We start from the raw sequence: 57,671 nt of genomic DNA on the forward strand, positions 1-57,671 counted from the left end.
GTCTTTAGTCCCTACATATACATCGTGTAATTCATAAACTTGGCCAGGTTGTAGTTGTTTCATAATGTCTTCCAAATGAATTTGTATATATACTGGTTTCAATTGAGGGGGTTTTGTTTTAAATACGACTGTTTCGAACTCTTTTCTATATATTTTAGTTGGTAACTTAAGACGGGATAAATAATACCCCTGCTTGTCTTGAATAGACTTAAAGTCTTGTAGACGAAAATATCCTAAGTCACGGATATACAGTTCATTCTTTTGTATCATGTCTGTTCGAGTCGCACCATACGCCTGATCACTTCGTTTTCCTGGTTCAATTTTCACATCAGAAAACTCTCCACTCAACAAGTCATACTCTAGTTGAATTTTCACACCAGCTTTATGACTACATCCTCTGGCACCAGGATACATAGCTGCGAATCGATCTGGAACTTGAAAGGCTGTAGAATCAAGGATGCGGATACGCTCAAAGTAGGAAGAAAGAGAATGAGAAATCTTAGATACGCCTCCAATCTTAGCTTGTAGAAGTGTAGTAAATACAGTACGAAAAAAGGCTACAGAAGCCGAGTTAAATCGCCGATTAAGTCCTTCCGGACTTAATAAAACTCCTGTTGAAGTTTCTAATTGACTACATAGTTGAGTAAGAGAGGTAGTAGCGACTTGTTGATTTAACCATACACACAAAGATAAAAAATGATGCCCGTGGCACTTCCATTTTCGTTTCATCCCGCCTGCTTCTATAGCTAATTGATTAAGTGTAGCGGGAGACATATATCGATATAACTCTTCAGCGAATAAAGATAATTCTTGTTTTTGATTCATCTTCATAAAAAGCACGTCACCCTTTCTCATTCACATAAGAAAATAGTAACGTGCTTTTAACTTCAAAAATAGTCTAAAACCTTAAGTTGATGGATGTGTGGCAATACCCCAATCTTGAGTTATAACAAATTATTACAGAGTAGAATGTTTATTTTTATTTTTTACCATATCTAATATATCCCTTATTACATCAACAACAACTTGAGGTTGATCAATGTGTATTGCGTGTCCAGCATCTTCAACAACAATATGTTTTTTATTAGTCGACAAGTTAGCAAGCTCTCCCTGGAATTTCATCCAAGTAGCCATAGACTCCGCTGTATGAAAAGGCTGCAGCCCCCCTGTTACAACAATGAGTGGAATGTTTCCAAGTGATTTAGAAGTACGAACTTGTTCTAAGCTTTCTTCCACTTCATTAAGAGAACCTTCCAAAATAAATTGATTATAATAAGCCTCCTGAACTTCTTTTGTAAATAAAGAGGGCAATATTCTGTTTTGATTTTCATGAGTTGAGTCTAAGAGAACGACTCCTACTACTTCCTCTGGATATGTGCTTGCAAATAATCTTGTATTTAATCCTCCAAATGAGTGTCCGACTAATACATATGGAGGTTTTATACCTGCTTTATTAAGTAATATACGTAGATTTTCGACACTTTGCTGACTATGGCGAGGTCTTTCATTCATTTCACTTTTGCCAATACCAGCTCTATCATAAATAAACATTTTTGCAAACGTTGAAATGTCATCTCTAATTGGATTCCAGCTTTCTAAAGTGGCTCCATATCCAGAATCAAAAACTAGGGTTGGCCCTTCATTATTCCGCCCTAACAATTCATAGTATAATTCAATACCACCTATATCTAATTTTTGTCCTGTTTCATTCCCATTAAATTCACTCATATCCAATCCTCCATTTTTCATTTTGATATAAATTTCTATTTATAGAACTGCCCTTTTTATTATCCATTTGAAAACCCTAATTAAATAAGTTCAATTTAATTGAACTTATCGTAACATGGACTGATTTTCTTTTCAATCTAAAGTTTAATATAATTGAACTAGTAGACTGAATTACAAAGGATGTTGAAAATGAATGAGCTAGGAAAACGAATAAATAAATTAAGAGTAGAAAAAGGTATGACCCTTGTAGAGTTAGCTGGTAATAAAATGTCAAAAGGGATGTTAAGCATGATTGAAAATGGGCATTCGAACCCTTCGATGGATAGTTTGAAATTTATCGCGCACCAGTTGGACTGCGATCCTCAATATTTATTAGGGAGCTCTACATCCGATGAGCTAAAGCACTTATTTAATAAAGTAGAGGAAGCGTTTGAAAAAAATAATGATGAACAGATAATTAATTTGACACAAGACATTTTGAACCAACAGTTTCCTATTTCATTTGAATCTGCTAGGATATTAGAGATTTCTGGAAGGGTAGTTATGAAATCCGAGCAAAAACGTGGAGAAATGTTGATAGAACGAGCAGTAGCAATCTATGAGCGGTTATCCCTTTACAGCCACTGCGTGGCTGCTAAAGTACATATGGTAGAATACCGTGCAAAAGAGGATAATTACCATGATGCTCTGATAATGTTACGAAATATAAGAAAAGAGTATCATGAAAAAGTAACAGTGATTGATATGGTCGTTGAAATAGAGGCGAATTACGTTGAAATGATCTTACTCTTCGGGATAGGTGACTATAAATCAGGAAAGAGTAAGCTTAATCAATTAATTGAACTATCTAAGAGGAAAATGGTCTTTTATAAGATGGATAATATTTTCCGAATTGCAGCGTTTCAAGCCCTTCTTCATAACAATGAAAATGATTATGCTTATTTTATCAAGAAGTCAGAACAGTTTGCTGTTTTTAGTGAAAATGATGAATCTCTAGCTTTTACACTGTTACTTCAAGCACATTATCATAATCAAACATCAGAGGATTATGAACAAGCTCTTTATTACTTAGATAGGTTTGCTACCCTAGTAAAGGGGAATCTCGGAAGTGACTTTTATTATCTTGAAAAAGGTAAAGTATTATTAGGAAAAGGACATGTAAAAGAAGCCCTTGAAGCATTTGAACAATTTAAGATGCCAAATACGACTATTTACCCACTTGAATTATGTATTCTCTACACTGCAGATGCATATAGAGCACATTGTCTTTTACAACTAGGAAGAATAGAGGAAGCACTTATCTATGCGCAGAGAGCAGCTAGTAAAATAGATTCGCTACCCCAAACGCCTTATCAAGGTTTTATAAGAAACACCTTAGAGTTAGTAAATAAAACCTATAATAGTATTTTCGATAGAAAAAATGAATAGCTTATAGGGAATAAAGAAGAGAATGTCAATTTAAGAAAAGCAACTACCCCAAAATGAATAAAATAGAACTGTCATAGATAACTGTGGAGAGATAATCTTTTCGCTTTTGGAATAATGAGTTTACTTGATTCGCTAAAAATGTAGAAGAAATCTATATATGTAAGAGACCAAGAACTATTCGACAGACATCCCTTAAATTCTCAAGAATAGTGGAGATATACCTAAAAAGTAGGAGGCATGAAATGAAGAAATTTAGGATTTCCAAAATAACTAAGATCTAATTAACCATAGAGATATAAAATTTTCATTTTGGGGGTACTTTAGAATCTTAGCTTGATGGGTATGGGTGTTAGACAAGGAAATCATAATTGTTGCAGTTTCCGGAAATACATTAGGATTATTAATTGATTATCCAGTTAAATATGAAAATGTAATGCTTGTTTCAGCATTGAAGAATTTAGCAATGGATCCATCTTTTATCGAGTGGCAGTGTTGGAAGTACTTGGGTATTATCAATAAGAACTCAATCAAAAATTCTCTTGGATGCAAGAGAATTTTTTTATTGGGAATAGTAAGGGGGAGGGGAGGTGCATTACATATGGGAAAAGGTAGAAGTAATAATGCTGGGAAAAAGCAACCGAATTTTGATGATTCATCTAATTTTGCTAAACAAAGTCAACCAACAGAAAAGAAGAAGAAATAAGAACAGGAGCTCTCTTGATAAAGGGAGCTCCTGTTAAAAGTATATTGACGTTCCAGAACAACATATCGATGGATTAACCCAATAGTCATAAAAACAAGGTTTAAATTTTTAAGAATGGCACTTAATTTCATATTATTGTCCCGCTTTTTATACTTATTGACGCGACCTCACTTAAAATTTTTTAAATCTAATGGGACTAACCATTAAGAGAGCCAGGATTAATGTAATCCATGCATTGCTATATGAAAACAATCCCATACCAGCCAATGATAATCCTGCAGCTGGAATGGGTAATCCCTTAAAATATCCAATAGTTGGTTTAATACAAAATTTAGCTAATCTTAAAGCACCCATTGTTGGGAAAAGGATAAATGCCAAAGAAGTTAAAATAGAAGGGGTTGCTATCGTATGAAATAAAAGCGCAGGAGCGACACCGAAACTAACAATATCAGCTAAGGAATCCAATTCTACGCCAAACTCACTGTTCACTTTTAATTTTCTCGCAATTTTTCCATCAAGAAAATCTAAAACAGCTGAAAAGAAAATGAAAATGGAGGCTACTTCCAAATATTCACTCATATTCAAGGTGATTGAGAAAACACCGCACAATAAATTTCCAATCGTAAATAAATTGGTATAAATTTTACAAGCTGATTAAACAAGTCTGTTCCTCCTAAATTAATTAAACTTCACATTTCTGTAGTAATTTCTATATATTCTTCCGTTATTCTTAAAAATATATGACCACTGTATTACTGTAAGTTAATTAAATTTCGATAAGAGAAAAATCGATTTCTTAAACGTTCCGCTGGTTTATTGAAATGTTTGATCATTTTCAGTTCTCGTTATGTGATTTAGATAAAGATACTACCTACTAGGAAAAAAGCTCCTAGCAAAACTAGAGAATCAACTAAAATCAAAAACTGATTTTTCTGTGGTTTTTTTAATTCCATTATTAAGCTGAAAACTGCACTCAATCCGAAACAAATGTATAACATAATCATTATGGGTCCTTATATATAATTCCTTGAATAGAAAGCGAGGAATAAAAATAGGATTAGGAAACCGTGGGATGCCATTTGAAATGCATATCAATCTAGCGAATGAAAATATATGAAAGAGGTGGAGTGGCACTTATAAATAGGCAACCGACTCTTGTGAAGGTGGCCATGTATTATATAGGTTCTCGGAGAAGGGGTAGGGATTTGTTTCTTCCTCATTGAGATTAGTAAGGGCAAGTCAGTATTTTGGGTATCACTATAGTTTATTCGATCTTACGTAAGGATTTCTCAACAGCCAAAGGGTAAGAAGTCTATACCAAGGGTAGATTTTGGTATTTATAGGTACTTAGTAGAACAGGCAGAAAGAACACCAGTGGAGCACATTGATGAAACAGTAAATCCAGTTATGTTTGATGGAATGATTTAATTTAACTAGGGCCATAAGAAATTAGGAAATAACATAGAAGCAGAAAAGAGAAGAGAGCTAACAAGACACGTAAATTATTAAAAGCTTAATGAATAACGGAACTACGCAGAGAAAATAGGGGGACTACTAGCTATCCAAGTTTCGCTTATTCAATAATAAGACGGTAAAATTTCACGTACCAAATAGGTAGATAAAAACTAAACTTAAGCAATAGGGGATTTTAATAAAGCATATATTTTGATTTATTTAATGTTAATATATATAATTATAATAATGTTAATATGTTAACTAGTTAAAAATGAGGAAATAAAAATGAAGGTTAAATTTGATGTGATTAAAGATGAAAATTTCGATTTTACTTTGCTAGAAACAAAATTACTGAAAACTTTTAAAGAAATGGATAATGTAGCAATAGTTGAAAAGGTTGAAGATAAATTCTTTGAAAAAGGTGATGTGCAAACCCATTTAGTGGAGATTACTATTAATGTTACAGGAAAGTATATTGGATATAGATCGGTTTCAGCTAGTATATTTTTCGTTCTAGAAAGTCTATCAATAAAGCTATTCAAAATTAATATTAGTATACATTAAGTATACAAAATAGATGTTTTTTTTTGTTATATAGAAATTCCACATTGAACCAGTGAACATTCTAATAAGAAAAGCATATGATGAATTTGTGGGACGAGTTATCATATGAGATGAAACTTGGAGCGCCATATTTATTTGTTGAAGGGTACCTTTTTATTTTGCACTTTTTAATACGGACAAGCATATATTAGAGTAAGGGATAGCCCCACTTCATATATTTGAGCACCTGTAATCGTAAGGTGCTCTTTATTTTGTAAAAAATGGACATTTATATTAAAGGATTCTATATAAATGGGTAGAATCTAATTATTTGGTTCACATTTTAAAACAAGGGGTACAAATTCGATGCGACGTGAAAAGGATTTGTTGAAACAATGGAAGGCGGATTTGCAAGCTATTCAAGAAGAGAAAAGGCTGAAGAAGAAGTCTAAGAAAAAGAATAAGAAATATAGCATTCCTGGTAATACAGCTGACTTCATGAATGGAAAGAATACTTTTAGTAAAGAGAATGGGGTATGGAAGCAAAGAAATAAATAATGTGAGGATAAATGATTTTGATTAAATGTATAGGAATTATAGTAGGCGCTGCCTTGATTTAGGCGGCGTCTTATTTGTTGTTAAGAAAAGATAACAAAACAAATAAATACAATGAACGAAAAAATACCTGAGACTATTGCCACAGGTAGGCTTGTACAGTTAGTAAAAACAATTCTATTAATGTACTATTTTAGATGTTGATTTAATTCAGTGAGATTCGAAACTATAATGCCATGATTTGAAAATGAGTTCAAGAGTGTTTGTAAATTCAAGCAGCTCTATAATCTTTGTTTTTAAGCTTATTTCTAATATCAATAAATCCTATAATCATTATTGCCATGCATATTAACTTGAGCCAACGAACCTCCTGGTAGAACATTAGACCAGAGAAGAATTCATAAGCGTATAATAAACCGATAATTGGGAATAGCCAAGTCATAAATTTCAAATCTTTTAGATGAAACTTATAATTATTAATCTTTTTCCACATATGTATCAACTCCTATTTTCCAGATGTTCTGTAGTCTTTCTTGATAATATCTCGCATGTTTAGGATAAAGAATAGAAGGAAAACCAAGGCTATGATTCCGTTAACCCAGTAGTATGTATGTCCTGCTGTGAATCCAGTGTAGAAAGAAAAGGCATTCCAAACTAAAAGGATTGTTGAACAGATAGTAGAGATCAATAATGAACCAAAACTCCTCATGATTGTCACCTCGATTCAAAATGTTAGTGGTTATTTATAATTATACATTTAAATAAATAGATTTAAAAGGGGAGGATATAATAAAATAATATAAAGGAATCACTGTGAGCCGAGAAATATGGATAGGTAGCGAATCCGCTGTTTTTCTTATTCCGATATATCTTAATCGCATATAAGTAAAGACGTAAAATATTATATAACAATTTAAAAATTTGGACAAGAGAAGTTATACAAATGACATTCAATAGTATGTATGGACATAGTAAAGGGGTACTATATTGTTAACCATATTGTTGAGATAACACCAGAGAGTATAGACAGCCGAGATATAACATTTAAACAAAAAATCTATGTTAACTAAAAGTAATAATCTCCTATCACAATGTTTGATGGGAGGTTATTACTTTTCTGAAGATAAAATTAAATATCTTTATTATTCCTAAGAGTGCGAAAAGGATATTGGAATAAATCAACTGCGCTTCAGGTTTTACATATATTATTGAAGGAAAAATATAAGATGGCAGAGGAAGGTGTACTAGTAACATATGATACGAAGTGGGCTGTTGCAAATGGCTTATCAATGCCCTTACATAATTTTTGGAAGAACAATCCGTTTCGTATGTTGCATGATTACAATCTCGAAGTATATACAATAGAAAAATGGGAAGTCATAAAGAGGATGAGAAGAAAGAAACGAGTTAGAAATAAAAATACACCTAGTTAATAGGTGTATTTTTTAGACTTGAAAACCACTTATGTAGTAGAGATTTCTCTCGGCTACAGTGTATCACATTAGAAAACATGCGTATACATTATATTTGTTACGTAAAATGGATTTCTTTTAATATACGATTCATTTAAAATTTAATTTGATCCCCTTTTGGGAACTTAGATACCTCCGCCAGGTTCTGTATTAGAAGGAGCCCCGCCATGGTCCCCATCTGCTTCTAGTTTTGGAGCTGGATAATGTCCATGCGTATCTTGTATCGGAACGGGTGTTTCCCCGCTGTTTAAAGCAGGAGCTCCACCAGTATGACCATGGGATTCTAGCGAAGGAGCGATTAAATCTGCATGAGTCTCTTTTTTAGGAGCCATTCCTTCCCCATGTGTATTTGTAAAGGAAGGAGCCCAAGTATCTCCTTTGTTGTATGATGAAATAGGAGGTCTTCCGTGATCATAAGCACGAGCCCATGAATCCCCATGCGACTCTAATTTCGGAGCAAAAGTTTCTCCATGTTCAGTTTTTACAACTCCGCCATCTCCAATGTTTACACCAAAAAGACCAAAACTAAAGACAGATAATCCTACAATCGTTGATCCAAGTTTTCTTTTCAAACTATACCTCTCCTTTTTGCTTTGTTTCTTCTATTTTGTCTAAACGTGGTAGATAAAATGAAACAAATTGTAAAAAATTACCGATTTTATAAGGTATACGACTAATCCTGTGTAAGATTTTGTAAAACCTTGTTAAAACTAGAATTTTCTAAAAATTATTTTCGACAAAAATCAACGTTCGTAGGAAGTTGTTTTTTTTGGAAGTGCCGATTTATTTGAAAAAGGGAGATTAATCCACTGTAGAATTCAAGTCATTACTTAATTGAACAAAAGTGTTAAGTAAAAAAGAGCATCTAACATAAGTTAAATACTCCTTGTTTTAAGACTATTTTCAGTTATATCTCTAATGGAATAGTTATCACTAAAATTAACAATAACAGAAACTTTTTGATGTTTATTGTTTATGATATGTCTATGCAGATAAATTTCATGTGTTCTATATTCTTCTGATGGTTTAATTGTTTCGATTACAATATCGAGATTTCTTGCTTTTTTGAAGTAACCGATAGTTACAAGTTCAGCAGTCTTTTTACTTCTGGCCATTCCTCATTGTATTCTTTTGGAATGAAATGAGCTGACGCCAAAAGTATAAATATAATAGGGATGGTAATAAAAGCTATACTTATAATTCCATAGCATAATAAGTTTCTTCCCATTAAGTGACACCTACCAATGATGTTGTATTAAATATGGTCAATAGTCTGTATAATAAACCAACATTAACCAATTTACTATCAATTAAGGTGACAATACTATTACAAATTTGTAAGGTTTATCAGGTAGAGGAACCAATGAAAAGGATATACAATCGTTATCTTTCAGCATATCCTCTTCGAAATTTATCAAATACTTAATTGAATTTCGTTATCTCTATATAGATATTTTATTTGAACAAAAAAATGACCTTTACAATTGAGTAAGAGTCCTAAAAGCAAAGAAAAAGTCGTATATGATACTATATAAAATCGGTTTTTATTATAACATTTCAATGTGTAGTTATCTATACATTTATGTACGAAAGAACTGACAAACATGCTATTTGCAGATGAAAAAGTCCTAGAGGGGACTAGGACTTTTCTACTGAACGATACGATTTATAAAAAGAATATAATTAATATATCATAAGAATGTTTCATAAATGTATCGAAAAAGTGAACATTTTGTTATTCGAATGTAAGTTGAAAACCACCTATTTAAGCATGCAGTTTAATAAGGAAAGAGGAACTTAAAATCTGATGAATCTCCACCAATATTGTTTAATTGTCCGATGTAAAGGTGAAAGGATATTAACGAAAAAGCCAATTTAGTAGGAAGTAAATTTAAAAAGTCCTGTCTTTTGACAGGACTTTCAAAAAGGGAACAACAGTTAACAACTGAAGGTACCTTTATATTACCATTACTGGTAATTTCATTCCATGTGTTGTGTATTGAGAAATAATCTCCTATGAGATGAAAAAAGTAACCAATGAAGTTAAGTAACGATAAGCTAGAAAGTTTAGCTTGCATATAGCATATGTTGTAAAGAAAAAAGGGTGGGGATGAAGTATGGAACGACCGAACTGGGACATCGGGGGGTTAGTATTCGTGGGCTGTACGTTTCTTGGTGCAGGAGTGGGATCTATGTTTGGGAGCGCCCAAACTGGGTGGCTGATAGGGATGGACGCTGGGTTTCTTGGTATGACTTTGACGAGATGGATTGGAAAATAATATAACAGGTTCACTTTCTCCAATAAATAAAGCGATAGGCACATAAGAATGTACTTACATAGGATTTCAAAAAGAGGTAGAAATCGCACATAGACAAAGCCACTTTCTGTTAAAAAGTGGCTCTTTTTGTTTACGGTTTTATAAAATATACATTGTAAAAATGAAAAATAGGATACTAGGTCCATATATGGGACTTAGTATCCTATTCTGCTTATAGTATGTTAGCTTGGAATTTTGTATTAAATCGTATCACCATGAGCTTCTTGTTTAGGAGCAGGCGTATCGCCACCGTTGACAGCAGGAGCACCGCCAGTATCTACAATTTTACTTCGTTTTTCATATTCTATACGATAGAGCTTGGGAGGTCCTTTTAAGAATCGTTTCTATATGATAGCGGATATTGTATAAAAGTACTTAAAAACTAAAGAGAACCCTCATAGGGTTCTCTCTTTAATCATGCTAGGATAACTAGATTTAAAATATTTACTAATTATAGTAATGGTAAGGAGGCAGGAGCCAATAAGTAATACATTTAGAAATGGTTATTCTCCAGCATATATCTTTTTATATTGAATGCTTGGCTTACCCTTGTATTCGATTAGCCCTACATAGTGAATATAGTCGCCTGTCAAACTGAAGTGGTATAAATGCTTTTCAGAACCACCTAATAGCCCTCCTACACTCGCGCGTTGAATTGCTTCTGATTCAATACTTCTCATTGCTTTACCGCCAGTAGTAGTATTATACACGTCAAACTTTAATTTTGAACCATTGTTTGTGTTAGCAATGACGTATTTAGCATTTGCAGCAATAAGGGTTTGACCGTAGTTTATCCCATACTTTAATTTTTGACCTTGTTGATCGTACACATAATCGCCCTTGTTTATATCGAATACTGTTTTTCCAGGGCCATCATATAGTAAGTTTTGTTTTAAATCAATATAGATATCGCTAGTGCCATAATCCTTTAATTTCAGATTTTGTATTTCTTTTTTCGTACCGTCATCTAAATGAAGGAAGACCTTTTCTCCTTCTTGTACTAAAAGTGCACTACCGTTAGAGGTTTGTACATAATGATATGTATTGGTTGTATTTTGGCTATTACTAATATTATTAAAAGAGGAACTCTCTAGATTGGTATCAATCGCTACCATTTTTGCATTCTCATCCATAAGAGAAGTTCTGGCTATGGAACCATTTGAAATGATGTGTGCATCTCCAAAGAGTGTAGAGGATACGCCGTCTTCTCCATTATAAAAATGTTGATCTTTTATGAGCCATTTTCCTTCTTTATCGTCTAATTTGCCGATTGATACGAAAGTCTTATCTTTTTTCTCTTCTTGGATGTATTTTTGGAACATGACGTAAATGTAGTCACCCTTTCGAGCAACACCCAGTTCTTTCACTTTTTTATCGTCTAATAAATTAGAAAAACTTTCTCCGCCGAATTGATTAATAGTAATTTCTTTATGGTCTTTGGCATTTGCATTCTTTTTAGACGATTCGGAATTACTAGTTTCTCCTATTTTTGACCCGTTGGCCACTTGGTCTTTAGTTGTACTTTCATTCGCAGATGCAGTTGTTTTACTTCCTTCTTTTGGTTCTGAATTGTTGGAAGAGCAACCTACCAATAAGCTAAAGGTACAACCTGCTAATAATATGTTCTTACTTGCTTTAAGCATATTTCTTTTCATAATTTCCTCCTACAGATATGTTGATTGATACGATTATACTATATATAATTATATATTAATATAGTATTTAATGGATTTTAATAATAGAAACATACTGATAATGAAAGGGTGTATAAATAGTGAAAAAATTAGTGTCATGTATTGTTAGTTTAGGAATACTGTTAACAGGATGCTCAAACGAAGACAAATTAAAGGGTGGATTAGAGAGTCGTGCAAACACAAATGAAGAAGCTGTCGATCAAGTAGAAAACGATAAAGTGAAGGATAATGGTCATGCTTCACCATATAATGAGGAAATGGCAAGAGTAGCCATACAAAAAATGATGAAGAAATATCCAAAAGAAGCTGGGAAGAACGTGTTACAAATTGAGAGAAGGGCAATGGATATTTTTCATATTACAACGGATAAGGTAGAAGTTCAAATGCAGTTTAAAGATGCTGGGAGCGGAACGGTGGAATGGATTATGTGCGACTGGAACACAGGCCAACCGTTATATCAAAGTGATAAATGGAATGCTTATAGCTAATTACAACTTATAATTATCACATAGGGAATAGATACTAGATAAAAAGAATTAGCACTCAAATGATTTCAAAGTAGTATATTGATTTTAGGCAGGAAACATTCAATACGCATACCTGGGAGAGTCGACATATGGACTTAGAATTAAAGGTAAAGAGAAAATAAATAACTACATAATGAAGAAAATCCGAATGCCTGGAAGCTGGATTATATAGAGAATTGGCATGAGTTTCGTAGTGAAGGTGAAGTGAAAACAGGTTCTAGTTTAAAAGAGTAAATGTATGAGTAGGAGTTGCTGGTACATTACGAAGGTAGTCTTCATATAGAATGGAATTTCATGTACCGATTACTATAAGAAAGCATTTTGTATGCAATTCGAAGGAATGCAAAGCAAATCATGCATTTACAGATACAAAAAAAGGAGCTGTTAGTAAAGCTAACTGCTCCAGATCAAGGAATCTCCAAGGGGAAAGGAGAAAGACTAAGGACTTTAAATAAGTTTTGGCTAATGCCTATCCGTATTATTGACGGAATAATAAGTTTTATTCAAACGTAACGAAAGTAATGTGTAAGTATGTTACAAGAATAGTCCAATACCTATCCATGCAACTCCTAATATAGACAATGATTCGATAATAATGAAACGTTTAGCCTCATCTTGTTTTGGCGTAGTTAGCTTCCTAATTAGGGAGAATACCCCACTTATTCCGCACAAAGTAAGAGCTAATAGTAGTAAAGTACTTGTCATTCTGAACACTCCTAGTATTTGGATATTCTTATTGTATACCAAGCTACAGATTATAAAAATAGTAATGTTATCGTATCTTTTCTATGAAGTATGTAAAGTGTGACGTGAATCTTCAATGTATAGAGGTCGTGTAAGGTAACTTTCAGTATTAGAAGTATGAATATTGCGTGAAAGGAATGCAGACTGTTGAAAATATAAAAAACGTATAGTACAATAAGGGTGTAAGCTAGATTATAACGAACAAGAAGTCGGGTGGTTCTGATTCTCGTTCTATTGATAGGTCGTAAGCTTTTTGAAGAGTCTTGGTTTGGTCACCAAGGCTTTTTTCGTACGCAGACAGGAATAAAAGCACTGCATGTCGCAATACTATATAGAGTAGTAAGCTGGGTTTCAACGTCTTTGCACTTCAAAATGATGTTGCATTGGTCGTGTGCGATAAAGGTATGGTCAGTACTTCACCTTGAAACCCAATCATAACTACAAATGGGCTTTGTGTCGCTATTTATAGCGGCACTTTTTTATTTAAGAAGATGTCTTACATATTCAGTTATACCCTTACCTATTTCACTTTTGGTGAAAAAGTAATGTATATTTCTTAGGAAACTGAATGCTGTAACGATTGTACCAAAAGAAAAAAGACGTTTACGTTTCTTCTCTCTCTGAACGTTTGCGGGCGGTTCTAGTATTCTCCACGTTCTATTGCCACCTCCTCTTAAAAAGAGAAGGGCAAAGACGGCACGTATTCAGTGTACAGTGTTTGACAAATCTCTACAAGAACTTATTTTCTGGTATGGAACATTCGAATATGTTGGGTAAAATGCTTATGTATTAACACATGAGGCAGGAGTGGCTAGGGGAGATCGTATAAAAGGATATGGGAGATAGACACTTGCAACTGGTAGAGATAACTCTGTTTAGTATGTTGGGAGCTGATGCTAGCGGAGTTGTAATAGGAGTGAATACAAATGGCCTGTTAGGATGTTAAATGGTGAGTAGTTCAATTTAATATAAAATAATAAAAACCAAACAAATATCTGTTTGGTTTTTATTATTTTATATCAAGAGAGGCAATCTATTTCAAGTATCTATATTGCTTCATATAAATAAATTTTCCAAGCTGATGTCTTCGATGTAAATATTTTTTCAAGAGATAAATTGTTTTCTGCTACATTTTCAATTGGGACAGCAGAAAATATGTAACGACCACCCATTTTTTTGAAATGCTCTATATTTAGTTCTACATTTTTCAAGCGTTTATTCGAGTTTTTTGTAAACATATAGTGTTTTCCAAGTTCCTCGGTAAAAATATAACAGCGGCCACCCCATTCGTCAAAATACGTACGAATCGTTTTATTCTTCGCTAGTTCCTTCTCGATTATTTTTCGAAATTCATATTTATATGATAGAGGATAAAAATTATTATATGTATCAAGTGTGTAGAATCCATTGTATTGAGCGATAGCAGGATGTAAACCAATACTAGCGACACGGTACTGTTCCAAAGGTAAATCGATATACTCTTTTATCTCCTGGAATTGTTCTTCTGCAAAAAATTCCTTTACTGAAGGTTTATTTTGAAAAATAAGTTCCTCATTAAAAAAGCTTAACAAAATAATTTGAGCTACCACCAAGCCTGTTACAGCGTGTCTCCATATTTTCCCTTGTAACCATAAAACTTTTAATCCAAGAGCGAATAAAACATAGATAACTAACGGACGTAAAAAATGATAACGTGCAAAATTAAATGTATCTAAAATGTGAAAACGTTTTGTTAATGGAAGCCAACCTTTATAAAACCAAAAAGCATACCAAATTGACAACGCTATGTTAAACCAAAACAAAAAAACAAAGACTTTTTCTTGCTTCCATTGTTTCTTAGTAATGATAAAATACAACGCAATAAGTATGACAGGTAAAATAACAAATGTATGGACTGTCATGACATGGGTATGTCCGAAAAGGAAATTTTTCAATGTGAGGCGGAGAGACCGCCATAACGATAATCTTGCATGAAAATATTCATCTCTACTGTTAGGTACAGTAGATAAAAAGAAGGAAGATACTAAGCGATATTCTACAATCATGTAAATGAGCGTCATATAAATAATTGAAAAAAGAAAACGAAAGTTCCATTCTTTTTTTATTACTAAGTCCACTAACCAAAGGACTCCCATTCCGCTTAAAAAAAAGAAAAAACCTAAAACAATACTCGAATATAGAGGAATAAGAGTGAGTACGAAATAGTTCTTCCACGACCTTTCTCCTTTTCGAATATTTAAAAATGCCCAAAGTGCAAGAGGCATTCCAAGAGTACTAAGCATTCCTGACGGCCAGAAAGGAGTAAGAGCAAAAGCTAATGAAACTCCTACTGAAATGACCCTACATTCCTCTCTAGGTAAAAAATGTTGTTTTAAAAGAACATACATCCCTATAAACGCAACCACTCTTGTAACCGTTTGACTCAATGCATACGCAACCATACTTGGAAAAAAAGCATACAACCAAACAATACCACTAAATTCCGTACTAAATGCGTTTCTTGACAATTGATTGTTTATCACCTGTGGAATTGTAGCATCAATCGGACCTATTATCTCTCCGCTCCTTGCCAAAACCTTATACCAGGACAAATTGGAATCAAGATTATCATGAACGCGAATATGCGCATTTTCTCCAAGAATAAATAAAGGAGACAAATAAAGAATGAGTATGATTGCTGCAAAAACAAGTAACTTTATTTCTTTGTTATTCTGGTTTAAAAACATTGAAGGCACCTCAAAAAAATTTCAAAAAGTTTATTTATAAAATTTCCTAAACGAAAGAAATTATCCCTGGTTAATAAGATGTTGTGATTTTTTGTAAATAAGAAACTTCTTGTATAAACTTGAGTGTGGAAGAGGGAAGAATACCAGAGGAAAATGGATCTATTTCTTAATTTTGATTAGTTTTATAAAAAAGAAAAATCTTAGCAGTTAAGTGGCTCAAAGACTAGATTGTAGACATTATTTAATCTAAATAAAGAAAAGAATTATGGCAGTGAAAAACACGTGCTACAATTCTTTTTAGTATATTTAAGATTTATTCAATTTGTCTTTATCGTCTACAGCTATATCCTCTTCTATATTGACAGTCTCTTTTACAACATAGATTGGTCGATTCTTACTTTCGTCATAAATACGAGCGATATATTGACTGACAATACCAAGACCAAGAAGTTGCACGCCACTGAAGAATGTGATAGCAACCATAAGAGAAGCCCATCCAGTTTGAATGTCTTGTCCAATAAATTTAACAATAACTGAGTATATTAAAACTGCAATAGAAATTAATACAGAAATTAAACCTAAAGTCATAACCATTCTTAATGGCTTTGTAGAAAATGCAATAATACCATCTGAGGCAAATCTCATCATTTTCTTTAAGGGATATTTTGTTTCACCCGCAAAACGTTCATTTCTTACGTATTCGATATATGTTTGGCGGAATCCAATCCAAGACATCATTCCACGTACGAAACGATTTCGTTCTGTCATTTGTTTGAATACATCTGCTACTTTACAATCAATAAGACGGAAGTCACCTGCGTCTTTAGGAATATTAATATCAGACATGACATTTAAGAAGCGGTAGAAATATTTAGCTGTTACAAGTTTAAACCAAGTTTCACCCTCACGCCGTTTTCTTTTTGCGTAAACAACCTCATAACCTTCTTCCCATTTCGCGATAAGTTCTGGGATGACTTCAGGTGGATCCTGTAAATCAGCATCAATGATGACCATAGCATCACCTTTAGCAACATCAATTCCTGCTGTTACAGCTATTTGATGTCCAAAATTACGAGCAAAGTTTATGATTTTAGCACGAGAATCTTCGGCTGAAATACCTTTTAAAATTTCCATCGTCCGATCGGTACTACCATCATTTACAAAGATAAATTCATAATTAATATTATTTTGTAGCATAACAGATTTTAAACAATTATAGCATTCTTGTGCTACTTCTTCTTCAAAATACATAGGAACGATAATTGAAATAAGTTTCTCCAAGCTTTTATCCTCCTTGTAGTAGGGATTGGTTGAATTATTGCAAATGATTTTGTTTGTTGAATGTCCAAAGTTTATGAAGAGAAAAATTCATTATCATGCCAACACTGATAGAAAAAAGTTGTGAGATAAACTTATTGATAAAAAGTTTATCAACTAATATGAATAAGATAATTGTGTTGAATATTAATACAATTAAATTTACGGTTAGAAATTTTAAAAATAATGATACCTTTTTATTTTTAAATTCAAAAACCCAATTTTTATTCCAATAATAACTGTTAATAACACCAATTAAATAAGCAAAGCAGTTAGCGATAAGGTAATTTATACTAATACTAACTAAAGCTATGTAGCTAATCATTGTGATAAGTGTATTTAATATTCCTACCAAGCTAAACTTTAAAAATTTCTTCATAATGTAGTATCCTCATTTTTATTAAAGATATAAAAATATATAATGATAATTTGTAGTTTTTTGTATAAATCAATGATTACATTAAGGGTTTATTAGGGATTACTATTTCTAAAAAGAAGATTGTACGTTTAGACATAAATGAACCGGTTCCCTGTAAGATAAAGAACCGGCTATCTATTTACTGTTGTTTTGATGGGATTTGTGTCTTGTACTGGTGGTGATTATTAGTTTGGTTACCATGTCTCTCTTGGTTGTTAGGCGTAATTTCATCAGCAAATTCCATATTTGCTAAATTTACTTTGGATGGAATAAATGAACTTGTTTTATTTTGAAAACCTTGGAACGTATGTTTTATAGGTTTCATCATACTTGAATTACGTGTTGCCAATAACCCTAAAACTGTTCCTAATCCTAGTAAAGACGCCCAAATCCATCCTTTATTGTTCTTCTTTTTATTTCCGAATAACTCAAGTATTCTTTGGATTATTTCCCCATAATTCAATGATGACATCAAAAAGTTAAGTATATTCAATTTTGTCCCCCCTATAAAAAATCGTAAAAAGAAACACAAGGTTCATTTCCACATTATTTATAATGCGATATTTTATAGAAATTTATGATACCAACTTATACTAATAATTCTTGATTTTTAAATTGGAATCCTTAATGTTGCCTGAGTATTTTGTTAAAATATGTAAAATTAAAAAGTGAGATGAAAAGCTATATATTATTGGATTGGAATTTTATAAATTCTTTTTTAATAGCCGGTTATGTAAAAGCCTCTTTAGGATAAATCGCTAAACGTGCAAAAATAAGTAAGGGGGTTATTTCTTATTACTTTACAAACAAAGAGGAACTTCTAGAGCAAGTTATAATCGATTATTATATAGCTTGCCAGTCCTTTAGTTGTCCGCAAATTGAAGCTCAAACGACCCCAGAAGGAATGCTCCAAACGTATATTGAATCGAATCTGAAATTTATAGATAAACATCGAAAGCATGTATTCGCTGTTATAGAAATTGTTTCAAATGAAAGGACAGATGAAGGGAAACTTCGGTTTGCAGCAGACCATGATGAAACTATTTTTCTTCCCATTAAAAATATTTTACGTTTAGGGATGCAAGAGGGGGTGTTTCGAGAATTTTCCGAAACGGCCTTAAGGGTGATGGCGTTAACAATCAGGCATGCCATAGACGGATTTAGCCTTGAGCTAATGAGGAACCCCGATCTAAACGTTAAAGATTACACTAAAGAACTTATTACAATCTTTGAGCGGACAACTCAAAAGTAACATATCACCCTGATGAGGGGGAAGGTCATGATATTTTATGAGGTTATTTGTTTTTGCTGTAAAAGTGTATTTCGAGTAAATGAAGGAACTGAAAAATATAAGCAGCTCAAGGAAAATCCAAAAGGGAAATATTGCTGTGACGAATGCAGTCATAAAATAAGACTTGAAGCAATTAAACATTTTTTTAGATAGGGGCACTATCTACTTCTTATTTTTGCTAGTTTATAATGTCTAACATAATTCATCTTAAAATGATTAATTTTTTAACAAATATTTTTTATATATTCAAAAAGGAAAACTCCATTTTAATCAATCTTTTGACAAAATGGAGTTTTTTTATTTGTTGTTAGATAAGGATAGGAGGATATTTTTTAATCCATCTTTATTTTAAAGCTACACCGAATCCTTAAGTTGATGGATGTGTGGTGCTACCCCAATAAGTTTATAACAAAGATAAATCGTAATGATTATTATTTATTGCGAATTTCAAAAAGATGTATTATACTAGGTTCGCAAACTAAAACGTAATCATTACGTTTTAAATCGAGACGATATTTTCTTCATAGAATTGGAGAAAATAAACTTGTAAAAAAGAAAAGAGGAGAATTTCATGCCAAAAAAATTAACTATGTTTTCATTCCTACTTATTTTCACTTTAATTTTTGCTGGATGTTCTAATAAAAAAGAAAGTGCAGTAAAAAAAGATGAGAAACTTTTTGTTTATACAACTATTTTCCCGCTTGCAGATTTCGCAAAAAAAATCGGTGGTGACTATATAACTGTTAAAGCAATCTATCCACCTGGTGCAGATTCACATACATTTGAACCAAGCCAAACACAAACAGTTAAAGTTGCAAAAGCCGATTTATTCATTTATAACGGTGCAGAATTAGAACCGTTTGCTGAAAAAATGGAAAAAACATTACAAAAAGAAAATGTTAAAATTGTAAATGCATCAAAAGGCATCGAACTGCGTGCTGCAACCGAAGATGAACATCATAATCATGGAGATGGACATAAAGAAGATGAAGATCATCATGATAAAGACCCACACGTGTGGTTAGATCCTATACTAGCGATGAAACAAGCTGAAAAAATCAAAAATGCTCTTGTAGAATTACAGCCTGATCATAAACAAGAATTCGAAAAGAATTTTGCAGCACTTCAAACTAAATTTACAGATTTAGATGATCAATTCAAAGCTGTTGTAGCAAATGCAAAAACGAAAGAAATTTTAGTTTCCCATGCAGCCTATGGCTACTGGGAACAACGCTATGGTTTGAAACAAATTTCTATTACTGGGATTTCAGCTTCTGATGAACCATCTCAAAAAAAGCTTGCTGAAATTACAAAAACAGTTAAAGAATACGGTCTAAAATACATTTTATTCGAAACGTTTTCTACTCCAAAAGTAGCATCAGTTATTCAGAAAGAAACTGGTACAAAAATTTTACGCTTAAATCACCTTGCTACTATTTCTGAAGAAGATGCGAAGAATAATAAAGATTACTTCACTTTAATGGAAGAAAACGTGAATACTTTAAAAGAAGCAACACAATTCGCATCAGTTGCAGAAAAGCCTTCTGAAAAGCAAGAGCAAACAACTGAAAGTCATACACATGAAAATGAACACGATCACAGTCATAACCATAGTCATGCTCATGATAAATCAACAGAAAGAATTTATGAAGGATATTTTGAAGACAATCAAGTGAAGGATCGACCACTTTCCGATTGGAAAGGAGACTGGCAATCTGTATATCCGTATTTACAAGATGGAACGCTTGATGAGGTATTTGCTCACAAAGCGAAACATAAAGGTAAAATGTCAGCCAAAGAATATAAGGAGTATTATAATGAAGGATATCAAACAGATGTGAACCGTATCGTGATTCAAGGAGATACTGTAACATTCTACAAAAACAAAGAAGAATATTCTGGCAAGTATATCTATGATGGATACAAAATTTTGACATATGATGCAGGGAATAGAGGTATAAGATACATATTTAAACTAGCAGATAAAACAGAAGGAGTTCCTCAGTATATTCAATTTAGTGATCATGGTATTTATCCGAATAAAGCTGATCACTATCACTTGTATTGGGGTGACAATCGTGAAGCTTTATTCGATGAAGTTATACACTGGCCTACCTACTACCCATCGGATATGAATGGACATGATATTGCGCACGAGATGATGGCGCATTAAATTAGGAGTCACGATAATTTCTTCTTTGAACAATATATAAAATTCAAAGATTATCAATCTAGAATTATATTGTTTTATACTTGGGTGTTTTTGCCCATCCCCGGAAAAGGGGGATGGGCAAAAACACCCTTTATTAATTTTTTCTCTAACACCCGATATTAATCTGCAATTCTTGTTACGACTAAAGATGGATTTCCATAAGAAGAAATTTCTCCTTGTGCAACATCAATTATAATACTTAATGAATCATTTGCATTTAATCTAATTAATACTGTTTTCCCAATAGTATACGCATTAAAAACGTTTGTAGGGACATTTGTACTTATAGCTGTCTGACCTTCGAATTCGCTTTCTTGAACAGGTGTAATGTCATTAATATATAACCTAAATTTTAAAACTGTACCTACAGGGGTTAAATCACGATTTAAGAGTCTTGCTGTTAAATCCATATTAATTTTATATATTCCACCACTCAACACTTGGATACTATTATTTAATAAATCAAGATTTGTTCCCAAAGATGGACCAAGATCTTGGAAAACTACTTTTTGGCCTACATTTGCTGTACGAAGTGTAGTAGATCTATCATACAACGCTCCATAAGCTATAGTACTTCCCGTAGGTCCAGTTGGGCCAGTAGGACCTGTAGGACCTGTAGGACCTGTTATTCCAATTCCAGTTTCCCCAGTAGGACCTGTTGCTCCTGTTGGACCAGTATTTCCAATTCCAGTAGGACCCGTTGGGCCAGTAGGACCTGTAGAACCAGTCGGTCCAGTTGATAAAGTGAATGGCGGAATTGGTGGCAATGTAGGACCCAACAAATTAGGATCAAATGCTGCTCCACTTAAAAACTCATTTTCTTCATTCATGTAAACACCTCCTTACAATGCTTGTACTTATCATAATTATTAAATGCTCAATACTAGATAAATGACCTTCACATAAGCGGAATCTCTCTTTTTTTATTTACATTCGACATAATATGAAAAAATAGTTGTAACTGGATTTGTTATGATGTTCTAGAAATCTTACATTTTATATTTTGGGGATGGAGTGAAAAGGATGAAATCTAAAGGTATTGCGTATTTATTACATATTTTCCTTGGATTCTTAGGTGTGGGACGATTTTATGTTGGAGATATCGGTATGGGTATCTTAAATCTTCTCACTGTTGGGGGATTCGGATTTCTTTGGTTTATTGGCTTATTCTTATTGAGCGGACGTGTAGATTATAAGAACGCTTTATTTGCTGCCCGTACTGGCGGAACTAACAACGTGAATAACGTTAATACAGTTCAAGTTAATATTGACCCAAATATGTTAAAAGGCATGCAAACTGAACCTGCCGCTACAACACAAGAAAACAAAACTGATAGTGTGGATTTATCTAAGAATTAATTACATGCGCACTCGAAAGATTGCTTTTGTTTTTTCTCAATAGTAAGAGCGTGTTTTAATAACAATTTTTAAAACACGCTTTTTTATTTACTCTGTTATTATGTTTATTCCAGATGTATCATTTACGCTTGAAATGCTGCAAATTATTTTTTTATATTCAATCCACTTTAGCAATTGCAGAGTAATTAGAATCTAACTAATAGCATCCATCGTAAATGATATGACAGAACATTTGTGTAGTTCGAATTCCTATAGAAAGTAACTTTTTGTTTTTTTACAAAAAATTGTCTATCTAACTATCCAACAGAGCAGCTAGTTAATAAAACTAACTGCTCGTTGCACAAAAGAAACGCTGCGCTTACAGAAATAATTTGTAACTGATTGTTACAAAAATAGTGTATACGAGATTAAAAATATTATGCAAGGTTATAACAAAAGCACATCTTGCAAAATATTAAGTAAAATATTAATTCTTGTACAAAAGGGAAATTTAAAATGGAGATTCTTTGTAAGAGGGGGATTATATGAATTTTATATGGGAATCATTTATTTTAATTATGAGTGGCATTCTTTTATTACGAGTAGCAGGTAGAAAGTCTATTTCGCAGATGACATTAGCACAAACTGTAGTGATGATTTCTATTGGTACAATTATTATACAACCTATTGTAGAAAAAAGTTTATTACTGGCAAATTAAAGGTATTTACAATAACTTACTTGTAATCAGTTTACATAACATATCTAATAGGGATTTATAAAAAACAAGTGAATAAATCTCAAAATGAAAAGAATACTTATATAATTGAGACAGAAAGAGAAATTTAGTTGAAATCTGCATTTAAATAGTATTTAGCGGAATGCTCAGCTGAACCAAGTACAATAAAAAAATTAAAGGAAATGCTCTATTTCGACATCACAACAATTAAATTATTGTATAATACACCATCTATTTAGTCTTAAGGAGTTAAAGTAAACTGTTTTGCATTAAAATGTTATATATTGGATAATTGCTATAAGCAAACATTTAATCAATATTAATATGTATAGCTGAATGTCCCCTAAACTAAAAGATATTTATACTGATGAAAGGTAAGGTATATGATATCTTTATAAAAGGGCGGAAAAATAAAAACTCACAACTTCGCACGAAATACCAATTTTACGAATAATAAGGGATTCAAATAGGGATCTAATAACGGTATCTAGGGATTTCAAGCTTAGTTGCATGACTCTTAGTATGTTGGTATGTACCTATATAATTGATACTTTATATAGAAATTATTAAATTTTGAGTAACTCATTACTAATTTTTTAGTAAATTACATTTTACTTTATAAGATTTTTTCTCACGTTGATCTAATTAAATACCCATAATTATGATTATATAAACCAATTTATATTTTTATAAAGACTTTTAAACTATATTCATGTATTAATCTTTTGTATGAATTTATATATCAAATTTGTTTTACATTCATTTATATGTAGTTTTTGCACTAATTTTTAAGTCTTATACAAATTTATCACTTAGCTATTAATAAATTCTATTTGAGTAACTACATTATTCCATTCAATTTTTATTGTATTTTAGCATCTCATAATTTAATTATGTAAATAAGTTTGTGTAAAAATTGAATTTAACGCGAACTTGTGTTCGTATAACTTTTCTGTTATAGTATATATGAGGTGATTTTTATGGATTACAGCAAGCAACGTCAAAAATCCGTACATCGTAAAAAATTATACGAGAATCTAAATGAAATGCCCTTTTACATAGAAGAATTTGTGGAGTACAAAGAATTGCATGATGCCTCTCCCTCCACCCTACTGAATTATGTATATGATTTTAGAGTCTTCTTTAATTGGTTATTATCTGAACAAATTATTGAATTAAAACCAATTAAAGACATATCCTTCTCTGATTTGGAGAATTTAAAGAAAAAAGATGTTGAGAACTTCATGAGGTTTCTAAAACTACAACAAAACATGCAAAATTCCTCTGTTAACAGAAAAATTTCGGCCTTAAAATCTTTATTTAAGTACCTTACCTCCCTATCAGAGAATGAAGATGGAGAATGTTATTTTTATAGAAATGTAATGGCTAAAATTGAAATACATAAAGATAAAGAAACATTAAATGCCCGTGCAAAGCGTATGAGATCTAAAATATTTCATAATGATGATGATCAAGAGTTTTTAAATTACGTTAAGTATGAACATGAAAAATCTTTAACAAAACATCAATTATTCTATTTCCTAAGGGATAAGGATCGTGATGTAGCTATCCTTTCCCTTTTTCTTGGTAGCGGTATTCGTGTAAGTGAATTGGCCGATCTTCGTATGGAAGATATAAACTTAAAAGAAAGATTAATTGATGTAATTCGAAAAGGAAACAAAGAAGATTCTGTATGGATTACACCAATAGCACTGAATGATTTAGAAAAGTATATGGAAATTAGAGATAACAAATACGCTCCAGGAAAAGAATTAAAAAATGTGTTTTTATCAAAGTATAAACATACTGCACAACCTCTTTCGGTTAGGGCTATCCAAGATATTGTAGAAAAATATACTAAAGCATATGGAAAAAGAATGTCTCCTCATAAATTAAGACATACATTAGCAAATAAATTATATATGGAAGAAAAAGACTCGTTACAAGTGATGCAGCAACTTGGGCATACCAGTCAAGATACAGCTTTGCTATACACTCAACTTGGAGAAACAACTATTAAAGATAGTTTAGGAAGAATAGGGAAAAATAAAGAATAAGAGTTTAGCAATTTTACATTGCGAACTCTTATTCTTTCTCCTAACCCTAGTTAGGGGGTAAATGATATATATCATTTAAAATTTAATTTTATTATATAAAAAATACATAATTAAATTTCTATATTATTTGATATATATAAATACTATCTTGATTAATTTGACATAACTTAAATTTATAGATCCCTACAATAATTGGAATTTAACAAACATTTGGATGATGGGCAGTTTTTTTCTATTTCACATTTAGCTTTTATTTCACTTTTGAAGATAATTCATCTTTTCTTACTTTTTCCCAAGATTTTACGCTTTTTTCTTTAGAATAATATACGAGAAGAAAAGCTTTAATGAAACAAAGTAAAAGAGCTCTTGTTAAAAAAGAACTCTTTTACTTTCTAACAAAATTCAATATTTACAAGAGTAACCATTCATAAATAATCTTATTAAATTACTTCTACAAGGATTGGCACCTATTATAAATATAATTGATTATTTTTACATATTTCTTTAATTTCTTTCCATTACATCTGGGATATTGTCACTATCTGTATCCCACCAGCCAAAGTGACCCGCTGTCCACTTACAGACACTAGAAGTATTTCCAAGCATTAAACAAGGGACTGCATTTGAATTTTCTGCTTCACAATTATTGTTTGGTACTTTTAACTGTCCCCACTGTCCTCCTATCCGACATCCGCTTTGTGCATATTCATCAGGTGCTCCGAATATATGACCAGTTTCATGAGCAAATACTCTGTCAATATTATCAGGCCCCCACCCATCATTTTGATACTGCATTACCAATCTAGGTCCGCCTAATGTAGCATAAGCAAAATGTCCTGCCGGATATTTAATAAAAAATGCAATATATCCCCAATCAGGTTTAACAGGGTTCAAAATAGTAGTTCTTAAATCTTCAATATATTTATTCATTCCTGCTAAATCACTTGGATATCCAAGTTTATTCATTGCAGCATCTCGCCATTTTGATTCATCTTCAAAATTATTTCTAATCTGATTTGGATTAATATCAATTTTTACAGTACGAATATCAAAAGTAAAGTTTAGCCTAGTATTTACAGGAGCTAAATTTGCTAAAATACTTGTCCCTTCTTGAACTTCAGTAATTACTTTATTACGTTCTTCTGGTGTAAATGCAGCTGAACTACCAGTAGGTCCATCTACAATAATGACACCTACACCCACTAATCCTGTCATATGTTGACTAGCACTTGCTTGCGCTGCTTCGACTGCATTTAATTCATTATCATTATGAATGGGTTTGTTACACCCTGTCGAAAAACCCCATGATTCTCCTTCTTGAGGTCTTTCTGCTTTAGCACTCATGAATGCTGGTTTTTGACGACTATTCCAAGCATTAACAGTTAATTCTTCATTTTGATTAAGTTTAAAGCTTTTTATATCTTGCACTTCTTCTGTGAAAATTTCATATACGCCTTTTTCTTTATTTAAGGAGTCGATAAATGAATTTGTACCATTCCCTAAAATTAATTTAGGCGCTTGCTGTAGAAGTACTTTGCTATTTTCTTGTTGGATAGTATCAATCACATTTTGAAATTGCTCATATGTACTTTCCTCTTTCATAATAATTAAAAATTCCTTTGACATACAAATACATCTCCTTTAGTAAATATTTTTTAATCATTTCTTCCAAAATGCAATATACTTAGTTAAAAATAGGGTCTCTTTTTATTCAATTTCATATTATGATGTAACAATGAATATTCCAAATATTAATCATCATATTTTAATTACTTTAGTAATACATCTTATATTCAGGTGCTTTTTCCAATAAAAATACAATATTATTATGATGGTGTGGGGAAGAATACGATATCCTACTGGTATATCTAGAAAACCAATACTTGAATCTTTATTTTTTTACATAAGTTGATAAAATCCCTATTCCAGGCCAACTAAATCGACATTTTTGTTTGAATCACTAAGAACATCTAATTTTTTATTTAAATTAACAGCTCTGAATTCTACTGCCTTCTGATACGCCCAGGATAGCTTAGTAGTATGGATACCATCTCTTTCACTAGCAACTGTAAGCTGTACAAACAACAAATATATCGTTATTCACTGCATTTTTACAGCTTAATGTAATTCAGGAATATTATTTGGTCCTGACAAAGACATTGTTTTGATTCATTTCTTCACCTCATGTAATAAATTTAAATTGTCTTTAAACAATCAAGATTTATTCTCTCCTTATATCTCACCAAATATACAACTTGTATTCAAATTGCTCTAAAAACCGAAAAATCACCATGAAATTATTAACTTTAGGGGGCCTAAATTTTAATCAAACAGAGAAAAAATGATGATTTTTATTTAATTAATTTCCAAAGTGGTTACGAAGGATATTAAACTACCAATAAAACATCTAGAAGCAGCTTTACTTCTCCCATAATGCTATTTATCTCACCATAATACCTTTAAATTTTTTTTCTTAAATTGAATTGAAATCAACATTTTAATAATACTAAGTGCAGGATTCTTTTTCCCAAGATAGTTCTTTTCACAGTTTTTATAAGAGCAGATAGCCTCTTCTAGCTGTTTTTCTGATAAATATTTTTAAAAGATTATGTTAGTAATATAAATACAACAAGGTTACATATGAATGAATATTGTATTCTTCTTATGCACGGAGCAGTTCGTTAATTGAGCTAGCGGGATTTGTAGTATAAAATTACGTTTTTATTCAAGTTTTTCACCATTTGAAAAAATAAAATTACAATAGATTATTGAATAGGCTTTTATAATTACTGTCCTAAAGAGCTCGTGTATAGGGTGCTCTTTAAGAGAGTTTTTTCATCAAAATGAAACTTGTACAAAATTCATTGCCACTTTCGCATAACATATTTAATTCTACATATACAATATCTGTAACTTATAGTTACTTTTGCATTTACTTTTAGGTCCTAACTTTCTTTTGTACAAAAAGTAGAATGTATACAAATTTTCAAAAGAAAAGTTTACTTTCAGGAAAAGCCGAAAAGAACTTGTAAAAAACTACAAGTTCTTTTCGGCTTTTTATTGTATAAGCTATTTAATAAATTTTTAGACACGTGAACCGTAAATAGATTGTATCCCCGATATATCATCTTGATGTAAAGAACGCAGAATCCCACTATAGCTAGGAAACATTAGTGAACCTCTAACATTAGAATGAGATAAACCAAGAGAATGACCAAATTCATGAGCTGCTACAGTAATAAGATCAATACCTGATGCAGGTGAACTTATTGACCAAGTTTCACCATCATCAAAATGTGCATCGCCTGCGAGAGAACCACTGTTAGGAGGTGGGAAATAAGCATGTGCTAATACGTTTCCATTACCATCAAATGGATTATTATCACCATGTTCTCCTGTAACAAATGATATTAAGATATCAGCATTACCAGTTGTAACCTCTTTAAAAGTTAAAGGAGTAACTTCACTCCAAAGACTAAATGCCTTAGCAATTGCTGAACGAATATCATCTTTTGATAAATCAGATGTGAATTTTACAAATTTATAAGTAAGATTATTTTTATTCCATTTGTTTCCTTGTGCTGCAAAGTTTTCAACTCCCGCATTTAAATCTGGACACCCACATCGTGGTAATCTCATTTGTTTTATTGTAGTTTCATCTAACTCTCCGGATTGGGGTATATCATTAAATTCTTGATATTTTTTTAAAGCATTTTCAGTAGTGTCATCAAAATTAGCTTCTAATGCAGCTAAAGTTGTCTCATTATCACTTTTTTTTAAATATCCAAACATTTGAAGAAAATTCTGTAGTTCATTAACTGGTTTGCCTTTAGAATTTTTTTTCAATCCAATGGCAGATGGTAATTTCATGATAATCCCTTCTTTACTTTTAATATTTTTGTGTGATTTTTCCTGCACGCAGTTTTTAACATCTGTAATTATGTATAAGATTATGCAATCAATTTAAAATATGGAAAATAAGAGGTTGAGTTTATTTTTTTTAAGATAATGTCTATTTCATTAGTCCATTGAACACTTTTCAAATGTATTTCAACAGCTTTAAGTAATTTTCTTAAAATGAATAATTTTAATTTTTATATGCCAGAATATATTTCGATGCTTTAAATATATAAAATGGAAAGAAGTGAATTTTTGATGTCTAATGATAAAAAACTTATACCATCAGATCCGTGTTTAATTGGACTTAGTGTTGCTTTATCTGATTCTAATGTTATAAAAGCAATCAACAAAAAAATAGAGCATCAATATATTTTTCTTGGCTATGAATGTAAAAGCGAAATTGGGATTCCTGAATTAATTAAAATTCATCTTAATTTCGATTGTAGTCCAAAGAAACCTTGCATTAAAGATCCATCTTTATATATAACAGTGAATTTCATTGATAAACATGTTGAACATATTGATGGTGAAAACACATAATGTAAACCTTACCAAATAAAAAGAGAAATACCTTAAAAATCCTTGATTAATATAGTTTTTAAGGTATTTTCTTCTTTTTTAATGAGGCCTTGCAAAACGTTTCTCGCCAAATCGACAGACAAAAAAACGAGTTATTTTCTCTTTAGGTTCTAATTGTTGTAGTTCTTAAAAAAACATAGACTTTCTTGTAGAATATACAAGATGAATTCTACCTTTAGAGTTCAGTAGAAAACATGTAAAAAGCTTAAATAGATATAGAAAAACCGGTATCAATTATTAAAGTATTTTTTCTACGCCCCCTATTCTACATTTTTATTTTTCATTTTCTTCTTTCTTTTTCTAACACATTAAAACTACCTAAGTATAGAAATAGTCGATCAAAAGTGATTAGATAAATTCCAATAAATATAAACCCTGTTAAAGATATAAGAAGAAATGGTAACAGATTTATCAAGAACCATACGGAAAGAATTCTGTGCGAAAAAAATTTTAATCCTTTGTATATAATAAAGAGGGTAATTAAAAAGAGGATCATTAATAATAATTGACCTTTTGATATTGATTCATTTGCCCAGTAAATAAACCTTGAACCGAAAGTACTTATAATAGTTCCACATATAAGTACAGCCAATAAAATAGTTATAAACTTTACCAACAAATTCATTCTAATAGCCTTAAAAAATCGTTTGCTTGCAATTTCAAGGAGATTTTTATAATAAGAATCAATAATAGGTGATGCAATCCAAGAATCAATCTTAAAGAATTGATATCTTTCCTCTTTTAATGCAGTATTTGTAACAAAACCTTTTATGTTTACTTTATCCAATTCATATTGACTTATTCTATAGCCGTTAAGCATTAGAGAAAAAGCTTCTACTTCTGAAAAAGAGTCCAAATCTGTTCTAATTCCAGAAAGGAGGTTTTGAACATCTGTATTGACCCCGAAAGTCTCGCAAGGTTCTTCCGTGTTATAAAGTTTCGATTCTTCTTTAAGATTGTGTGTTTCATCAAAGTAGGAAACTTCCTTTACGGGTAATCCTTTCTTTAAATGTAATAGGGCAACATTATCTGAATGTTCCTTAATTATATTGGACAATTGCTGCTCTCGTAGGTTGTCCGATAGTATACTATTTGAACGTTTGATTACATTGGATATCTGTACATTAGGCTCCCTTTCATCTTTTAATTGTGCTGATGCATCACTTAATATAAAATGTGTGCAATTTAAGCGTTTATCTAGTAATCCTCTAATTCCTTGATTATCGTGGACACCGCCATCAACTAATTGTAATCGTACCTTCTCATCATAAAGATCACTAATAGCAAGAGGGGCAAATATTCCAGGCACACAGGCCGAAGCGGCAACGGCTACACCCAATTCAAAATCTTCGTGTTTGAATATGTCATCATACGATTCTATTCTTTTTAGTCGAAAGTTTTTATCAAATTTTTTTCTAGATTGGTCAATTTGTGTTTCGCCCATATCCGAAGCACTAAAACACCAGTTATGGCCATTATTTAAGATAGTTGCATTAATAAGAAGTATTGGTACTTTTGCACTTCTATTTTCATTATCCTTAAGTGGGTGAAAAGAATTACTCACACAGCAGGGTTTGATAATTAGCTCCTTCATTTTTATAGGATGGGTGTTATTTATATCAAGAACTTTTCTGTATAAAAATTTATCATAAAGCTCTCCAATATGATCACTTCGTGAGTAATTAGGAAGTATCATTTTTATATTTTTTACTGGATTAAGAAAGGTTCTTAAACGCAAATTCTTTTGGACTGCTTTTAGAAAATCAACTTCAATTTTTGCAACAATCTTCTGATAGTCTTCATCTTTAATTTCAACATCTCTCTTTTCTTCCAGTAGTTTTTTTAAATGAAGATAATAAAGCGCACCAATAATAGAGCCACCTGAAACCGTAGAAATGAATTCAACTGAACGAAGCAACCCCAAATCAGCCAACCTTGCGAGTACTCCGATATGATAGAAAGATGCTCTAAATCCTCCACCGGAAAGGGCAAGTCCTAATTTTTTATTATTTTCCTCTTTCATAACCAAAGTCTCCTTTTTTGTTTTTTAAAACTTCGATATTAATAACTAAAATTTATGTTTTCTTTTTTTTATAATTTTTATGCTATGAACAATGAATGACTCCAGACTTGCCCGTATCATACCTTCAGATCACAGTTTGTTATTTTTTATACGAATAATAAAACTCTCTAAGTTTTTCTTACATATTCTACATAACTCTTTTTTGAAGTAAATATTTTTAAATCATATAGATTTATTTGAGTCCCTTTAAAAGCTTAGAAAATGTCGTATTTGTTTCGTTGTTGATAAATACAAAACACTAGGCGGGATTTTATAAAACCTTAAGGAGAATACAATGATAGAAAATCAATATTTGAAAGGTCAAAAAATCGTCAATTTCAAATTAGGCAGAAAGAACCAATGAAGTAAAATCAAAAGTTTACCTGAATTCCCATGCAAGCTGCACAATCTTCAGGGGTCTGTTGCAAAGTATCGTTGCATCAAATTAGACGAGGAATTTATGACTTACATTCTTAAATTATATAAACCTGAATTAAATAGATTTTTATTGGGAATAATTTCTATTTGTAATGAATTGAAACTATGGGCCCTAGTCTGACCAATTTCTTTTGTCAATACATTAAAGGAAGTATTGCTGTTGTAAAAGCCGTCTCCGATAGACGGTAATTTAATTAGGGAGGTTAAATCAAATGGCTCTAGATGAACCCATTATTGAGATCGACGACATTCAAGGTAATAGTTTGGCTGGTTTTAACAAAGATTTTCAGAACTTGCTTTTTTTAAAATTACCCAGCCTGATACTGCAAAAAAGTGGATAAGGGACCTAGCACCACAAATTTCTTCTCTAAATGAAGTACTGCAGTTCAACAATTTATTCAAGTCACTACGTGTTCGATTGAATGGTGAGGACCCACATGGGCTAGCCGCAACATGGGTTAATATAGCCTTTACCTTCGAGGGGTTGAAGAAGTTGATTCCAGAGAAAGCAGAGCACTTTAAAAAAGATGAAGCATTCTCGCAAGGTATGGCTGCAAGGTCGAAAGTGTTGGGCGATCGATTAGATCACCAGAACTGGGTGATTGGCGGTCCGACAAATCTACTAGATCTCTTGTTAATCGTGGCTAGTGATACAGAAGATTTCCTTATTCAACGTATAAATAGTATAAAAGAGAGCTCGAAAGTAAACGGTGGTCTGGAATTGATACACGAAGAGAATGGAAGAACACGTAAGGACATGAACAAGCCAGGTCATGAGCACTTTGACTATAAGGACGGCATATCTCAACCAGGGATACGTGGGCTTAAATCAGACAAGCCGGAGGACTTCCTCACTGCACGTTTGATTGATCCAAATGATGAGCGTGCGCAGAGTTTTTCCAAGCCGGGAGAACCGCTTATCTGGCCTGGCCAGTTCGTATTGGGCTATCTGAAACAAAATGAAGCCGATCTTATTCAGCCAGTCCCAGGTTCGGATACGTTAGCCGACTTACCGAAATGGGCACGCAACGGCTCTTTTTTGGTATTTCGACGTTTGCAGCAAGATGTAGCGGCCTTTAATAAATTCGTAGAGAATATGTCGACAGAAGCAGGAATGAAATCTGACCTGCTAGGCGCTAAACTGATCGGCCGTTGGAAAAGCGGTGCGCCTTTGATTAGAGCAAAGGAAGAAGATAATCCGCCTATCGGCAATGATGAGTTTACAAGCAACCACTTTTCTTATGTAAATCCCGAACCTACAATTAAATTGACACAGGCCATAGGTAATCAAGAAATTCCGGGTGTGGAAGGAGATTCCGAAGGGAAAATATGCCCATTTGCAGCGCATGTTCGTAAGCTTAATCCACGTGATGTTAGGTCTGCCGAGTTTAACCGGACGAAGATGCTTCTTCGTAGGGGCATCCCTTATGGGAAATCTTTTGAGCTAGCACCGGACGAGGAAAGAGGATTATTATTTATGACCTATCAAGCAAGTATTAAAGATCAGTTTGAATTCATGCAGCAGGCTTGGGCTAATGATATCAACTTTCCATCGGATGGGGATGGCGAAGATCCCATTGTGGGGCAAAAAGACAATGATGCTGAAAAACATACATTCAAATTACCAGAAAAGGATAAGAGCATAAACTTCATGCAGGAATGGGTAACGATGACAGGAGGCGCGTACTTTTTTCAGCCATCCATCAAAGCCCTTACGGATGAATTTACAATATAATCCATATTATAAAAACAAATAAAAACTCAGAAAGGGTGGAAAATGATGTCTTTAATTGAACAAGTGAGACAAATATGTAATAGACTTGCAGAACATGGCTGGAGAGATTTATTTCTTCAACATGGATTGGATATTGCAGCTGATAATTTAAAAACAGAACTTCTTAAAGAGCTTCCTAATATAAATCGACAGATAAAGGGATTTGAGGATTTTGCAAAAGAGGGCAAGCGAGGAATCGAGCCGGGGCAACCAGCAAGAAGTCTTTTTTATCATGCCTTAGCTTCTCCAAATGTCATTGTTGGCGCAAACAACTTAGAATTAACTACGTTCCCTACTTTAGCAGAAATTGAAACTGTTGAAAATTATGTCTACGGTATTAATCCTCCATCCATTTCTGAATTGTATTCTCGTATAAGCGATAATTCAGATAATCTAGAATTAGGAATCGTAGTTTTTGCATCTGAATATCGTCCTGCTCCAGATACTGTTCATCGAAAGCATGCTGATATGTGTTTTTCAAGAAGTGGCATAGCAAGAGTTGGTACGATGCAACCGTTTTACGATCCGCAACAAAGAGGATTCTTACCTATTACTGAAGAGGATTCAGATTTTACTTTTCGAGTTCTCCCAGCTCGTTATTCGGCTTATTTATCTGTTAAACGTATGGGAAATGAAAATGAATTTGGTCCGTTACGTTTCAGAAACGAGAATGCAGTCTTTCCCTTCGAAGACGTTGAAAAAAACAAAAGTGATAAAGAGAGAACATTTTGGGTGCCTTTACATAAACTTTTTAGCGGTTCAGAATGTCTTTGTCATGATAATGGAGAGCCGATTGATATTCAACTGAGTCTTAAAGCACATCACGTTAATGAAAAAGCAAAACGAATTTATCAAACTTTGAGTAAGCTTCCAAATGATATTGGAAAGTCCTACTTAAAAGATAATCTCGATAAGCCTCCTTTTAGCTTTCAGGATGGAATAGCGGAATTCTCAGATGACAGGTCAGTTGGAAGTAATATACTTGTACCTATTCCTCACTCTAGATTGGTTGAGGAAGCTCAATATGATGATGGAAAACCTCTTACCTTAAATGTGCCAAAGAGTAATACGCAAGATGTTGAGAATGGTATATATATTAATACTTTTTCTTCTAGTTTATTAATACACATGAAGAAAAATGATGATATATTTGGTCGCCCTGCTCCTGAATATGTTTATGTACGGCACAGATTGGGGGAGAATCCAAATCTTAATGATGAAAAGGATATGATGAGTATCATTAAAGAAGGTGGATATGATGCAGTACTGTATAAAGATTACACTGGTGATGGGTGGATAGAAGCTAAAGGTGCAGAACTCATTGATCCGAAATCGGGAAAGCCACTTGCTCATTATGCAGCATACTCTATGATAACTGCCCCAGATTTTTTCTTAAATAGTGACCAACGTGAACTTATGAATTGGTACGACCAACAATCTGAAAGACTTAGAGAACTTACTTGGGAAGTGCCTCCTTTTACATTGTCTGATAATCGAATAGCTGTTAATCTTGAATTAAAAAGTGATAATAACACAAATTCAGCTATCTTTAATGAGAATGACGATACGATGACGGCTATTATTTCCTTGCCTTATCAGAAGGCTCCTGAGCTAACAAAACTTGACGTTCCACTGGGATCAAGGCATTCTTATCTACCTGACGCAGCATCTGGAATATTTGCTCCAGGTTGGGATGTAAGTTTTGACCGAACAAAAAGTGGAAAACAATTTCTTGCAGCTTATGGTCTTGGAAGTCCGTTTCCCGAAGATTCTAAACTATGTGCAGCCTTGAGTACTTTCTGGCCTGCAGTTGCTCCAGATGCTGCGCGAACGTTTGAAAGTACAGAAATTGAAACCTGGTGGCCAACAGTTAGTCCACTTACAGATGAAGAAATAGGTATAAAGGGAAATATACCTTGGGATGGTGTTAAGGGACCTCAAACTAAAGAGGGTAATGTGGTTGAATATCCTGCAATGGAGTATGTAGACTATGTTCAGAATGCTCTAGATAATAAATTCTCCTTGTCACTTACTGGTCGAACTGATTTACAAGAGTATAAGGAAAGATTACTTAGCATGGCGTTTGTTTACTATACATTAGGTGGAAGTAAAACAGACTGGAGTGTCTTATCATTTCAAAAAATCTCTTCCCCTATCGATAATGAAGAATTAAAGACTGCTTATAGAGAAGCTGAAAATTCACTCCCTATCGATAATGAAGAATTAAAGATTGCTTATAGAGAAGCTGAAAATTCACTTTTGGATAGTGTATATAGGTTTGAAATGTTTAGAAAAGGAAATAAACAAACGCCAAAAGATTATAAGAAAGTTTCAGTTGAAATGAAAGAACCAACCATCATGTTTGTTAGTATAACTGATGTAACAATAGTTCCAAATAAAAAGAACAAAGCTAATATTTTATTAAAAAAAATGAATGATGAATCAGATGGAAATTGGGAATATAGAAATGTCAAACTCTAATTTAGATGTAATCATTATTGGTAGTGGACCTGCTGGCACAGCTACAGCCATAACTTGTGCTCAGAGGGGCTTGAAGGTAATTATGATTGAAGGAGAGCAGTTTCCTCGCAATCGTCCTGGGGAAACACTTCACCCTGGAATTGAACCCCTTTTACAGCAATTGGGTGTCACAGAAGAGTTTAATAAAGCGGGATTCCTACGACATGAGGGAAATTGGGTTCAATGGGACGGAAAGCGTCACTTTGTCCCATTCGGTTCGGACGAGTCTGGGCAATGGATGGGTTTTCAAGCTTGGCGCGCCGATTTTGACGCAATGCTACTGCATCGAGCTATCTCGCTAGGTGTTGACGTACGTCAACCTTGCCGTGCTTTACGCCCGATTGTTACTCATAACCGTGTTTCAGGAGTAGTAACTTCTGATGGGGAGCTTCAATCTTCATTTCTAATAGATGCGACAGGTAGGCGACAATGGCTAGCGCAGAAATTGAATTTGAAAATCAATACCTACTCTCCTTGTCTTATTGCCCGATTCGGTTATGCTACAGGGACATGTCCCGCGCGAGATGCATCGCCAGCTATTATAGCACACGATAATGGATGGTCTTGGACTGCCAGAGTGCGTCCAAATGTGTACCAATGGACGGCATTATCTTTTGACAATGTAGCATTGAAAAGGGATTGGATTCCTGAAGAATTTCAAGGGCTGAAACCTATGGGTAAACCGAATGGCGCTGATGTTACATGGCGAGCAATTAGTCAACCTGGAGGGGCTGGATACTTTTTAGTTGGAGACGCTGCAGCTGTACTAGACCCCGCTTCTTCCCACGGTGTCCTCAAAGCAATCATGTCAGGGATGATGGCGGCACATTCAATCGCGCAAGTCATGAATGCGGGGCAAAAAGAGGACACTATAATTCTTGGATACTGCAAATGGATCCGCAATTGGTTTGAGCATGATGTGGAAAAATTAAAGCAGCTTTATGCCCTTCTTCCAAGTTTTAAGGGATTCTGAATAAGTTTGCCTATCGAACAGATTACTTGCGTAAAAAAGACCATGTAAAATCAAACCCCGATCAAGTCCGGTAACGGAGGATTGGGGTTTGATTTAATTCTTATCGCCATCGGACTGCATTTATGCTGTTAGACCGAACAGTTGATGAATGAAATCCACTTGATTTTGGCTAGACTTGTTGGTCTTCCCGCGTCAAATAGATAACTGTAAAAAAGACTATATAATTTAAAAAAGTTAAAGTTGATGATGGAATCATTAGAGATACATTCCGATTATTGGTAAGTGACTATGGTAGTTCCATGGTGAAGCGATTATAAAGATGAAGAAATTCTTCTTAGATTGGAGAGTTTCTTCATCTTTACGACATCTTAATTGCTTCATCAACTGCTCTAGAAGCATCAACTAGACCAAACCCTGTTGCAAGATCGGGACCTTGATGAGCAGGATTCTTTTGTTGCGACTGACCTTTTGTTACATCTCTTGCAGTCTTTTTTAATATATCCCGTATTTGGAAATGACTAAGTCGGCTATTCGCTTGTTTTAATAATGCACATACACCAGCTATTTGTGGTGCAGCAGCTGATGTACCACTAAAAGCTGCCCATCCATCAATTGGTGAAGTCTCATCACCATTAGGATGTTTTTGTCCGGAGGCATAAGCGAATTTATCATACCAATCTCCTGGTTCTACTGGAAGCATTATATAATCTGCCATAGGAGGAAGGCCAGACAGACCACATATATCAGGAACTAGACGGTTATTATATGGTGTAAATGTACTTTTATAACCACTCACAAATTCAGTTGCCTCCATAGATCCATTTCTATCAACAAAAACTCCTCCTACAGAAATAACATCTGGATGCATGCCAGGAAAAGGTTCACCTCCATTACCGCTTGCAAATACAACAGTAATACCTTTATGGACCGCATTGGCTATTGCTGCTGCTAATGTTAATTGGGAAGCTGTCAATTGATTTGGTGGGGTAGTTAGCCCCCAACTACAGGTAATAATATCAGGATTTTGTGCTACTGCTAATTCAAAAGCACCCGTTGTATTAAATTTGTTCATTTTTATCATCGTAAAATCTATATCCGGTGCTAATGAAAATACATTAGCAGCTTCGCCCGTTCCATGACCTCTTTCATCATGAATTGGCTCTGTCGTCTCAGGTCCAAGAATAACTGGATTTATATGATATTGTCTTTTAGTGAAAAAGGGATGTCTAAAGAAACCAGTATCAACCATTACAATCTTTATGCCTTTTCCTGTTATTCCTTTTTGGTGTGCTCGCTCTGCTAAAAGAAGCTTAGCTAAATCTTCGGGTGGCTTTAAATGATAATAATCTTTTTGGGGCGGATTAGGAGCTAATCGACCCGGTGTATTTACTGAAGTATCTTCTAAGGCTGCACTAGCAGGAGAATGTAAAAAAGCTTTTTCGCTAATTGCGATTCCTTCTAAAACATCTGCAAACTCACTATTACTTGTATCAATTAACCCCTGTATGTTTGAGTTTGTTGAATCAAGAATTGTTGTGGATGTTTTCCCTGGTATACCCTGTACTTCAAGTTCCTTCATAACAATTTTAGTATGAAAAACATTTTCGAAAACTTTAGGAGAAGCTGCGATTGAAATAGATGTTTGTCCCACATGCAGTACTTGGAATCCATTCGCTTTTAATTTTTCTACAGATTTATGAATCATGTTGTCTTTAGAGTAAAACTGCTCAACTGTTTTACTTGTAATACTTTTAGTTGTAGTAAATATCGATTCACCACCAATGGAATGCACAGAAGCTTCTGCATACAAAATAGGTGGTAAATCTGAGTTATCATTAATTTTCATAATAAACTACCTCTTTCTGTTTGTAGAAATAAAATATTATAATGTTTTTTAAGTTAACAGGTACAGTATTATAAGTAAATCCGCCTTAAGTTATGTTTCAGAATCTATGTTATCATTATAGTGAAACATCATATTTACTTCCTGAGAAAATTAGATTTTGTACTACAACATCTAATTTTCAGTTCATTCACACTTATTCATTACCCAATCTGTTTTTGAAAAATCTCTCGTTATTATCCATTCTTTGTTATTTAATAATTCTTTTAGCTCGTCATGATATTGATCAGCTTTGTCTTTTTCTTCATCTTTAAATTTCTCTAAAGAAATCTCTAAAATCGGTTCCTTACATTCAGGCATTGACCAAATTTCTATAAATATTTCTCTTTCTTTAAAATTGCCAGTATATTTTTGCGAATAAACAGGACCATAATTAATTGTTTGTTCAATTAACTCCTTTCCCCATTTAAGAAATATTTCTGGACCATTCTTTAAAAATAATTCTTGTAATATTTCTACAGAAGAAGCTTCTGAGTTAGGTAATTGAAATTCTTCTGGCTTATATACAATATTTAATACTTTTTCAGTGTATCCCCAATCGATTTCAACTTGAAACTCTTGCTCATCTGTACCAAATCCAGCTTTTTTTGCAATTTCTACTTCAGCTTCTATATTATTATTGAGAATTTTATACCTCTTTTTATATGTCAATTCATATGTACTATTTTCTCTTTTTATCCGATTTCGCAATATCCATCCATTTTTATACAGTTCTCTTTTGTTTGTATCAATAAATTGAATAGTTTTTTCATCAATATCTTTTATGTCTATACTAAACTCGTCTATTATTTCCGGTTTCAATTTATATTTTTCATTTAATACTCGATGAATATCGAGAAAAAATTTTATTTCGTACTTTTTTTTCTTTAACATATTATCATTCACCTTATCTAATCATAATAAAATAGCATTATTTTCATTTTAAAGAATTCTAATACAGTAGATGCTATTAATCATTACCTTTTAAATCTAATAATCCATGACCTTCCCCATATTTACTATAACCAATTGATTTAGTGTGTTTTATTAACTCAGTAAATAACTCAGGCTCAGTAAGCTTTTTATTAAATTTCTTCTCATGATGTTTTAAGAGTAGTGCTGCTGCTCCTGCGACATGCGGTGTTGCCATAGAAGTTCCTCTTAATACAGCGTATCCTTTATCATTTGTATAAGTAGATAAAATTTCTTCTCCTGGTGCTACTAAATCAACTTCATCATGAGTGTTAGTAAATTGAGATAGTTTTTTGTACATATTCACTGCCCCTACGCATACTACCTCAGGATAATATGCTGGATACCCCACTTCTTTTGTATGTTCATTATCATCCCCTTTATTACCGGCTGCACATATAACTAAAATATCATTTAGAACGGCTTTTTTTATACATTTGTGTAGTTCTAAATCCTCTTCTTTACCACTTAAAGACATCGAGATAATTCGGACACGCTCTTGATTTGGTCCTCTTCATTTAATACACTCATTAATCGCCTTAATAATATTTGGATAATCCGCTCTAAATTTTGAATCTCCTGGCCCCACCTCTTCTACACGCTTCAATACTTTACATATTAATAACTTTGCCTCTGGTGCTACTCCAACCACACCACTCCCGTTAATAGTAGCTGCAATTGTCCCAGCTACATGAGTACCATGTCCTAAAATATCAGCTACGTTTTTTTAATTTTTTATATCTGTTAAATCTTGGTGATTATCACTTGTAAAATCTGCTCCTCCTATAATTCTTTCTTTTAAGTCAGGATGGTTTATATCACAACCACTATCAAGAACTGCTATAACAATACCTCTTCCCCTATCACTCTCTTCCCAAAATTCTGGTGCTCCTATCATCTTCACACCAAATGGTATTTCGTAAGTATTTTTAACCATTGACTGAACTTCAAATGGAATTAAGCTCATTTGCTTCATAATTAACCTCCTTTTAAAATTAATAACCTTTATGCTATTTAGAAAAACTCATAAAAAATTTCTATTTTATTATAAAAAGACCTTATATAACAATGATTAGATAATAAGCAAACAGGCTTCATTCTTTTATAGATTCTCTAACTCCAAGAAATTTTATACGAGAAGGGGCTAGTTGAATCAATTAAACATATACAAATCCCTTAAAAATTTAGTGTTTAAAATAGCGGTTCCCTTTAACTTAAATTTTAAAGATAGAAGTTATACTATGTGTTAAAATTCTATGATTGGAGTTAGTATTCAAGGATTACACTTACTGGCCTGTGATCGCTTGGTCGATTTTCTCGGAAAATACCATGATTTACGGTATGATTATCATACTCGACATGGTGAATAGCGCCAGAATTAGGCACCCTTCTAAGTCCACTAGTAACTGAAAGACCAGGGGAAAGTAAGATATGATCTAGAAGTATATGCTTATTATCTTCACCTCTAACGAAATCATCAAAAACAGCACTATAGCGGTTTGAATTTTTCACATCGTGTTGAGCATGGTGAAACATCATCTCAGGTTCAAATGCAGACCCTACTAATACATCAACAGTATTATGTGATAAATAGTTCTTTTCAAAATAATCCATACCTGGTCCATCATTTAGGTCTCCAAGAATAATTATTTTTTCTGCTAAATTAGATAGCAAAACTTTATTTATATAATCTCTAACTCTCATTGACTCTGCGGAATTTCGCCTCCGGTTTTTAAGAGCTGCTTTAACATATTCTTGTCGAGTTGCTAGATTACTCCACAAATCTTTTCCTTTATTTACAAAATTGGACTTTGTGTGAAGTACTATAATTTGTAAAGAATCCTCTCCAATTTGAGCATCTATAACGAGCGGTAAACGAGTAAACTGGTATGGTTCCAAATGTTCATCACCATCAACATCTGCCATCCATTCTTCAATTAAGTTTGAAATATTAGTACTAGGTGTTAGTTTTAAAGAATCAACAGCATTTGGCTTATAAAGTACTGCCGTTTTTTGTTGCTGCCCTGAATCGTTAAGGATAAACTTGTAAATTGGCGTTCCATGCTCAGAGAGGTATTCTTGTATAAAGAGGGCCAATTCTTCAGGACGACTAGGCCCTTCCTGTATAGCTAGAATATCTGGATCAATTTCCTTTATAGTATCTGCTGCACGCCTAGCGGTTTCTTTGGTATTACTTGTATGTCCTTCTCTAGTAAAGTTTTCACTAAAGGCAACGATATCTCCATCATTTGTGAACCAATCATTCATCCATTCAATATTAAAACTAACAACTTTAATTATGGGCATTTTTAAGTCTCCTTTTTAATTTGAATATCAATTATTGTTTAACTTTTTATTCATACTTTATACCTTTCCCTTTCATATACGTATAATTTCAAGGTATGAAAGAGCTTTGGGTATGAAATTAAGAATTGATGATATACAAGACTCAGCAAAAGGTGAATATTATTAAAGCCTTGTTCCAAAACCTACTATAAAAACTCTAACAATTATTTTTTAAAGCCTACTTAACTTAGAGTAAATAATATACATAATATTTAGATTATACAATATATATGTGTGTATTAAAGAGAACTGATATTAAATAAAAAAGTTATTCACAATCAGTTAGATAATTACAACCTTTAACATGTTTAGTAAACTGACCTGTTCCAATAACTGTATACCATAATCGAGATTGAAATAATATAAATACAGCTTTCCTTTTAAACTCCATACTTTTCTAATGACATATATTAAGCAAGTCTTTTTTAGAATTATTCAATCGCTATTATTAGTCATTGTTATTTAAAATACACTAGAAATAACTTGATAAATAAACAAAGAAATACTCCCAATATTTTAAATTCATTCTTAAAAATATAATGTATAAAGAAATTGTACAAACACAAATAATAAGTTTGTTTTAAAGAAAAAATAAAAAGGAGAATTGTTAGATGCAAAAGTTTAATACAATATTAAGCAAGTTCAATTTAATATTTATGATTTTACTTATAGCCCTATCCGGGTGCGGTGCGAATGAAACAAAGCAATCTGAACTTAAAAAAGAAAATATGAGTAATAATAATCATAAAGTAAGAAATGTCCCATTATCTTATGAAAATGAGGGGAACACAAATAATAATTCCCGTCTCAATGCAACAGCACATGACTACTATGAAAGTATAACGACTCAATCAGGGAAAGAACTAAAAGCTTCTTTACATGAAATAATAAAAAAACAGAATGTTTTAACATATGATGATACTCGAAGCGCTTTAAAAGAAATCGATCAAGACCCGAACAATCCAGATAATGTTTTACTGTTTTATAAAGGTGGTTCCATGAACAAAAATAGTTTTTGTGGTAATGAACCTTGTTGGAATCGCGAACATGTTTGGGCCCAATCCCATTTTGACGATAATAGAACAATTAGAACCGACTTACACAATATAAGACCAGAAAATAAATGGGTAAATGCTAGAAGAGGTAATTTAGATTTTGATTGGGATGATGGTCATGTGAATAATCCAAACGCATCTTGTAAGGGGACAGATTTAGGAGCAGCGCAAAAAGCACCTGATACTTGCGTTGACGGGGATTCGTGGGAACCACGAGATGAGATTAAGGGAGATATTGCAAGAACGCTGTTTTATATGGATGTTCGTTATGAAGGGGAAGGTGGACCCGATTTAAAATTAGTAAATGATGTAGACACAGATAATCCAAATCACGGGAAACTATCAACTCTACTACAATGGCACCAACAAGATCCAGTTGATGATATGGAAAGAAAAAGAAATAATATGATTTTTGAAAAATTCCAACACAATCGTAATCCTTTTATCGATCATCCAGAATATGTAGAAAGAATTTGGGACTAATTAAATGTAATTCCAATCAAATAACGTAAAAGCAAGGGGAAATTTTATTCCCTTGCTTTTGTATTTGACTTAAACCCGATGTAATTGTGGAATTAATAAAAATTAGCTTATACCCTAATTAAGCATACAAAAAATGGATCACTAATGGATGTTCCTTGTCATTATACATTTGAAATATTCGTATCAAATTTATCTAATGTTTTAGGGTTTACTTTTTCCCCATCTATGTCATCTTTATTTTTTGTTTTGGATTTGCTGTTACCACCCAAGCATTCGTTAAATAACAATCTTCATGTGATAATGTAGAAGGTGAATTTATAACCTTTCCCCCTAAATATAGCGTAGCAGAAGAACCTCCATCCATTGCTATTGCATTTATAGCACCTTTTTCATATAAAATATCTTGACACTCTTTTAACGTAGCCCCTATACTATGCGTCTGTCTACCGTCAATGACTAGAAACATAATTAATCAATTAAACCTAAAACAACGTGAGCTTAACCAAATCTAGATACTGTCTTCTACGCCCTATCTTTTACTTTTCTAAAACAATTTCTGCTATTTTATTAGCATATTTTTTAGAGTCAAATCCATCATAGTTACTTAGTACTACAACAGACAAATATTCTCCTGGAAACCGCATAAAGTGAGAACGGTAACCTGCCCAGCTTCCTGAATGCTCCAAGTATCGACACTTAAAACCTTCTGCAACTCTCAGCCCAAAAGCATAATCTTCGTTTTCAATAATCGTATCTCCAGCTGGAGAAAATTTCGGGCCTATTTTGCTCATTCTTTTAACAAGTTCTTTTCCACCAACGGTGCCTGTAGTTAAATTTTCTCCCCATCTTACAAGATTTTCAACATTTGTATGAACTGCTCCATCCCCTGTATGTTCCCAAGGGCTTTCATAGACCATATATGCTCCTTGTTCATTCTTTGAATACCCTTTAGCAATTGAAATAGCTGTTGGGTAGCAATCCACAATCGTTGTGTCTTTCATGTGTAAAGGATCAAAAATACGTTCCTTTGCAAACTGACGTAGGGACTTGCCACTTACCTTCTCTACCACTAGTGACAATAAAAAATATCCTGTATTGCTATACTCAAATTTTGTGCCAATTGGGAATCTTGCAATTTGATGATTTTTAAGGTGCTTTAGCGATTCTTCCACAGTTAATATATCAGTAAATTTAATATTTTCTGCTTGAGCCAATTCCATATAATCAACTAGTCCACCAGTGTGATGAATTAGATGTCTCAATGTTACAGGTTCAGCATATGCACCTATAGAAGGGACAAATTTTACAATTGAATTATCTAAACTCAATTTCCTCTCTTGTTCTAAGAGTAATATAGAAAATGCTGTGAATTGTTTAGAAACTGAGGCTATATTAAAAACGGTATTGGTAGTTATGGGTAGATTTTTCTCTATAGAAGCTAAGCCAACTGCACCTTTATACGTTACTCCGCTATCAAAACTAGCAATATATGCAAAGCCAGGAACTTTTGGTGAAAACTTTTTTAATAATTGTTTAATCAATGTATGCGTCTTTTCATTATATGTATTATTCACCTCAATCACATCCCCTTCCCTTTAAATGATTAGAAATATATTATCCTGTTATCTTTTTCAATTACACATCTTACTTCAACTCAAAACAACATATTTTATATTTGACTACAATCAAGCACCGTCACACTGATTTCTTTAGTTTCTAAATTCTTCTCTTTATAGAGAGCTTTAATTTAGAGAGTACTATTATCCCCGAATTTACGAAATTCCCTCTTTCAATTCTAAAATTACTCATGGCAACTTAATAGATCTTTTCTAAATTGGGTCAATAACATCTAAATCAAAGATGTTATTGATCCAAATACCTATTTTACTTTTAGATTTAGAACCGATGTACTAACGAATATGAAAACTATTTACCAGTCCTCTGTAAAGATAGGTTTCAATAAAACATTCATCTACCTTAAACCTTGTTTCAAATTTAGTTATAGTCTACAAATTTTATAGTCTTCGTCTATAGTGTTTTACTTTTTCGATATGAGAATTCAAATAACCTTTTTAAACAACTTTGCTCACAAAAAAGTAGAGGCGTTCCAAATCTTTATTTTTCATTGTAGTTTCAAATGTGGGATTGGGTAGTGATGTCCTGCATCATCTGTAAGTTCCCCATTAACTTCAGCTAACTAGTTCAAGTGGAAGAGTCATGAAAGTAATCCTATATCTTTTGCCTTTTGTACTGCTTCTTCTCGATTTTTAACTCCTAGCTTCTCATAGAGATTGGAGGCGTAATTTCTTACTGTTCCGTTTGACAAGTAAAGTGTCGAAGCTATTGTTTTATAACGGCTTCCTTGTGATAATAGTTCCAAAATCTCTAATTCTCGTTTCGTCAAGCCATACTCTATTCCATCTGATCGTGATTCAAATAATCCTGTTTCTTCATTTTCTTCCCACATCCTATGGAACAAGTCATGAGTAATCATCGCGCCTCCTCGATAGACTAGACGAATTGATTCAGCTAGTTCACGCGAATCTATGGATTTCAATACATATCCATCCGCACCATTTCGTATGATTTCTTTTGCCCTTTCTGTATTCTGGAAGGTTGACAGAATGAGTACACGAATGTCCGGCCATTTTTTCTTAATCATTTTAGTTGCATGAATTCCATCCAGATTTGGCATCTCTAAATCCATTAATACTACATCTGGTTTTAGTCTCTCGCACAATTCCAAAGCCCGTTCTCCATCTTCAGCCATTCCCACTACTTGTAAATCCTCCAGTCCACTCAAAATTGTATGAAGACTTTCTCGGATAAAAGAATGATCATCGACAATACACAGACGAATTTGTTCGTTAGCCAATTGTACTTGTTTCGGTAAAACACATGAAATTAATGTCCCTTCCCCTTTTTTGGAATAAACAATGACTCTTCCTTGTGACTGACTTACACGCTCTTTCATTGCAGTTAATCCAAAGCCATCCTTCCACTCTTCTACCCCACAGCCATTATCCTGTACATCCAATCTTATCTGTTGTGGTTCAAAATGAAGTGACACAATGATTTCTGTGGAATGCCCATGGCGAACAGCATTTGTTAGTGATTCCTGTAAGCTCCGATATAGTGTCATTTTTGATTGTTTGGAGACCATATACTCTTCCCCTATTATTCGAGTACGTACATTTACTTTTGCATGTTTCTTAAATTCCTCTGTCAATTGTTGTAGTGTGGTAGCTAAGGGAAGCGACTCTTGTGATAAATCTAATTGGTGTAAATACAGTCTTACTTCTTCCATACTGTTACGGGCCAATTGTAATAATGAATCTAGCTGCTGCTCTCCTTCTTTAGACTTTAATTCCATACGCAATGTTTCCATCCCCATAATAATTGAAGTATAGGAATGTCCCATCGTATCGTGTAAGTCTTTTGAGAGCCTATCACGTTCCTCCAGTAATGTAATCCGCTCAACTTGGGATACGTACTGTTCCAATACATGTTTCTGGTTCCGAATAATTTCACTTTGACGGTAATTAATAGCCAGTAAACGAAAAAAAGAGCCCATAGCAAAAGCTAAACTGAGTTGTAGGATGATTACCCATAAATCTGTCACTTTAGAAAATATCGCAATGAGCAACGGGAACAAAATAATTGTGATAGGACCCGACCAGCGGTAAGATTTATGAACGCTATTTGCCGCAATCATAAAAGTTGGCATTAAAAAAGCAAGATACGCTAACGGAAATAATAAAGTTAAATAGAAACAAACTCCGCCAAATAATATTATTTCAGTAAATAAATAATAGCGATAGCTGAACATTAAACAAATCCAAGGTACTGAAAATGAAACGACTTCCCAAAGGATTATGATCCAAAGTGGTACTGTTAAATGATCTTGTTGTTGGATAGTCGTTGATATTAATGATAGCCAAACAATAAAGCGTATACAAAGCAAGGCCCAATCATACCAAAACCATAGTTTTAAAGTCTTAAACAAATTATCACTCCTTTATAGCTTTAAACATGAAACGCGTGTACATTCCAATAATTCGAACTAAGTCGTTTCCAATAAGATTATGTATCCAGATGAGAATGAAACCAACAATCATGACAAAAATTGCTGTCTCCAATGAATTCACTGCAATGCCCAATAAGTATATATTAAAATATTGAAAAAGTAAGGGGGTAACGATACATACTAGTGGCATTACATACAGTAAAACAGCACATATAAGACTCATTATTCCGACAAAAAATTTTTGGATGAGCCAAAAAATAGCCCTCCAGTTGCTATTATTGAGGATTGTATCTATCGCTTTAATCCATTTATCTCCTTCCTCTTTTTTTCTTGGTTCGAATAAATCTATCGATATATCTGTATAAACCTTCGTTTGAATGCGTTCATACTGAACAAACGTGTGAGTTGTTTGTAGTACCCACGCTAATAAGGGAATACCCCAAAAAATAATCGTCATTACTAATGCAAATGTAATGCTGACCAGATAGAAACAAAAGTAAAAAAAACCGGATACAAAGGTAAATAACAAGAAATAAAAATCTTGCAAAGTTTTTTGAGCTGATGCTTTTATCATTAAAATCTCTCCTCCTCATTCATTGCTAATGTGTTAAAAACTACTTTTTTAATCCTAAGTATTTTTCTGTCACATACGTTAGTGTCAAAATGTCACGGTTTGTATGACATAACCATCAATACAGCCTTATTTACTCAATTTTTGTTGTTCTTTATAAACATGACAGAAGTTTACTATCGACTATGACTCGCCGCTTGTTATACTCTGTTCATACGCTAATTCTTTATGTTAAAGATAAGATTGTGTTCCCAATCTTATCTTTTTTCTTTGCAAATTTTTTGGTACAAAAAAGGAATCCTTATAATAAGGATTCCTAAAAGAAACGACGTACCCTAATCAATTTCTTAATTTAGTTCATCACACGTATAAAGTAAACTTTAATCAGCCCTCACCAATCAGTTTTTTACGGGCAACCCACCCAGCCTAACTTCTTTGTTTTCGCTGCATTTTGAGGTTGAGCTCTTATTGTCCGTTAATGTGGGATAAATTCCTTAGTTCCTCATTTTATCTAATTAGGGAGAATTTTATTTTGTTAACTTAATGTTAATGTGCTTCTATCCCACATCGTCTCTAATTTGAAAACATTTATTTCATCTAATAATCCTTTAATAAAATAACCTAACTGACATTTCTAAACAACACTATTGACACTTAACACTATCATCAATACTACACTTCGTTGAGCCACATTATTACAAATTTATTGATGTAGTTGAGATGGACTCACTTTTTGAATTTGAACAAGTATATCAAACGCTTTACCTAATGATATATCAACAGTTTTTGGTATATCAGGCCCTTCGGTAGTTATTCCAGCGAAAATTGGATGTTGTTCGTTTAACCAAGTTTTTGTCACGCCGTTTGCCTTACGTAAATCAATAAAAAATTGATCTTTTTTAACTTGTCCAAAGATGTAGTTATAACTGCTTGAATCATCCGATTTTAATGTTCCATAGGGGCCAAATTCACCATCGCTATTCTTGACATTATATTGCCCTTCATAAACTGACGTTCCAATAGATACGTACCGTTTTCCATAATATTCTGCTAAATGCTGCCCAGCTACTTTAGGATATATAAAAGGAAGCATATTTGTTTTCGAAACGTGTCCATTATGTCCCCATACAATCGTTTTTCCTAAATGTTCTTCAGTCCACTTCGCATTTTCATACATTGCAATATCATGTTTCAAATAAAAATCTGATGGTTTATCAGGAGGTGTCGCTAACATTGTAGTAAACTGTTCAATAATACGAGCATTTTGCTTTATCCATGCAAACTCTTTAGATTTTCCATTTAAATAGCTTTTATTTTCCTCTAATAAAGCACTAATTTGTTTAGCATCTAAAACATACTTTTCTTTTTCTTCTTTCGTAAGGCTTTCAAAAGTATTCATATCCTTTGTTACAGGAATAAGACCTTTTATCTTCTCTTCTACTCTAGGCAACAGTTTTGAATTGTTCGCTTTAATATATTCTATTATATTATTATAAACATTCTCGTTTACTGATTGAATGTCCATCCCGATGATACGTACTTTCGATTTATGTTTTGGATTAGCATTATATTGCCGAATCCAATCAAGTAAAGCTAGCATTTCTTTCGTCTTAAATGTAGGTGATAGATGTTGGCTTGGGTTTCCCTTACCAGTAAGAACATATCGATCAAGTTCCAAGGCCCTATCCCATCCCTCTTCTAAAACTAGATTGGTAAAGCCCTTTTCAGATACTAAATAATTAACAATACGGTGTTTCATCGTAAAAACTTCATGAGCCCCATGCGTAGCTTCACCTAAACCTACAATTGAAGCTGAACCTACCATATCCTTAAGTGGTTTCAAATCATTGAGAGATGCAGTTGGATTAGTTGTTTTTAAAGGCTTTGCATGTGCTTCTAACCATTTCGCTATTTGATTTGTATTGTAGGGAGCCGTAACAGAAACCTCTGTTTTCGAATCTGCATAAGTATTTCCTACAAAATGAGTCATTGTTATAGCAGAAGCAACAATTGCAATAATCATTTTCTTTTTCATAAAACCCTCCTGAAATACTTACTTATTAGTTTTTTGACATGCTCTAAGGATCCCAGTTTAAACTATTAACCCCCCTATTACTGTTAAGATACATTTATTCTAATTCCTAAAACTCACTTTTTATCTGGTTTTCCTTTTTACCTACTTGCTAAATTCAGCAAGTAAAATACTTTTAAATGGATCAGGACTATCAGCTTTAAAACTGTTCAAATTGACGGCCAATGTATGCTTACCTCCAAGTGTGCCACCAGCAAAAGTGGTAAACCCTGGAACGACCCCCCTGTGTCCCCATACCGAGTCACCGTTCGGAAGCTTAGTTTCATAGATTCCAAGACCATATCCGGTTCCCTCTCTATTTGTAGGAACTGTAGTAAGCATTTGTTTTAATTGCTGTTCCTTCAGTAATTTGCCACCTAGTAAGTAAGAGAAGAATTTGTTTAAGTCATCAGCAGTAGAAATGATATCTCCGTCCGAGCTACCTGGGTTAATATAAGTAACGTCTTTTAGCTCACTTGCTCCGTCTAATTGGAAATAGCCACGGGCATGCTTGGTGCCTGGAATCACGCTTGAATTGCCAGGTAGGAATGTATTTGACAAATCAAGCGGTTCAATAATCCGATTTTCAACCTCTTCGGCATAACTGTTGCCAGTTACTTTTTCAATAAGAATCCCCAGTAATACGTATCCTGTATTTGAATAAGACCAACCCTTTCCTGGGGCAAAGTCTGGGGGAAGTGAAATCCCCATTTTGACGAATTCTTCAGCCGTATACGATTTTTTTGTATCCGTAATATCAAAGTCTTTTGAATTTGTATAGTCAGCAATACCACTTGTATGATTCAATATTTGCCGGATTGTAATCTGGTTACCATCATATCCGTTTCCTTGAATAACACCAGGCAACCATTTTTCAATGGAGTCGTCTAGATTCAAACGGTTCTCTCCAGATAATTGAAGTAGAACTGTTGCAATGAACGTCTTCGTTACACTACCAATGCGAAAGCGAAAATCTGTTTTCATTGGTTTCTTGGTGCTCAGGTCCGCTAACCCAGCGGCATAACTCCATGTTTTTCCACCCTCAGAAGTTTTAGCAAGTATTCCAGGATATCCAAGTTGCAATGTATCCCGCATTGCCTCTTTGACGGAATTACGTTCTCTTTGAGTGCTTGTTTGTAGCGAACTAGATACATTTTGCGTAGGTTCTGCTTTTACAATTGATGTTGGTGTTATGTATAACAGGGAACTTCCAGCTATTAAAAGTGATAGACTTGCACATGTAATTTTACTGCTTGTTTTCATAAAGCATTCCTCTCCTCTATTTAAATTGTATTGATGGTTGATAGCTATGTCATATGCTAACCACACAGCTATCAACTCTCCCAATGATAAAAGTCAACACTGAATTTGCAATCATCTATGCACCAATTATTTCTACAAACAACTTTCTGACCTAATAAATGATTAATTCCTCTTTTTCAGATGTATGTTAACCTCTGTAATTTCTTCTTTTCTTCCATAGAGTTTTGTTAATGAATTTGTTTTTATATAAATATATAGTATCTATTCCCCCTCTCGTTCTTCTCTACATTTTGATCATACACAATGAAAATCTCTTTTCTCTTACTCCTTTCTTACAAATTCCTTACGCTCAAAACCACTTCTATAATTCGGTGGTTTTTATTTTAAGAAAAACTCAGTTCTATTAACTTGATAGGCTAGGGTACTGCCACATGTCCATCAAATTAGGAACCTGCTTTACCCCAAATGTAAAAAAACGTTATCCTTTCCTATGATTCTAGAGAAAGAATAACGTTTTTCATGTTACGGAGGATTTTGTTTTATTAGCTTAACAGCATTTACTACCTTAATTTTAAAAAAACTTTAAAATTAAGGTATTTTTTGAACCAGAAAAGGATATTTTCAACTATAAAAACTATGACAAAATTTATCTATTTTTCCTTTTTGCCTACTTGCTAAATTCAGCAAGTAAAATATTTTTAAAAGGATTAGAATGACTAGTTTTATGGCCATTCAAATTGATGGCCAATGTATGCTTGCCTCCAAGTGTGCCTCCAGCAAAAGTAGAAAACCCTGGAGAGGCACCTGCGTGTCCCCATATCGAGACACCGTTTGGAAGTTTAGTTTCATAGATTCCAAGACCATATCTGCCGATTTCAGCAATTCCTGTAGGAACTGTAGTAAGCATTTGTTTTAGTTGCTGTTCCTTCAGTAATTTGCCACTGAGTAAGTAAGAGAAGAATTTGTTTAAATCGTCAGCAGTAGAAATCATATCTCCATCCGAGCTACCTGGGTAAGAATAAGTAACGTCTTTTAGCTCACTTTCTCCGTCATATCTTTCATATCCACGGGCATGTTTGGTACCTGGAATAACAGTTGAATTACCAGGTAGGAATGTATTCGACAATTCGAGCGGTTCAACAATCCGATTTTCAACCTCTTCCGCATAGCTGTTTCCAGTTACTTTTTCAATAAGCATACCTAGTATTACGTATCCTGTGTTTGAATAAGACCAGCCCTTACCTGGAGCAAAGTCTGGTGGAAGAGAAATTCCCATCTTTACTAATTCTTCAGCCGTATACAATTTTTTTGTATCCATAATATCATAGTCTTTTGACTTTAAGTATTCAGCAATCCCACTTGTATGATTCAATATCTGCCGAATCGTAATCTGGTTAGCATCATATCCGTTTCCTTGAATGACGCCAGGCAACCATTTTCCGATGGAGTCATCTAGATTCAAGCGGTTCTCTCCAGCCAATTGAAGTAGAACTGTTGCAATGAATGTCTTCGTCGTACTGCCAATGCGAAAGCGAAAATCTGTTTTCATCGGCTTCTTGGTTCTCAGATCCGCTATCCCGGCGGCGTAGCTCCAATTTTTACCACCCTTAGAAATTTGAGCGAGTATTCCAGGGTATCCAAGTTGGAGTGAATCTCGTATTGCTTTCTTAACGGAAGTACGATCACTTTGATTACTTGTTTGTAACGAACTAGATACATTTTGCGTGGGTTCTGCTTTTACAATTGAGGCTGGTGTTATGTATAACAGGGAACTTCCAGCTATTAAAAGTGATAGACTTGCACTCGTAATTTGCCTACTTGTTTTCATAAGATTCTCCCTCTCCTCTATTCATATTGTGTAGATGGTTATTAGCTGTTTCATACTAAGCACACAGCTATCACCTCTATTAAAAGTTCAATATTACATTTGTAATTATCTTGCTAATTATTTTTTCACAAATGCAATTGTATTCTAACAAACGATAAATCCCTCTTTTTCCGCATGTATGTTAACCCTAGAAGAACCACTCTTATTACTGGTTTGTTTTTCATAAATAAATCATGCCTATTTCCCCTTTCACGCCTCATTATATTTTTTAACATACACAATGTAGGTCTCCCCTCCCCATTTATTGTTAATGCGTTAAAAACTGCTCCTTGATTCTAAATGTTTTTCTGTCACACACGGTAGTGTCAAAATGTCATGACTTTTATGACATAACTATTAATACAGCCTTATCCACTCAATTTTGTTCTCCTTTATAAATATGACAAAAACTCACTACCTACTATGACTGGCCTCTTGCTACACTCTGTTCATACGCTAACGGGTGCTAACTCGTTTCGCTAACAAAAAAAACAAATCAATTAAAGGAGCTTACAAAAATGAAACAAGTAATTAACAAACTGGGGATCGTTGCAGTTCTTCTTTCTTCTTCAACAATGATTTCTGCGTGTTCCCAACAATTATTAGAAGCTGAAAAATCAAAACCATTAGCATCCTCAACTAATATTCAAATGATGGAAGGACCTAATAATAAAAAAGAAATAGAATCTTTTGCAGACCCGTTATTTGAAGAAAAAATGAAGAAGTATAATGTGAACGGTTCTAGTTTTGTCGTCGTTCATGATGGAAAGGTCGTTGTCAATAAAGGATATGGATATGCCAATAAAGAAAAGAAAATCCCTGTCACTAAGGACACGGTCTTTCAAATCGCTTCAGTCTCAAAAACCTTTACTGCTTTGGCTGTGATGCAGCAAGTCGATAAAGGAAAGCTTAAACTAGATCAAGATGTACAAAAATACCTTGGTGGATTACAAATTCCTAATCAAACAGGGAAACCTCTCACCCTGTTTGATATGCTTACTTATACTAGCGGGGTAGATTTTCCGGACCTCACAAATATAACTGGACCCGAATACGTTCATAATAGTATACCAATGAAAGAATTTTTCTCTAAGCATATGCCAACGGTGATACGGCCACCAGGGGAAGCTTATACGTATGATAACGTCTCATTTGCGCTCGCAGGGTTTGCAGTAGAAAATGCTACTAACACCCCTTTCTCGAAATATATGGAAAAAAATATTTTCAAACCATTAGATATGGAATCTACGAGTATGAGTTTTACGCCTGACCTTCTCAAAAGAATGGCTACACATTATGGTCCCACAGGTGATCCGATTCCAACAAGTGGGAGCGGTTTAAGTGATACACCACAAGGAGGCATTTTATCTACTGCGGAAGACATGTCAAAATACATGATTATGCAACTACAGAAAGGAACGTTTAAAGACAAAGAAATTGTAAGTAAAAAAGGCATAGATATGATGCATGCCTATCAAGTTTTTGATGATAAGACAGTCCCTGTTGCGACAATTGGATTTGAAACGCCTTTTAATAAATTTGCTAACGGTCAACATGTTGTAATGAAAGGTGGAAGTATGCCTGGGCATCAATCACTGCTGATTTTAGTGCCTGAACAAAAAACAGCATTCTTCATGTCTTACAATAATGATTCAATGATGAGTATAGACATATATGAAGCTCTCATGGATCACTATTTCCCCGCTAAGAAGAATGAAGTAAAAACAAGTTATCTCCCGTTAGAGGAAAAAGAGGCTCATAAATACTTGGGTTTATTCCAGAATACGCGTTTCGCTGCCATTCGCACTCATTTTACTTATGAAAATGGGAATTTGATTATGGAGGGTGGAACAACGGGAAAACAAGTTCTCAAAATGATTCATCCATTGTTATTTGAGGATTCAGAAGGCAATAAAGTCGCTTTCAAAAAGAATTCAGCAGGAGAAATTACATATTTTCACTACACCTCTCCTAAAAGCCTTGATTTTGTAGCAGATGCTCAGAAAATTAACAACAAATCACCGTTTGATGACGTGCCAGTAAAGAGTAAATATAGAAATCACATTGATAATCTTCATGCTCTAAATATTATGAGTGCTAAAACAGATAATCTATTTAATCCGATGGACACCATGACACAAGGAGAATTTGCGGATATGCTGTTACTTGCTCACGGATGGAACGGTTTTCCAGACGAATCCAAGGAGGCAAGGGAAAAAATGATGAATGGAATTCCAGAGTATAATCATGCTACTCCAATTACCCGACAGGTCGCAGCAACCATGATTCAAAACGTTAAGCAAATTCAAGACTTGAAACCGATTCAACCTGATAAAGCTATTAAAGTTAAATTACTTGATGCCGCAGACGACTGGGCAGTCCAATCGATTCAGGCACTTGCCTCCCAAGGAATTCTAGACCCTGATACTTCCATCAATGCTGATGGGTCCTTTATGTTCCGTCCGAAAGATCTGTTACTGCGTCAAGAAGCAAGTGCCTTGCTGGATTTATCTTTTGGTCATTATGCACTGCCTATCAAACGGTAGTAGATATTTTATCCTGGATTGAATCATAAAAAAATTGGATGCTAGTATCTTATCAATATAAAGCTAAAATAAAACAAGAAATTTTTAACTTTATAAAATTTGTATGAAAACGCAAACGATTTGAAGTATAACTCTATATTTGAAATTTTCGCCTTAAAAAAAGGAGCCTATTAGGAAATTTAATAGGTTCCTTCCTTTAATTTAATAGGCGTTATACACTGTAAATATGTTGAGTTAAATCTTTAACCTCCTCTAAAATAATTTTCTTAAAAGATAGAATTCTTACATGCTTGTAAGGTAAATGTAAGACAATTCAATATGAGGACTATAATGCTTTAGATTAAATTATATATAGCCAATAAAAGAATAGGAGATAACAACTATGAGTATATTAACAGTCCGTAACTTAAGTAAAATTTATAATACAGGAAAAGTATCTTATAAAGCTCTTTCCAATATTGATTTGACAATACAAAAAGGAGAATTTGTAGGAATTATGGGAGCATCAGGCAGTGGCAAATCAACTTTACTGAATATGATTTCTACTATTGATGCACCCACATCAGGAGAAGTATTTATTAACGAAAAAAATCCCCATTGTTTATCTTCTAATGATTTAGCATTATTTAGACGCCGTGAACTAGGGTTTGTCTTTCAATCCTTTAACCTTATGAATACGCTAACTGTAAAAGAGAATATTGTTTTACCACTTACATTAGATAATGTAAGTTTGAATGAAATGAACAACAAAGTAGAAGTCCTTTCCAAAAAACTAGGGATTGAACAGATTTTAAATAAAAGAACCTATGAAATTTCAGGAGGACAAGCTCAACGAACCGCCATTGCTCGTGCCCTTATTCATTCTCCTCAATTAATATTAGCAGATGAACCAACAGGAAATTTAGATTCAAAAGCGGCAAATGATGTGATGGAACTCCTAAAGAAATTAAATCAAGATCAACAAGTAACTATGATGCTAGTGACACATGATCCCGTAGCTGCGAGTTACTGTGATCGAGTAATCTTCATTACAGATGGATCTTTTTATAATGAAATTTATTGCGATGACAATCGTTCAA

Annotated in this window: 43 protein-coding genes and 8 pseudogenes (1 of these 51 running past the window's edge); 24 read left to right on the plus strand and 27 right to left on the minus strand. The window is 33.4% G+C overall.

Going from position 1 to position 57,671, the window contains the following annotated elements; all coding sequences use genetic code 11:
* Positions 1-831: IS4 family transposase (locus tag ACTFSL_RS26455; RefSeq protein ID WP_440042669.1), on the minus strand; the 831-nt coding region annotated here is incomplete at its 3' end.
* Between the two features lie 126 nt (positions 832-957).
* Entirely contained in the window at positions 958-1,728 is a 771-nt protein-coding gene (locus ACTFSL_RS26460) for an alpha/beta fold hydrolase (RefSeq protein WP_063538576.1), read from the minus strand.
* Positions 1,729-1,917: 189 nt separating this feature from the next.
* Here ACTFSL_RS26460 and ACTFSL_RS26465 point away from each other — a divergent pair, with 189 nt between their 5' ends.
* Positions 1,918-3,156 carry a helix-turn-helix domain-containing protein gene (locus tag ACTFSL_RS26465; RefSeq protein WP_228546527.1) on the plus strand — a complete coding sequence of 413 codons (1,239 nt, stop codon included), beginning with the start codon at positions 1,918-1,920 and terminating at the stop codon, positions 3,154-3,156.
* Positions 3,157-3,502: 346 nt separating this feature from the next.
* Entirely contained in the window at positions 3,503-3,859 is a 357-nt protein-coding gene (locus ACTFSL_RS26470) for a hypothetical protein (protein WP_228546528.1), read from the plus strand.
* A 171-nt stretch (positions 3,860-4,030) separates the two neighbouring features.
* On the opposite strand, the pseudogene pssA reads toward ACTFSL_RS26470, so the two are convergent.
* Positions 4,031-4,521: pseudogene (pssA, locus tag ACTFSL_RS26475) on the minus strand (CDP-diacylglycerol--serine O-phosphatidyltransferase).
* 389 nt (positions 4,522-4,910) lie between these two features.
* Here pssA and ACTFSL_RS26480 point away from each other — a divergent pair.
* The 4 genes and pseudogenes from ACTFSL_RS26480 to ACTFSL_RS26495 all read left to right on the plus strand — a co-directional run.
* Positions 4,911-5,013 (plus strand): annotated as a pseudogene (locus ACTFSL_RS26480) (Holliday junction resolvase RecU); the annotation flags it as partial.
* A 46-nt stretch (positions 5,014-5,059) separates the two neighbouring features.
* A pseudogene (locus ACTFSL_RS26485) lies at positions 5,060-5,376 on the plus strand (Holliday junction resolvase RecU); the annotation flags it as partial.
* Positions 5,377-5,599: 223 nt separating this feature from the next.
* Complete coding sequence (locus ACTFSL_RS26490) at positions 5,600-5,878, plus strand: hypothetical protein (protein ID WP_063538582.1); 279 nt, start codon at positions 5,600-5,602, stop codon at positions 5,876-5,878.
* Between the two features lie 345 nt (positions 5,879-6,223).
* A complete protein-coding gene (locus ACTFSL_RS26495; protein ID WP_063538584.1) occupies positions 6,224-6,415 on the plus strand; it encodes a hypothetical protein in 192 nt (63 codons plus the stop codon).
* A 268-nt stretch (positions 6,416-6,683) separates the two neighbouring features.
* On the opposite strand, the gene ACTFSL_RS26500 is transcribed toward ACTFSL_RS26495, so the two are convergent.
* Positions 6,684-6,905 carry a hypothetical protein gene (locus ACTFSL_RS26500; RefSeq protein ID WP_063538586.1) on the minus strand — a complete coding sequence of 74 codons (222 nt, stop codon included), beginning with the start codon at positions 6,903-6,905 and terminating at the stop codon, positions 6,684-6,686.
* 12 nt (positions 6,906-6,917) lie between these two features.
* Positions 6,918-7,121 carry a hypothetical protein gene (locus ACTFSL_RS26505; RefSeq protein ID WP_080470908.1) on the minus strand — a complete coding sequence of 68 codons (204 nt, stop codon included), beginning with the start codon at positions 7,119-7,121 and terminating at the stop codon, positions 6,918-6,920.
* 517 nt (positions 7,122-7,638) lie between these two features.
* Here ACTFSL_RS26505 and ACTFSL_RS26510 point away from each other — a divergent pair.
* The gene (locus tag ACTFSL_RS26510; RefSeq protein WP_228546526.1) at positions 7,639-7,845 is read left to right on the plus strand and encodes a hypothetical protein; all 207 of its coding nucleotides are present in this window, start codon (positions 7,639-7,641) and stop codon (positions 7,843-7,845) included.
* 164 nt (positions 7,846-8,009) lie between these two features.
* Here the strand turns inward: ACTFSL_RS26510 and ACTFSL_RS26515 are convergent, their stop codons facing one another.
* Positions 8,010-8,456, minus strand: coding sequence for a hypothetical protein (locus ACTFSL_RS26515; RefSeq protein ID WP_063538590.1), 447 nt, complete (start codon positions 8,454-8,456; stop codon positions 8,010-8,012).
* 1,545 nt (positions 8,457-10,001) lie between these two features.
* Here ACTFSL_RS26515 and ACTFSL_RS26520 point away from each other — a divergent pair.
* Positions 10,002-10,163, plus strand: a complete 162-nt coding sequence (locus ACTFSL_RS26520) for a hypothetical protein (RefSeq protein WP_179205497.1) — start codon at positions 10,002-10,004, stop codon at positions 10,161-10,163.
* Positions 10,164-10,705: 542 nt separating this feature from the next.
* On the opposite strand, the gene ACTFSL_RS26525 is transcribed toward ACTFSL_RS26520, so the two are convergent.
* A complete protein-coding gene (locus ACTFSL_RS26525; protein WP_063538592.1) occupies positions 10,706-11,857 on the minus strand; it encodes a hypothetical protein in 1,152 nt (383 codons plus the stop codon).
* Positions 11,858-11,976: 119 nt separating this feature from the next.
* Between ACTFSL_RS26525 and ACTFSL_RS26530 the strand changes: the two genes are divergently transcribed.
* A complete protein-coding gene (locus ACTFSL_RS26530) occupies positions 11,977-12,384 on the plus strand; it encodes a hypothetical protein (RefSeq protein WP_088338837.1) in 408 nt (135 codons plus the stop codon).
* A 573-nt stretch (positions 12,385-12,957) separates the two neighbouring features.
* On the opposite strand, the gene ACTFSL_RS26535 is transcribed toward ACTFSL_RS26530, so the two are convergent.
* The 5 genes from ACTFSL_RS26535 to ACTFSL_RS26555 all read right to left on the minus strand — a co-directional run bounded on the left by ACTFSL_RS26535 (position 12,958) and on the right by ACTFSL_RS26555 (position 18,121).
* Positions 12,958-13,128: a hypothetical protein gene (locus ACTFSL_RS26535; RefSeq protein ID WP_179205495.1), complete on the minus strand. Its 171-nt coding sequence runs from the start codon at positions 13,126-13,128 to the stop codon at positions 12,958-12,960.
* A gap of 1,085 nt (positions 13,129-14,213) precedes the next feature.
* Positions 14,214-15,893 carry a DUF6044 family protein gene (locus ACTFSL_RS26540; protein WP_088339121.1) on the minus strand — a complete coding sequence of 560 codons (1,680 nt, stop codon included), beginning with the start codon at positions 15,891-15,893 and terminating at the stop codon, positions 14,214-14,216.
* 306 nt (positions 15,894-16,199) lie between these two features.
* Complete coding sequence (locus ACTFSL_RS26545; protein ID WP_088339122.1) at positions 16,200-17,174, minus strand: glycosyltransferase family 2 protein; 975 nt, start codon at positions 17,172-17,174, stop codon at positions 16,200-16,202.
* A 34-nt stretch (positions 17,175-17,208) separates the two neighbouring features.
* A complete protein-coding gene (locus ACTFSL_RS26550) occupies positions 17,209-17,589 on the minus strand; it encodes a GtrA family protein (RefSeq protein ID WP_063538600.1) in 381 nt (126 codons plus the stop codon).
* Positions 17,590-17,767: 178 nt separating this feature from the next.
* Entirely contained in the window at positions 17,768-18,121 is a 354-nt protein-coding gene (locus ACTFSL_RS26555) for a hypothetical protein (protein ID WP_063538602.1), read from the minus strand.
* A 261-nt stretch (positions 18,122-18,382) separates the two neighbouring features.
* Here ACTFSL_RS26555 and ACTFSL_RS26560 point away from each other — a divergent pair, with 261 nt between their 5' ends.
* From ACTFSL_RS26560 to ACTFSL_RS26575, 4 genes and pseudogenes are all read left to right on the plus strand, one after another.
* Positions 18,383-18,880 carry a TetR/AcrR family transcriptional regulator gene (locus ACTFSL_RS26560; RefSeq protein ID WP_306426824.1) on the plus strand — a complete coding sequence of 166 codons (498 nt, stop codon included), beginning with the start codon at positions 18,383-18,385 and terminating at the stop codon, positions 18,878-18,880.
* Between the two features lie 27 nt (positions 18,881-18,907).
* The gene (locus ACTFSL_RS26565) at positions 18,908-19,072 is read left to right on the plus strand and encodes a DUF2197 domain-containing protein (RefSeq protein ID WP_080470909.1); all 165 of its coding nucleotides are present in this window, start codon (positions 18,908-18,910) and stop codon (positions 19,070-19,072) included.
* A 418-nt stretch (positions 19,073-19,490) separates the two neighbouring features.
* A pseudogene (locus tag ACTFSL_RS26570) lies at positions 19,491-20,435 on the plus strand (metal ABC transporter substrate-binding protein); the annotation flags it as partial.
* Between the two features lie 27 nt (positions 20,436-20,462).
* Positions 20,463-21,092, plus strand: a pseudogene (locus ACTFSL_RS26575) (ZinT family metal-binding protein); the annotation flags it as partial.
* A gap of 158 nt (positions 21,093-21,250) precedes the next feature.
* Here ACTFSL_RS26575 and ACTFSL_RS26580 read toward each other — a convergent pair.
* Entirely contained in the window at positions 21,251-21,961 is a 711-nt protein-coding gene (locus ACTFSL_RS26580) for an exosporium leader peptide-containing protein (RefSeq protein ID WP_063538604.1), read from the minus strand.
* 193 nt (positions 21,962-22,154) lie between these two features.
* Between ACTFSL_RS26580 and ACTFSL_RS26585 the strand changes: the two genes are divergently transcribed.
* From ACTFSL_RS26585 to xerS, 3 genes and pseudogenes are all read left to right on the plus strand, one after another.
* Positions 22,155-22,490, plus strand: coding sequence for a TM2 domain-containing protein (locus ACTFSL_RS26585; protein ID WP_063538606.1), 336 nt, complete (start codon positions 22,155-22,157; stop codon positions 22,488-22,490).
* A 524-nt stretch (positions 22,491-23,014) separates the two neighbouring features.
* Positions 23,015-23,173 (plus strand): annotated as a pseudogene (locus ACTFSL_RS26590) (DUF421 domain-containing protein); the annotation flags it as partial.
* A gap of 1,013 nt (positions 23,174-24,186) precedes the next feature.
* Positions 24,187-25,263, plus strand: a complete 1,077-nt coding sequence (gene xerS / locus ACTFSL_RS26595) for a tyrosine recombinase XerS (protein WP_088339123.1) — start codon at positions 24,187-24,189, stop codon at positions 25,261-25,263.
* Positions 25,264-25,767: 504 nt separating this feature from the next.
* Here the strand turns inward: xerS and ACTFSL_RS26600 are convergent.
* Positions 25,768-26,889, minus strand: coding sequence for a hypothetical protein (locus ACTFSL_RS26600; protein ID WP_088338302.1), 1,122 nt, complete (start codon positions 26,887-26,889; stop codon positions 25,768-25,770).
* Between the two features lie 1,458 nt (positions 26,890-28,347).
* Entirely contained in the window at positions 28,348-29,133 is a 786-nt protein-coding gene (locus ACTFSL_RS26605; protein WP_088338301.1) for a matrixin family metalloprotease, read from the minus strand.
* Between the two features lie 285 nt (positions 29,134-29,418).
* Here ACTFSL_RS26605 and ACTFSL_RS26610 point away from each other — a divergent pair, with 285 nt between their 5' ends.
* Entirely contained in the window at positions 29,419-29,703 is a 285-nt protein-coding gene (locus tag ACTFSL_RS26610) for a hypothetical protein (protein ID WP_088338300.1), read from the plus strand.
* Between the two features lie 319 nt (positions 29,704-30,022).
* Here the strand turns inward: ACTFSL_RS26610 and ACTFSL_RS26615 are convergent, their stop codons facing one another.
* Complete coding sequence (locus tag ACTFSL_RS26615) at positions 30,023-31,765, minus strand: patatin-like phospholipase family protein (RefSeq protein ID WP_088338299.1); 1,743 nt, start codon at positions 31,763-31,765, stop codon at positions 30,023-30,025.
* A 689-nt stretch (positions 31,766-32,454) separates the two neighbouring features.
* Between ACTFSL_RS26615 and ACTFSL_RS26620 the strand changes: the two genes are divergently transcribed.
* The 4 genes from ACTFSL_RS26620 to ACTFSL_RS26635 are packed head-to-tail and all read left to right on the plus strand — an operon-like array spanning position 32,455 to position 37,509.
* Positions 32,455-32,583 carry a hypothetical protein gene (locus ACTFSL_RS26620; RefSeq protein WP_256942731.1) on the plus strand — a complete coding sequence of 43 codons (129 nt, stop codon included), beginning with the start codon at positions 32,455-32,457 and terminating at the stop codon, positions 32,581-32,583.
* Complete coding sequence (locus ACTFSL_RS26625; protein ID WP_440042677.1) at positions 32,580-33,977, plus strand: Dyp-type peroxidase; 1,398 nt, start codon at positions 32,580-32,582, stop codon at positions 33,975-33,977. The genes ACTFSL_RS26620 and ACTFSL_RS26625 overlap by 4 nt, the downstream gene beginning before the upstream one ends.
* A 45-nt stretch (positions 33,978-34,022) precedes the next feature.
* Positions 34,023-36,497, plus strand: a complete 2,475-nt coding sequence (locus ACTFSL_RS26630; protein WP_179205481.1) for a hypothetical protein — start codon at positions 34,023-34,025, stop codon at positions 36,495-36,497.
* Positions 36,454-37,509, plus strand: a complete 1,056-nt coding sequence (locus tag ACTFSL_RS26635) for an NAD(P)/FAD-dependent oxidoreductase (RefSeq protein ID WP_256942730.1) — start codon at positions 36,454-36,456, stop codon at positions 37,507-37,509. Before ACTFSL_RS26630 ends, ACTFSL_RS26635 begins: the two co-directional genes overlap by 44 nt.
* A gap of 358 nt (positions 37,510-37,867) precedes the next feature.
* Here the strand turns inward: ACTFSL_RS26635 and ACTFSL_RS26640 are convergent, their stop codons facing one another.
* The 4 genes and pseudogenes from ACTFSL_RS26640 to ACTFSL_RS26655 all read right to left on the minus strand — a co-directional run bounded on the left by ACTFSL_RS26640 (position 37,868) and on the right by ACTFSL_RS26655 (position 42,670).
* Positions 37,868-39,355, minus strand: a complete 1,488-nt coding sequence (locus ACTFSL_RS26640; RefSeq protein WP_088338297.1) for a S8 family serine peptidase — start codon at positions 39,353-39,355, stop codon at positions 37,868-37,870.
* Positions 39,356-39,538: 183 nt separating this feature from the next.
* Entirely contained in the window at positions 39,539-40,285 is a 747-nt protein-coding gene (locus ACTFSL_RS26645; protein WP_088338296.1) for a hypothetical protein, read from the minus strand.
* Between the two features lie 76 nt (positions 40,286-40,361).
* A pseudogene (locus ACTFSL_RS26650) lies at positions 40,362-41,339 on the minus strand (S8 family peptidase).
* A gap of 290 nt (positions 41,340-41,629) precedes the next feature.
* Positions 41,630-42,670 (minus strand): endonuclease/exonuclease/phosphatase family protein, encoded by a 1,041-nt coding sequence (locus ACTFSL_RS26655; RefSeq protein WP_088338295.1) that lies wholly within the window; start codon positions 42,668-42,670, stop codon positions 41,630-41,632.
* 650 nt (positions 42,671-43,320) lie between these two features.
* Here ACTFSL_RS26655 and ACTFSL_RS26660 point away from each other — a divergent pair.
* On the plus strand, positions 43,321-44,247 hold the full coding sequence (locus ACTFSL_RS26660; protein ID WP_088338294.1) for an endonuclease I family protein: 927 nt from the start codon (positions 43,321-43,323) through the stop codon (positions 44,245-44,247).
* Positions 44,248-44,408: 161 nt separating this feature from the next.
* On the opposite strand, the pseudogene ACTFSL_RS26665 reads toward ACTFSL_RS26660, so the two are convergent.
* The 7 genes and pseudogenes from ACTFSL_RS26665 to ACTFSL_RS26695 all read right to left on the minus strand — a co-directional run.
* Positions 44,409-44,716 (minus strand): annotated as a pseudogene (locus tag ACTFSL_RS26665) (phosphodiester glycosidase family protein); the annotation flags it as partial.
* A gap of 67 nt (positions 44,717-44,783) precedes the next feature.
* Positions 44,784-45,821, minus strand: a complete 1,038-nt coding sequence (locus ACTFSL_RS26670) for a serine hydrolase domain-containing protein (protein WP_088338293.1) — start codon at positions 45,819-45,821, stop codon at positions 44,784-44,786.
* A 641-nt stretch (positions 45,822-46,462) separates the two neighbouring features.
* Positions 46,463-48,253: a helix-turn-helix transcriptional regulator gene (locus ACTFSL_RS26675; protein ID WP_063538666.1), complete on the minus strand. Its 1,791-nt coding sequence runs from the start codon at positions 48,251-48,253 to the stop codon at positions 46,463-46,465.
* 4 nt (positions 48,254-48,257) lie between these two features.
* Complete coding sequence (locus ACTFSL_RS26680) at positions 48,258-48,848, minus strand: sensor domain-containing protein (protein ID WP_088338292.1); 591 nt, start codon at positions 48,846-48,848, stop codon at positions 48,258-48,260.
* A 700-nt stretch (positions 48,849-49,548) separates the two neighbouring features.
* Positions 49,549-50,880 (minus strand): erythromycin esterase family protein, encoded by a 1,332-nt coding sequence (locus ACTFSL_RS26685; RefSeq protein ID WP_059303786.1) that lies wholly within the window; start codon positions 50,878-50,880, stop codon positions 49,549-49,551.
* Positions 50,881-51,021: 141 nt separating this feature from the next.
* Positions 51,022-52,179 (minus strand): serine hydrolase domain-containing protein, encoded by a 1,158-nt coding sequence (locus tag ACTFSL_RS26690; RefSeq protein ID WP_088338291.1) that lies wholly within the window; start codon positions 52,177-52,179, stop codon positions 51,022-51,024.
* Positions 52,180-52,846: 667 nt separating this feature from the next.
* Positions 52,847-54,007 carry a serine hydrolase domain-containing protein gene (locus tag ACTFSL_RS26695; RefSeq protein WP_088338290.1) on the minus strand — a complete coding sequence of 387 codons (1,161 nt, stop codon included), beginning with the start codon at positions 54,005-54,007 and terminating at the stop codon, positions 52,847-52,849.
* Positions 54,008-54,564: 557 nt separating this feature from the next.
* Here ACTFSL_RS26695 and ACTFSL_RS26700 point away from each other — a divergent pair.
* Positions 54,565-56,592, plus strand: coding sequence for a serine hydrolase (locus ACTFSL_RS26700; RefSeq protein WP_088338289.1), 2,028 nt, complete (start codon positions 54,565-54,567; stop codon positions 56,590-56,592).
* Positions 56,593-56,974: 382 nt separating this feature from the next.
* On the plus strand, positions 56,975-57,671 hold the 5' portion of the coding sequence (locus ACTFSL_RS26705) for an ABC transporter ATP-binding protein (protein ID WP_088338288.1). The gene runs 50 nt beyond the window's last position; the window shows 697 of its 747 coding nt (coding positions 1-697); its start codon is at positions 56,975-56,977; the stop codon falls past the right edge of the window.

This window comes from Bacillus cereus group sp. MYBK108-1 (assembly GCF_051917185.1).
Lineage (GTDB): Bacteria > Bacillota > Bacilli > Bacillales > Bacillaceae_G > Bacillus_A > Bacillus_A cereus.

What these genes read in the sequence shown, in the direction of transcription:
- xerS (WP_088339123.1), top strand. Translation starts at nt 24,187, where the DNA reads ATGGATTACAGCAAGCAACGTCAAAAATCCGTACATCGTAAAAAATTA.
- ACTFSL_RS26660 (WP_088338294.1), top strand. Translation starts at nt 43,321, where the DNA reads ATGCAAAAGTTTAATACAATATTAAGCAAGTTCAATTTAATATTTATG.
- ACTFSL_RS26465 (WP_228546527.1), top strand. Translation starts at nt 1,918, where the DNA reads ATGAATGAGCTAGGAAAACGAATAAATAAATTAAGAGTAGAAAAAGGT.
- ACTFSL_RS26630 (WP_179205481.1), top strand. Translation starts at nt 34,023, where the DNA reads ATGTCTTTAATTGAACAAGTGAGACAAATATGTAATAGACTTGCAGAA.
- ACTFSL_RS26685 (WP_059303786.1), bottom strand. Translation starts at nt 50,880, where the DNA reads ATGAAAAAGAAAATGATTATTGCAATTGTTGCTTCTGCTATAACAATG.
- ACTFSL_RS26585 (WP_063538606.1), top strand. Translation starts at nt 22,155, where the DNA reads ATGAAATCTAAAGGTATTGCGTATTTATTACATATTTTCCTTGGATTC.
- ACTFSL_RS26510 (WP_228546526.1), top strand. Translation starts at nt 7,639, where the DNA reads ATGGCAGAGGAAGGTGTACTAGTAACATATGATACGAAGTGGGCTGTT.
- ACTFSL_RS26690 (WP_088338291.1), bottom strand. Translation starts at nt 52,179, where the DNA reads ATGAAAACAAGCAGTAAAATTACATGTGCAAGTCTATCACTTTTAATA.
- ACTFSL_RS26600 (WP_088338302.1), bottom strand. Translation starts at nt 26,889, where the DNA reads ATGTCAAAGGAATTTTTAATTATTATGAAAGAGGAAAGTACATATGAG.
- ACTFSL_RS26565 (WP_080470909.1), top strand. Translation starts at nt 18,908, where the DNA reads ATGATATTTTATGAGGTTATTTGTTTTTGCTGTAAAAGTGTATTTCGA.
- ACTFSL_RS26605 (WP_088338301.1), bottom strand. Translation starts at nt 29,133, where the DNA reads ATGAAATTACCATCTGCCATTGGATTGAAAAAAAATTCTAAAGGCAAA.
- ACTFSL_RS26700 (WP_088338289.1), top strand. Translation starts at nt 54,565, where the DNA reads ATGAAACAAGTAATTAACAAACTGGGGATCGTTGCAGTTCTTCTTTCT.
- ACTFSL_RS26610 (WP_088338300.1), top strand. Translation starts at nt 29,419, where the DNA reads ATGTCTAATGATAAAAAACTTATACCATCAGATCCGTGTTTAATTGGA.
- ACTFSL_RS26505 (WP_080470908.1), bottom strand. Translation starts at nt 7,121, where the DNA reads ATGAGGAGTTTTGGTTCATTATTGATCTCTACTATCTGTTCAACAATC.
- ACTFSL_RS26460 (WP_063538576.1), bottom strand. Translation starts at nt 1,728, where the DNA reads ATGAGTGAATTTAATGGGAATGAAACAGGACAAAAATTAGATATAGGT.
- ACTFSL_RS26500 (WP_063538586.1), bottom strand. Translation starts at nt 6,905, where the DNA reads ATGTGGAAAAAGATTAATAATTATAAGTTTCATCTAAAAGATTTGAAA.
- ACTFSL_RS26640 (WP_088338297.1), bottom strand. Translation starts at nt 39,355, where the DNA reads ATGAAAATTAATGATAACTCAGATTTACCACCTATTTTGTATGCAGAA.
- ACTFSL_RS26520 (WP_179205497.1), top strand. Translation starts at nt 10,002, where the DNA reads ATGGAACGACCGAACTGGGACATCGGGGGGTTAGTATTCGTGGGCTGT.
- ACTFSL_RS26645 (WP_088338296.1), bottom strand. Translation starts at nt 40,285, where the DNA reads ATGTTAAAGAAAAAAAAGTACGAAATAAAATTTTTTCTCGATATTCAT.
- ACTFSL_RS26540 (WP_088339121.1), bottom strand. Translation starts at nt 15,893, where the DNA reads ATGTTTTTAAACCAGAATAACAAAGAAATAAAGTTACTTGTTTTTGCA.
- ACTFSL_RS26635 (WP_256942730.1), top strand. Translation starts at nt 36,454, where the DNA reads ATGAATCAGATGGAAATTGGGAATATAGAAATGTCAAACTCTAATTTA.
- ACTFSL_RS26535 (WP_179205495.1), bottom strand. Translation starts at nt 13,128, where the DNA reads ATGACAAGTACTTTACTACTATTAGCTCTTACTTTGTGCGGAATAAGT.
- ACTFSL_RS26550 (WP_063538600.1), bottom strand. Translation starts at nt 17,589, where the DNA reads ATGAAGAAATTTTTAAAGTTTAGCTTGGTAGGAATATTAAATACACTT.
- ACTFSL_RS26655 (WP_088338295.1), bottom strand. Translation starts at nt 42,670, where the DNA reads ATGCCCATAATTAAAGTTGTTAGTTTTAATATTGAATGGATGAATGAT.
- ACTFSL_RS26695 (WP_088338290.1), bottom strand. Translation starts at nt 54,007, where the DNA reads ATGAAAACAAGTAGGCAAATTACGAGTGCAAGTCTATCACTTTTAATA.
- ACTFSL_RS26525 (WP_063538592.1), bottom strand. Translation starts at nt 11,857, where the DNA reads ATGAAAAGAAATATGCTTAAAGCAAGTAAGAACATATTATTAGCAGGT.
- ACTFSL_RS26580 (WP_063538604.1), bottom strand. Translation starts at nt 21,961, where the DNA reads ATGAATGAAGAAAATGAGTTTTTAAGTGGAGCAGCATTTGATCCTAAT.
- ACTFSL_RS26490 (WP_063538582.1), top strand. Translation starts at nt 5,600, where the DNA reads ATGAAGGTTAAATTTGATGTGATTAAAGATGAAAATTTCGATTTTACT.
- ACTFSL_RS26615 (WP_088338299.1), bottom strand. Translation starts at nt 31,765, where the DNA reads ATGAAAGAGGAAAATAATAAAAAATTAGGACTTGCCCTTTCCGGTGGA.
- ACTFSL_RS26620 (WP_256942731.1), top strand. Translation starts at nt 32,455, where the DNA reads ATGGCTCTAGATGAACCCATTATTGAGATCGACGACATTCAAGGTAAT.
- ACTFSL_RS26495 (WP_063538584.1), top strand. Translation starts at nt 6,224, where the DNA reads ATGCGACGTGAAAAGGATTTGTTGAAACAATGGAAGGCGGATTTGCAA.
- ACTFSL_RS26680 (WP_088338292.1), bottom strand. Translation starts at nt 48,848, where the DNA reads ATGATAAAAGCATCAGCTCAAAAAACTTTGCAAGATTTTTATTTCTTG.